The organism is Colwellia sp. E2M01, from assembly GCF_018860585.1.
Taxonomy (GTDB): Bacteria; Pseudomonadota; Gammaproteobacteria; order Enterobacterales; family Alteromonadaceae; genus Colwellia.
In genome coordinates, this window is sequence record NZ_JAHKPR010000030.1 from 11,857 (window position 1) to 69,527 (window position 57,671).

Annotated in this window: 32 protein-coding genes (1 of these 32 running past the window's edge); 13 read left to right on the top strand and 19 right to left on the bottom strand. The window is 36.6% G+C overall.

Translation table 11 applies throughout. From position 1 onward, the window contains the following. The first annotated feature begins 6 nt into the window (after positions 1-6). Both KO502_RS06830 and dcm read left to right on the top strand, forming a co-directional pair. Entirely contained in the window at positions 7-981 is a 975-nt protein-coding gene (locus tag KO502_RS06830; protein WP_216021946.1) for a transposase, read from the top strand. A gap of 284 nt (positions 982-1,265) precedes the next feature. Beyond that, positions 1,266-1,949, top strand: coding sequence for a DNA (cytosine-5-)-methyltransferase (gene dcm / locus KO502_RS06835; RefSeq protein WP_252730584.1), 684 nt, complete (start codon positions 1,266-1,268; stop codon positions 1,947-1,949). Between the two features lie 426 nt (positions 1,950-2,375). Here the strand turns inward: dcm and KO502_RS06840 are convergent, their stop codons facing one another. Then, positions 2,376-3,578: a sugar efflux transporter gene (locus tag KO502_RS06840; protein ID WP_216021829.1), complete on the bottom strand. Its 1,203-nt coding sequence runs from the start codon at positions 3,576-3,578 to the stop codon at positions 2,376-2,378. 14 nt (positions 3,579-3,592) lie between these two features. Further along, positions 3,593-4,564 (bottom strand): glucokinase, encoded by a 972-nt coding sequence (locus KO502_RS06845; protein WP_216021830.1) that lies wholly within the window; start codon positions 4,562-4,564, stop codon positions 3,593-3,595. A 413-nt stretch (positions 4,565-4,977) separates the two neighbouring features. On the opposite strand from KO502_RS06845, the gene KO502_RS06850 reads away from it, so the two are divergent. The 4 genes from KO502_RS06850 to KO502_RS06865 all read left to right on the top strand — a co-directional run bounded on the left by KO502_RS06850 (position 4,978) and on the right by KO502_RS06865 (position 12,486). Beyond that, entirely contained in the window at positions 4,978-6,021 is a 1,044-nt protein-coding gene (locus KO502_RS06850; RefSeq protein ID WP_216021831.1) for an L-dopachrome tautomerase-related protein, read from the top strand. A 194-nt stretch (positions 6,022-6,215) separates the two neighbouring features. After that, complete coding sequence (locus KO502_RS06855) at positions 6,216-8,072, top strand: hypothetical protein (protein WP_216021832.1); 1,857 nt, start codon at positions 6,216-6,218, stop codon at positions 8,070-8,072. A 235-nt stretch (positions 8,073-8,307) separates the two neighbouring features. Beyond that, positions 8,308-10,233: an arylsulfatase gene (locus KO502_RS06860; protein ID WP_216021833.1), complete on the top strand. Its 1,926-nt coding sequence runs from the start codon at positions 8,308-8,310 to the stop codon at positions 10,231-10,233. 927 nt (positions 10,234-11,160) lie between these two features. Continuing rightward, positions 11,161-12,486 (top strand): cellulase family glycosylhydrolase, encoded by a 1,326-nt coding sequence (locus tag KO502_RS06865; RefSeq protein ID WP_216021834.1) that lies wholly within the window; start codon positions 11,161-11,163, stop codon positions 12,484-12,486. A gap of 312 nt (positions 12,487-12,798) precedes the next feature. Here KO502_RS06865 and KO502_RS06870 read toward each other — a convergent pair whose 3' ends face one another. The 9 genes from KO502_RS06870 to KO502_RS06910 form a co-directional block, all read right to left on the bottom strand. Next, positions 12,799-13,797: a transposase gene (locus KO502_RS06870; RefSeq protein ID WP_216021835.1), complete on the bottom strand. Its 999-nt coding sequence runs from the start codon at positions 13,795-13,797 to the stop codon at positions 12,799-12,801. Positions 13,798-14,562: 765 nt separating this feature from the next. Then, positions 14,563-15,018 (bottom strand): hypothetical protein, encoded by a 456-nt coding sequence (locus KO502_RS06875; protein WP_216021836.1) that lies wholly within the window; start codon positions 15,016-15,018, stop codon positions 14,563-14,565. Then, positions 15,018-19,523 carry an RHS repeat-associated core domain-containing protein gene (locus KO502_RS06880; RefSeq protein WP_216021837.1) on the bottom strand — a complete coding sequence of 1,502 codons (4,506 nt, stop codon included), beginning with the start codon at positions 19,521-19,523 and terminating at the stop codon, positions 15,018-15,020. The genes KO502_RS06875 and KO502_RS06880 overlap by 1 nt, the downstream gene beginning before the upstream one ends. Then, the gene (locus tag KO502_RS06885) at positions 19,513-19,860 is read right to left on the bottom strand and encodes a hypothetical protein (RefSeq protein WP_216021838.1); all 348 of its coding nucleotides are present in this window, start codon (positions 19,858-19,860) and stop codon (positions 19,513-19,515) included. Before KO502_RS06885 ends, KO502_RS06880 begins: the two co-directional genes overlap by 11 nt. A 41-nt stretch (positions 19,861-19,901) precedes the next feature. Continuing rightward, the gene (locus KO502_RS06890) at positions 19,902-21,323 is read right to left on the bottom strand and encodes a chitinase N-terminal domain-containing protein (protein ID WP_216021839.1); all 1,422 of its coding nucleotides are present in this window, start codon (positions 21,321-21,323) and stop codon (positions 19,902-19,904) included. Further along, positions 21,277-23,205 (bottom strand): hypothetical protein, encoded by a 1,929-nt coding sequence (locus tag KO502_RS06895; RefSeq protein ID WP_216021840.1) that lies wholly within the window; start codon positions 23,203-23,205, stop codon positions 21,277-21,279. The genes KO502_RS06890 and KO502_RS06895 overlap by 47 nt, the downstream gene beginning before the upstream one ends. Positions 23,206-23,347: 142 nt before the next feature. After that, positions 23,348-26,044, bottom strand: coding sequence for a hypothetical protein (locus tag KO502_RS06900; protein WP_216021841.1), 2,697 nt, complete (start codon positions 26,042-26,044; stop codon positions 23,348-23,350). 5 nt (positions 26,045-26,049) lie between these two features. Beyond that, entirely contained in the window at positions 26,050-27,300 is a 1,251-nt protein-coding gene (locus tag KO502_RS06905; protein WP_252730591.1) for an AGE family epimerase/isomerase, read from the bottom strand. A 13-nt stretch (positions 27,301-27,313) separates the two neighbouring features. After that, positions 27,314-28,501: a glycosidase gene (locus KO502_RS06910; protein ID WP_252730593.1), complete on the bottom strand. Its 1,188-nt coding sequence runs from the start codon at positions 28,499-28,501 to the stop codon at positions 27,314-27,316. Between the two features lie 417 nt (positions 28,502-28,918). Between KO502_RS06910 and KO502_RS06915 the strand changes: the two genes are divergently transcribed. Then, positions 28,919-29,914 carry a LacI family DNA-binding transcriptional regulator gene (locus KO502_RS06915; protein WP_216021842.1) on the top strand — a complete coding sequence of 332 codons (996 nt, stop codon included), beginning with the start codon at positions 28,919-28,921 and terminating at the stop codon, positions 29,912-29,914. A 179-nt stretch (positions 29,915-30,093) separates the two neighbouring features. Here KO502_RS06915 and KO502_RS06920 read toward each other — a convergent pair whose 3' ends face one another. Further along, entirely contained in the window at positions 30,094-31,497 is a 1,404-nt protein-coding gene (locus KO502_RS06920; RefSeq protein WP_216021843.1) for an MFS transporter, read from the bottom strand. A gap of 487 nt (positions 31,498-31,984) precedes the next feature. On the opposite strand from KO502_RS06920, the gene KO502_RS06925 reads away from it, so the two are divergent. The 5 genes from KO502_RS06925 (at position 31,985) to KO502_RS06945 (ending at position 38,044) form a co-directional block, all read left to right on the top strand. Continuing rightward, on the top strand, positions 31,985-33,166 hold the full coding sequence (locus KO502_RS06925) for an AGE family epimerase/isomerase (protein WP_216021844.1): 1,182 nt from the start codon (positions 31,985-31,987) through the stop codon (positions 33,164-33,166). After that, positions 33,159-35,000, top strand: coding sequence for a sulfatase-like hydrolase/transferase (locus KO502_RS06930; protein WP_216021845.1), 1,842 nt, complete (start codon positions 33,159-33,161; stop codon positions 34,998-35,000). The genes KO502_RS06925 and KO502_RS06930 overlap by 8 nt, the downstream gene beginning before the upstream one ends. A gap of 45 nt (positions 35,001-35,045) precedes the next feature. Beyond that, positions 35,046-36,443 (top strand): phosphomannomutase, encoded by a 1,398-nt coding sequence (locus tag KO502_RS06935; protein ID WP_216021846.1) that lies wholly within the window; start codon positions 35,046-35,048, stop codon positions 36,441-36,443. 192 nt (positions 36,444-36,635) lie between these two features. After that, positions 36,636-37,055 carry an NUDIX domain-containing protein gene (locus KO502_RS06940; RefSeq protein ID WP_252730594.1) on the top strand — a complete coding sequence of 140 codons (420 nt, stop codon included), beginning with the start codon at positions 36,636-36,638 and terminating at the stop codon, positions 37,053-37,055. Positions 37,056-37,141: 86 nt separating this feature from the next. Beyond that, on the top strand, positions 37,142-38,044 hold the full coding sequence (locus KO502_RS06945) for a hypothetical protein (RefSeq protein ID WP_216021848.1): 903 nt from the start codon (positions 37,142-37,144) through the stop codon (positions 38,042-38,044). 105 nt (positions 38,045-38,149) lie between these two features. Here the strand turns inward: KO502_RS06945 and KO502_RS06950 are convergent, their stop codons facing one another. The 7 genes from KO502_RS06950 to KO502_RS06980 form a co-directional block, all read right to left on the bottom strand. Further along, a complete protein-coding gene (locus tag KO502_RS06950; protein WP_216021849.1) occupies positions 38,150-39,340 on the bottom strand; it encodes a lactonase family protein in 1,191 nt (396 codons plus the stop codon). 351 nt (positions 39,341-39,691) lie between these two features. Next, positions 39,692-41,521 carry a cellulase family glycosylhydrolase gene (locus KO502_RS06955; RefSeq protein ID WP_216021850.1) on the bottom strand — a complete coding sequence of 610 codons (1,830 nt, stop codon included), beginning with the start codon at positions 41,519-41,521 and terminating at the stop codon, positions 39,692-39,694. A 462-nt stretch (positions 41,522-41,983) separates the two neighbouring features. Further along, positions 41,984-47,698 (bottom strand): cellulase family glycosylhydrolase, encoded by a 5,715-nt coding sequence (locus tag KO502_RS17240; protein WP_216021851.1) that lies wholly within the window; start codon positions 47,696-47,698, stop codon positions 41,984-41,986. 560 nt (positions 47,699-48,258) lie between these two features. Continuing rightward, positions 48,259-50,346, bottom strand: a complete 2,088-nt coding sequence (locus tag KO502_RS06965) for a methyl-accepting chemotaxis protein (protein ID WP_216021852.1) — start codon at positions 50,344-50,346, stop codon at positions 48,259-48,261. 54 nt (positions 50,347-50,400) lie between these two features. Beyond that, complete coding sequence (locus KO502_RS06970) at positions 50,401-51,378, bottom strand: TIM barrel protein (protein WP_216021853.1); 978 nt, start codon at positions 51,376-51,378, stop codon at positions 50,401-50,403. 162 nt (positions 51,379-51,540) lie between these two features. Continuing rightward, positions 51,541-54,678, bottom strand: coding sequence for a TonB-dependent receptor (locus KO502_RS06975; RefSeq protein ID WP_216021854.1), 3,138 nt, complete (start codon positions 54,676-54,678; stop codon positions 51,541-51,543). A gap of 89 nt (positions 54,679-54,767) precedes the next feature. Next, positions 54,768-57,119, bottom strand: coding sequence for a glycosyl hydrolase (locus KO502_RS06980; protein WP_216021855.1), 2,352 nt, complete (start codon positions 57,117-57,119; stop codon positions 54,768-54,770). A gap of 270 nt (positions 57,120-57,389) precedes the next feature. Here KO502_RS06980 and pgi point away from each other — a divergent pair, with 270 nt between their 5' ends. Further along, positions 57,390-57,671, top strand: the 5' end (the start) of a protein-coding gene (gene pgi / locus KO502_RS06985) for a glucose-6-phosphate isomerase (protein ID WP_216021856.1). The gene runs 1,362 nt beyond the window's last position; only the first 282 of its 1,644 coding nucleotides appear in the window; its start codon is at positions 57,390-57,392; the stop codon falls past the right edge of the window.

Here is a 57,671-nt window from a genome sequence, read left to right on the forward strand (position 1 = left end):
TCTCATATGGCTACCGCAAGAAAAAGACAAGTGAGTTTACAAGATACGCCCTATTATCACTGCATTTCACGCTGTGTTCGCAGGGCGTTTTTATGTGGTAAAGATAATTATACGGGCCAAAGCTATGAGCACCGTCGCGGCTGGTTAGAAGAAAAGCTGCAGGCTTTAACCGAAGTGTTTGCCATTAAAGTGTGCGCTTATGCCATAATGAGTAATCACTACCATACCGTATTATTTGTTAATGAAGCACAAGCCAAAGGTTGGTCAACGAAAGAAGTACTTGAGCGCTGGCATCAACTTTATAAAGGCACACTCCTTACTCAGCAATATTGCCGCGGTGAAAAACTTGAAAGTACGCTAGAAGACATTGTGCATGCAACTGCAGAAGTTTACCGTAAACGCCTAACTAAAATTAGTTGGTTTATCGGTAACTTAAACGAAAAAATAGCCCGCGAAGCAAACCGAGAAGATAACTGCACAGGTCGATTTTGGGAAGGGCGGTTTAAATCACAAGCCTTACTTGATGAAGCAGCCCTTGCAGCCTGTATGGCGTATGTTGATTTAAACCCAATACGCGCCAATATTGCCAAAACACCTGAAACCTCAGATTTCACTAGCGTTCAACAACGCATCAATGCCGCCAAAAAACAGCAACAGCCAAAACAGCTCACTCCTTTTGTAGGTAACCCCAGAAAAAATATTCCCAAAGGCTTACCTTTTGAACTGATTGATTACATTCAGCTAATAGAGTTAACTGGTAGATGCATACGCGAAGATAAAGCAGGGTATATAGAAGAAAGCTTACCTAACATATTAATCCGTTTAGCTATCTCGCCTGAAAACTGGCTAACGCTGACTAAAACGTTCACCAAACAATTTCATGGTGCAGTAGGGCATGAGGATGAATTAAGTGACTTTTATGAACATCAAGCGCTAAAACGACGATGTAATCTTAATCGGTGTAATCAATTACTCGCCTAAACTTCAAAGACTACGACCAACATCATTAAATCAGTAAGTACTGAGAAATTAATACGCCTGATAAATGAGAAACACTCATCATTGGCTATGGTTAACAGCTGAGAATTTACTTTGATTACTTGAAACTGACTTTTAGACAGGTTTACTCTCTTAAAGCACTATGTTCGATTTATATTTCATGAGGCATTATTAAGTAATATTTTAAGTGAGTGTCAGTTGTTACTGTTTTAGAAAATGTTAAGCAGTTAAAGGGTCACGATAAAGGAAATACTCTTAAGACAATTATGGGAATACTCAAAGGTGAGCACGAGTTTGAAGTGACTGATGATATACCTATCAGTGAAGAAGCAAGGCATGCTCTAAGTGAAAAATTAAACTACTGGGTTGATTTCAAAGTATTGAGAGCCGCAGACTTTGGTTCACCACAAAATAGAGAACGTGTATACATAGTTGGTTTTGATAAAGATTACTTTCAAAAAACTGACTTTGATAAAGAATTTACATGGCCTGTACCACCAAAAACGAAGACTAGACTCGGTGATATATTAGAAGATTTAAGCAACATCAGTTGCTCGGAAGATAAATTTACGATCTCTGAAAAATTATGGGCTGGTCACCAAAGACGTAAGCTTGAACATAAAAACAAAGGTAATGGTTTTGGTTACTCTTTATTTAATGCGGAAAGCGAATACACAAGTACATTAAGTGCAAGATATTACAAAGATGGTTCAGAGATTCTTATTGATCAATCTGAATTAGGTAAGCACCCAAGAAAACTTACCCCAAGAGAATGTGCAAGACTGCAAGGTTTCCCCAAGGAATTTATTGTTGATGCTGTATCTCAAGGGCAAATATATAAACAGTTCGGTAACTCCGTATGTGTAAATGTGATTGATGAAATTGCCAAGAGCATAGTTAATACAATGCTATTGGCTGAAGAAGCACTCATTAAATCAAAAGTTGCTTAGTTATTAAGTAAAATAACACCCAGTATATTTTTCATATTAAATAGGGACTATACTGGGACAGTAAGCTAGTTATGTAAGGTTATCTATACTTTATGATAATTACCTTTAAAGCCCAGTTCATCAGGGTTTGTTTGATAATGGCTATGTATTTCAACTTCCTATATTAGCCCTCCGGAGGCGAAGGTAGCAGGTTCGACTCCTGCATGGCGCGCCATTACTGGCTTTTACACGTTTTACATTATCAAATCCCGAACATTCCTCAACATATTTAGCTTATACTAAATGACCGTAATTTTTTGTTGTCACAATACTGATTTTTTAGCCTGTGGCAGATCTGTGTCAAATCAAAATAAACCCGTTGGTTGAAAGTTATTTCAAAGTTAAATAACAATCTGTAAATCATAATCAAACATGTGTTTGCTACACCTACTCCATGGCTTCACACTTTAATTTACTAACAGCTTTATGAGTCTTAATAGCTACATAAACCAATAGTAACGACGCAATCAAAGCAATGAGTGCATTGATTAAATATACATCACGATATCCTAATAATTGCGCAAAGATTGCAATTACTACTGCACCTATAATATTACCTATATTTGTAGTATTCCAAAAGAGGGCGGATGCTGCGCCTAATTTATTTGGCATTAAATCCTGGAACCAGGTCATACCTAAACCAGCGATAAAACCAATCATTAGGGCATTCCCCAATTGTAAAGGGAATAAGATCCAAACATCATCCGCAAACCAGAAACCAATATATAAAAATATTGGAGCAATCGCCCCAAGACAAATTAATGACGATAAAGGAAAGCGTGCTCCTAACCAACCAGCAAATATCATGATTGGTATTTCAATCGCAGCTGCAGTACCCATTAACCAACCAGACCACTTTGCATCTATCTCCAGGACTTCAGTAATATATAGTGGCAGAGCAATCAAATAGGTTTGATTACAAGCAAATATTAATGAAAATGATATAACAGCAATAGTAACAATCCTATTATTATTACCACTTTCAACAATAGGCGGGCGTATAACTTTATGTATTTGAGGTAATACCAACCAAGCCATAATACCACCTAAAAAATATAATGTAGATATAAGCAAATAGTGTTTATCAAAGCCTATTTCACCAATTGACATATAACCAATAGCCGGCCCTCCCACCCAAGCAAATGCAGAGAAAGCTCGTAATATAGAGTTAAACATGACAATGTCGGATCTTTTTAAAGTTTGCTCCGCAAAATCCCTGGCATAAGCAAATGTTTGTGCGATGCTGGAAAAAGCTAAACTAAAAAAGGTGATAGCTACGGCTAAAGAAACTAGATAACTTGTTGAGGTGGAGAATACATAACAAGCAATAGCTCCAGAAAACATGCCTAATAGAATTAAAGGCCTACGGTCATCTACTTTATCTGACCAGTAACCTAACAATTGAGAAAATAAGATACCGGTAGTCGCGGTTAATATAAAAAAGATGCCAATCCAAAAAGCGTTTTCATTAAACTGCTCTGCCACATAATAACTTAAGGTAGGCAGGACTAAAGCAAACAACAAAGCCTGTATACTCGCATTAAAATAAATAATGCAAGCAGGTAGCGTAAATAGACTAGATTTTGACATTGAATTTTTCTTTATCATTGTAATAAAAATGCCGCAGCACCTAACAAACCAGGCTGTTGCTCTGTGATTATAAAAGTAGGTGTGTTTTTAGTTATATTAGATAATCGACCTTTAGACTCAAAACGACTTCTAAAATCACTGTTTTTTAGGTATTCAACAAAGCGTGGCACAATACCACCCGCTATATAAACACCACTTTTGGTATTCATTGTTAATGCAAGATTACCTGCAAAGCTTCCTAGTATTTTACAGAATTGTGAAAGTGCTTTTTGGCATAACAAACAATCTTCCCGTAAAGCTTTACTACTAATATCTTCTGCTGTGAGTTTTCTGTCAGTTTGATTGTTGATACTGCAGATAGCCGTATATATTTGTTCTAAACCATAACCTGAGAGTAACTGCTCATAAGAAACTCGTGTTTTGCTTTTTTGTAAATGCTGTAATATTTTTATATCAAGTTCATCAACAGCGGAGAAGTCTGTATGTCCTCCTTCACCACTAAAACAATGCCACTTATTATTTACCGGTACTAAGTGCGCCACACCTAAACCAGTACCTGGGCCACAAACGGCTATAGGATGGTTTGATATTACACCACCACCACCTACTTTTATTTTTTGAGTGTCATCAAGATACGGGATAGCCATTGCAATCGCGGTATAATCATTAATGAAAGTTAAGCTATGTAGATTTAATTCAGTCTTTAACAATTTTTGTGAAAACTGCCAAGGTAAGTTAGTCATAGAGATTAAATCATTGTCAACAGGGCAAGCAATCGCTAAACAAGCATTAATTACACTATCATTTAGTTTCTTTAAATCAATATACAGTGCAATAACCTCTTTAAGGCTAGTAAATTCGCTACATTTATACGTTTCTACCTCTGTTAACTGTAAAGTGTTTTCTTTGTGGGCAAGCGCCAATCTAATATTTGTTCCGCCAATATCAGCGATTAAAGTTACAGTTTGTTTTAGTTCTGTGTTCATATACCACTCATCATTTATATTTAATATTCCCATAATACACTATGAACCGGTTTAGGTTAATAGATATAACACTGCGAATTAATTTATGATAACTTATTGAGTTAGTGAAAATAGCAAACAAAAAAATAAGCCATACAAACAATGAACTACATTGCACACAAGTTTTACCATAGGTTAAACCATACACATTTGTATACATTTAATACAAAATATTTATTGACAAATAATATATACACCAGTATTTTTTCAAATAAAAATGAACCGGTTTACATTTGTCACCTAAAAAAATAGGCAATAATTATAGCTATAGCTGCTGCTATTAATCCCCTAGATATAGCCCCTTATTTTTAAAAATAAGATTAATAATTGAGACTTATCACTCATAAAGTCATTCTTTTAATTGGGAGTAACCCATGACAATCAGAAATATATATTTTCTAATAGCTTTGTCTCTTTTTTATTCTAGCTTTTCCCACAGTAATCAGCCCATTAAGGTTGGAGAAGTGAAAGGAACACAGATTACAGGTGTAACAGTGTCGGACGCAGGCTCAGTGTTTGTAAATGCACCAAATTGGCGAGATGGCGTTCAATTCGCAGTGGCAAAGTTGATTAATAATAAATTTGTACCTTTTCCCAATAATAAGATAAATAGCTGTGTTGCAGAAAGTGACGTAAAAGATAATTGCTTTTTGGCTGTACAATCAGTGGTAGCTCACGGTGACAGACTCTATATTCTTGATACGCGTAATCCTCAATTCAAAGGGGTCGTAGATGCGCCAAGGATATTTGTTGTAGATTTACATAAAAGTAAAGTTGAGAATGTATTAAAGCTTAGTAATGATGCTTATCATCAAGATTCATATATTAACGACTTAAGAGTAGACAACAAAACAAATAGAATTTACATGACGGATTCTAACCATGCTGGCATCGTTGTGTACAACCTTAATGATGGCACAAGCTACAGAGTTTTGGATAATCATGTATTTACGAAATCAGAAGTTAACAAACTCGATATTAAAGGAGTTCCCTTCATTGCCAGTGTTCACTCTGATGGCATTGCATTAGATCGCACAAATGACACTTTGTACTTTCATGCGCTAACAGGTTACAGCCTCTACGCAATAAATACATCTGCTATTGTGCCAGGCTTAGATTCTGAAATAGAAAAAAATGTTCGGTTAGTTGCTAAGACAGGAGCTCCTGATGGCATGCTTTATCATAATGGAGTTATTTATCTTGCTGATCTTGAGAGAAATTTAATTCAATATTTAACACCAAGTTTAGATTTAAGAACATTAGTGAGTGGCGATAAAGTATCTTGGGCTGACACATTTAGTGTCTATAAAGGTAATTTGTATTATACAAATAGTAAAATTCATTTAGCCGGTGAAAAAGTCGACGATATGACTTTTGAAGTATTTAAAGTCCCCCTTCCCAACGGTATTACTTATTAATCATAAACTTATAAAAAATAAAATTTGTGAAGAGCACATAATAAGTCAATGTAACGACAAAAATGTCGCTTAATTCACACAAGAAAATAAGGCTTTCCATTTGATGGAAGCCCTAAACCCTCTCATTTTGGAACTATTTAATATATAACTGACCATCCAAAATGGATAATTTATTTACACTTAATGGAAACACTATGCGATATATTCTTACTCGGCTACTAAGCTGTATTTTTTTACTCATATCAATGCATTCGTATGCAGAGTTTAAAAACTTTATTCATCTGGAAAATAACATGTTAAAAGATGGCGATAAAGAATTTCGTTTCATCAGCTTTAACGTACCCACTCTAAATTATGTTGAAGATGAAATGAAGTTTGAACGTAAAAACCCTTACGGTTTGCCGTCAGAGTTTGAACTACATGATGTCTATAAAACCATTAAAGAAATGGGTGGTCAAGTTGTTCGTAGCTATACTATTCCGGTTAGAAATACCAATTTCCCTTCAGAATCAATAACGTTTGTTGAAGCACCCGGTAAGTTTAACGAAGAAGCATTTAAAGTCATGGATTTAGCCATTGCTTTGGCCGCCGAATATGACATTCGTCTTATTGTGCCATTATTGAATAACTGGCAATGGATGGGTGGTAGACCAAACTATGCTGCATTTAGAGATAAAACATCCGAAGAATTTTGGACAGACCGCCAGTTAATTGAAGACTTTAAAAAAACAGTGCATTACGTCTTGAATCGACGTAATACCGTCACTGGTATTTTATACAAAAATGACCCAACAATTATGGCTTGGGAAACAGGTAATGAACTTGAAAACCCACCAGAATGGGGTATTGAAATTGCTCGCTACATAAAAAGCATTGACTCAAAACATCTATTAATTGATGGTTTTCATTCAGTACATGTACTTGAACATTCAACAGGAAAACTTTTTCAACGTTGGCCACAACAATACTCAATTGATGAGCCTGCCATTGATTTAATTAATGCTCATTTTTATGAATATGATCCACAAGATATGTTAAACGACATGAAAAAAACGGTCGAATTGGTTGGAGGTAAAAAGCCTTTATTTTTTGGTGAGTTTGGCTTTATTTCTACGCCCGCAATGGAACGTATAGTCGATTACATTATTCAAGAAAAAGCCATTGTGGGTGGACTAATTTGGAGTTTACGTCGTCATCACCCTGAAGGCGGATTTTATCAACATTCAGAGCCAATCATTGGTTATGATTATTATCGTGCTTATCATTGGCCAGGTTTTAATGAAGGTGAGATCAATGATGAACGTAACTTAATGTCAATGCTTCGTCGCAAGGCATTTGAGATCCAAAATAAACCTGTACCCCCAATCTCATTACCAGAAGCGCCCAACCTTCTGCCATTTAGCGACGCTCCTGTATTTAGTTGGCAAGGTTCTATGGGTGCGTCAGGTTATAACATTGAACGTGCAACAAATATAAACGGTCCTTGGGCGTTAATAGAGTACAATATTGATGATTTAGACACACCAGGTTTCCCACTATATAGTGACGAAAGCGCTGAGCTAGATCAGTCATATTACTATCGAATTATAGCCCTTAACTCTCAAGGTAAATCGGCCCCTTCTAAGCCCTTTGGCCCAATAAAAGTGAACTATTTAACCAAAACAGATCGTGCGGTAAATTTATCAATACGTGATGATTCTAGAAATGTAGAAGTTAAATCAAGTGATTGGCGTTCTTTCAAAGAAGCATTTTCACGTTTACATGGTAAAAAAGGTGCTTGGATACGTTATCACGTACCAGGAAAGCTAAAAGAAATGCGAGTCTACGCTTATGAAAAAAGCACTCAACCTTTATTATCCTTTGATGTATCAAAAGATAATACTAATTACCAACCAATAAAAGTAAAAACCGAAGCCTTTACTTCAAGTGAAAATAATTATGATTATTTAGTGCCACGCTTATATACGATAAAAACCAACAATGGTAGTCATATTAGAGCAAATTTTAACGGAACATCAGATATAGTTCGTGTTGAAATAGACTATTACTAATTAAGTATTCAGCCTAAGGATTGCCCTTGTGCTGAATATCGTAGATGCAAGATTATTTTATAGAAACGATTGGGAATGCTAGTGTATAGCAAATTAAAAGATGTTCAAGATCCAATCATAAGGAAGTGCATTCAGAACACCTGAATTTGTCTAAATCTCAGTCGCAAGCGACTGAGATTTTTATTTGTCATTTCCTTCGAATACTTTTCACTTTAATTCTCAGGATATTAAATACATGAATTATATTTACCTTATCAGTTTTATTACATTAACTTTATTATTTAGCACAGAAAGTATAGCCTTTAATAAGACTCCGAAAATAATTAAAGATAACAATGAATCAATAAAGCCAAATATTGTACTTATTCAAGTTGATGATTTTGGATACGATGATATTGCTTTCCACGGAAATAAAATAATTCAGACCCCTAATTTAGACAAACTTGCGAATCAATCTGTTAGGTTTGAGAATTTTTATGTTTCTTCTTTATGTGCCCCCTCTAGAGCATCATTACTTACAGGTCGGCATTTTTTGAAAACGGGTGTTTCTGGCGTACATGGTGGACGAGATTATATTAATTTATCAGAAACATTAATTTCTAATGTGTTACAAAATGATGGTTATGCTACCGGTATGTGGGGAAAATGGCATAGTGGTAAAACAGCTGGCTATATGCCTTGGGATCGAGGATTTGATGAAGCTTACTATGCTAGTTTATATAATTATTTTGATAATACAGGTTTAATGAATAATAAAGAAATTAAAACAGTAGGATCAGCAACTAGTGTTATTACTGATTTTGCAATTAATTTTATCAAAAAAAATCAAGATGAACCTTTTTTTGCATATATACCTTATATGGCCCCACATAACCCTTGGCGCGCCCCTGTAAATTATATAGAAAAATACAAAAAGCTAGGCCTTTCAGAAGCAATGTCCTCATTATATGGCATGATAGATAATTTAGACCACAACATTGGTAGAGTCATTAATTTATTAGATAGATTGAAGTTACGAGATAATACTATTGTAATTTTTTTGAGTGATAATGGACCTTGGACTAAAAGTTACCGCTTTGGTCTAACTGATAAAGAATGGAAATTAAGAAACCCGAATAATAAAAGAGGTAGAAAGGGGGAAAATTGGCAAAACGGAATACATTCTCCTTTATTTATAAGCTGGCCCTCACATTACGAACCTAGCAGCAATACAGAACTAACCAAAATAGAAGATTTATTTCCAACTTTGATGGAGTGGGCCGGTATTAAAGCTAGTTATAACTTATCACTTGATGGCTTGTCCTTAATTCCTGCGATAAAAGGAAAATCACTTGGAGATAGGTATATTGTTAGCTCATACGCTTCACCTATTGTAGCTAATCATTTATATAACAAGGTTGATCCAACTGGTTTTTATTACCCACTATCACTTAATTACCGTAAAAAAATTAAAAGTAATGAACAACGTTCCGCAGTACGTTTTTCAAAATACAAATTAGTAAAAAATGAACAGAAGCAAGGCACTTTAGAATTATTTGATATTGAAAATGATCCTTTTGAACTAAACGATGTTAGTGAGACATACCCTGATATTACTAAAAAGTTAAATCTATATCTTAATGATTGGTATAAGAATATATTTTCTTTACCTCATGCTTTACGAATGCCTGAGTTTCAAATTGGTATGAATGCGAATGAGGTTAGCCAAATTTATGCTTCTTCTCCAACTGAAATTAGCGAAAACTTAATTAACACTGATCATTACTTAGGCAATTGGACAAATGTATCTTCATGGGCGAAATATAAAGTCAAAGTACACCACCAAGGAAATTATCAAGTTCGATTAATAACTAAGATTAAATTTCCCGCAACAAGAACTTTTAGACTAACATGTAACGACAATTTTATAGAAAAACATCTAGATAAAAATTACATTAATGAGATGGGTACACTAATCCAAAATGAAAGTGCATATTGGGAAGATTTTGATAAACCAAGTACTTTTAAATCAGATATAAAAAACTTCATTCTTGGTAATATTACTTTGAATAGCGATTGTAATGAGCTTGTTTTAACTATGCCTGGCATTGATATCAATTCCGAAGTAGATGAGTTCGATCAAGTTATTGCGATACAACTAGTCAAGCTTAACTCGGTTTAGTAAGCTTTTGTTTGCAGCTATTATTTTAGTTCTACTGTTAAGTTTACTTGTAATAGACTAAGGTCTGTTGATCTTTATGAGCAGTTTATACGAAAGCGGTAATCTCGGACAGTTTACTTCGCCAAAAAACTTACGAGATTATCATACCTCGATTAGAGATGACTAATGAATTGTGATAGAAGCTATTTTGATTGAAAATAGAGTTTATAACAAGCTTGAACACAGACGACGATGAAAGGAGTTTTATCGCGACTAATCGTTGATTGCTATTGCTCATGGAAGGCTTAATTACTTTGAATTATGTAGCAGTATTGTCGCTTCCTGCCTTGGCCTAAAAAGGAGTTATGCAAGGCTCTTCAAATATTTACCGGCTGATAAGTCGGAGTTTATAGATAGCGGTATATTAAAGCACATCAGAATAGCACTAGCGCAGTTCCACAAAAGACAAACAACCGTAATACTTATATGCTTCTCTCTGCTAGCTGTAAAGTAAGTCATTCGTATGCGGACGCCAACCTAATATTTTTTCCACCAATATCAGTGATTAAGTTTACGGCCTGTTTTAATTCTGTGTTCATATACCACTCATCATTTATCTTTAATGTTGCCACAACAAACTATGAACCGGTTAATTCAATTACAATGTGACCTTCAATAATATATTTAATTGGTCATCGATAAAATTAATACAGCACTATCACCCATAAAAACAAAACATTTTAAAAGGGTACAGCGATAAACTTTAATTTATTTTTTAAACGTACCTACCCATATCTTCGTACATATTTCATACAATTTACTTGTTGACAAACCGAAACCATCTTAGTACTTTTACATACCACACTGAACCGGTTCAAACAGGTAAGTGTAAAAATAATAATTATAAACAAATATTAGGTTTAGCCTAGTAACCCGGAGAATATACAAATGATAAATAATATAAAAAAAACATCTGTATCAACAATTGCAGCAGCCCTTATACTAAGCACTTCAGCTAATGCTGGTTTTTATGTAAGCAGTGGTAATTTATACGAAGATAACGGTAATAAATTTGTTATGCGTGGCATTAATCATGCTCACACATGGTTTGCAAACAAATTGGATCAATCTTTACAAGATATAGCATCTACAGGCTCAAATACTGTAAGAGTAGTTTTATCCAATGGTCATAAATGGAATCAAACCTCAGCCAGTGATGTTGCAAATATCATTCAAAAAGCCAAAGATAATAAAATGATAGTTGTACTTGAAGTCCACGATACCACCGGTTATCAGGAAGATGGAACTGCAGCGTCCTTATCTTCTGCTGTCGATTACTGGTTAACTATTAAAAATACTTTAATTGGACAAGAAGATTATGTCATTGTAAATATTGGTAACGAGCCCTTTGGTAATGGATTCAACCATAATGATTGGATAAGTCACCACGAAACCGCGATCCAGCGTTTACGTACAGCAGGTTTAACGCATACACTAATGGTCGACGCTCCTAACTGGGGACAAGATTGGCAGCATGTCATGCGCGATAATGCCAATACAGTTTTTAATAGTGATCCTGATAAAAATATTATCTTTAGTGTGCATATGTATGAGGTATTTAATAGCAGACAAACAATCAGTGACTATATGACGAGCTTTTCTAATAAAGGCTTACCTCTTGTTATCGGTGAGTTTGCTGCAAGTCACAAAGAGTTTGATGTAGATGAAGAGTCTATTATGTCGCTAGCGGTCAATAATGATGTTGGTTATTTGGGGTGGTCATGGGACGGTAATGACTCAAGCTACGGCAGCATAGACATAGTTAATAACTGGAACACAAACTCACTAACCGCTTGGGGTGATATTCTAATTAATAGTGCAAATGGGATTAAAGCCACATCGCAAATAGCAACTATTTATACTGGCGAATCCAACAGTAATAATGGCAATAGCACAGACGATATTATAGCTTGTACAAATGCTAGCTCAGATCCCGATGGCGATGGTTGGGGCTGGGAAAACAATCAAAGCTGCAAAATGGAGGACTCGGTAGAAATACCTGACGATTCAATTACTGATGATATTATAGCCTGTACAAGTGCTAGCTCAGATCCTGATGGCGATGGTTGGGGCTGGGAAAATAACCAAAGCTGTAAAGTGGAAGCCTCAAGCTTAACTTATATCAACGGCTTCCCAGTCTGTTCTTTTGACTCAGACTCTGATGGCGACGGGTGGGGTTGGGAGAATAGTAAAAGCTGTATAATTCAATACTGATTACCTGAATCACTATTTTGGCAGGCTCTGTTAATTACAATGACTTATACAATTACATTAGCGTCAAATAAGATGTAAATACCTTCACAATAAAAACCAAGGTAATCATACCTTGGTTTTTATTTATAATTACACCTTTGCATCATCAATAAACCCCACAGGTAGGCCATTTACCCTTTCAGAACTATAGTGAGCTACAATAAAACCAGACAATTTATCTATAATATGATCAGGCACATCATTATCAACAAGAATAAACTGACACGTTCTGTTTTTTTCCTCATACTTTGAAGCCACTTTAAGTTGAAAGGTTTAATGAAAAATAGACGTTTGCTGTCGGTGGCCGCCTACCCAGTGCTTACCTGTATGAGCTGCAAAAGCATTGAGCTCTTCTAAAGACCCTACCGCTTGATGGTATTTTTTACCAAACCCCTCTGCAAGCGCTAACCAATCATCACTGTTTATACCTAGTTGAGTAAGCAACGCCGTTGCACTGTCATCAATACTGCCGCGTTTATCAGCTCTAATGACCTTACCTGTTTCTGCTACCAAGGTTAAATAATCAAGTAGCGAGAAGGTGATGCCTTTAGGGGAGTTTTGATGCTCATTACTGATAAAACCTAATAAAGGTTTGGGGGTAAAGCTTAACTCGTGTTTGCTCTCAACGTCACTAGCTTTGTCGTGAATACGTTCAAAAATTGACGTGTATAGTGATGTTTGTACTGAGCTTGCCATTTTCGCTCGTACAGGGTTTAAATCAACATAAGCCATACAGGCAAGCACCGCTTTTTCATCAAGTAAGGCTTGTGATTTAAAACGGCCTTCCCAGAACCTGCCTTTACAGTCATCTTCAACATTAGCTTTACGGGCAATGTATTCATTTAAGTTACGCATAAGCCATGATAAATTACTTAAACGCTCACGCCATTTTTCAATAATGTTTAACGCTTCTGTTTTTTCCGCTTCGCAACTACTTCGCCTTTTTTGTAAACGCTCTACTAGTGGGTGAATATGGTACAGCTGCTGCCAACGCATACAAACTTCTTCACAACTCCAGCCTAGCGCTTCGTTTTCATCGACATATACAACTAGATGATAATGATTCGACATCACCGCATACGCGGCAACATCAATAGCAAAAACTGACGTTAAAAAGCGAATACGGTCAACCATCCATTGCCTGCGGTGTTCAAAGCTTTGTTTTGTGTGGTGGTCTTCCCCGCACAAATAAGCACGGCGAACGCAACGAGAAATTAAATGATAATAACGAGTATCTTGAAGGGAGACTTGTTTGCTGCGTGCTTGAGTCATGATAAACACCTCTTTTCTGCTGGTTATTTAACCATAGTAAAGAGATGTGATTTAATCCAAAATTTTTGGGTGTCCTCAATTTTGTCACTGGCAATCTGTTTTTCAACAAGGATTTTCCAATCATCAAGTGTTCGACGTGTCATAAGTTGCTCCTATATATAAATGAGAAGCAACTGTAGAGTTTAATATCGATTATTGAAATGTGCGGTTTAGCGGACGCTTACTGTCTATTTCTTGCCGTTGCCATAATAACCTCAAGTTATTTGCTTGTTAAGTAAGCCTAGTTGAGGTTGTTGTTTACTTCAAATGAGAGGGGTGTCTGCTATTTTTTTTCTTTTTATCTTATTTGCTGAACAAATAGCCCCAAATTTTGTAATAAGATTTGATGGGGATGGACAAGCAGAAGGTCAAACGAATACACCTATGCTTTGTGGTGGTTCATTGGTTTGCTATTAATCACCTTTCCGCATGTTTGCAAAAGATCTACTTGGCCCTTATTTCCGACAGCTATTGAACGTAAGTCGTTACATAAAACTATGTGGTATAGGCTCACTGGTCTTGCAGTTATTGGCATGCAAGCCTATCAGTTACTCCAACTTTCTCATTAATATGTCAACTTGCTAGATCTATTGCATTACAATTCTCACCTTCACTATCCGTCTTAATAAAAAATTCAAAGCCCCAAGAGCCTGATAAAACAAAGCCCCGTAAGTACGAGGCTTTGGATTGAAATAATTGCGAATTATCCCCTATTTATTTCAATAGTTATATTATTAAGTTTTCACAATAAAACATGTGGTTCTGTGTCTCTGGTTTATTGTTTACGATTAACAGCAGTTTTTTCTCAATTACAATAAACGTTTTTTCATTACCATTTTTTTTCTTAAAGTCATTACTAAGAGGCATCTCGAAACAATCACTATTAATTTCATTGAGAGAAATACCAGACTTTTCCAAAAAGTAAGAAGCTTCATAAACAAAGATTGATGATTCATTGACATCAAGTCCTTTCTGTTGAATCGTGTATGTATCACCTTCATAGCTGACAATGGCAAATTTATCAGACAATTTAAACACTTCATTTTCTAATGCTATTACATCACCATTAACAAACCGACTATACCCAAAGTAAACTTCATCTGTTTCATATATAGAAAGATAAATTAGCGGGACTAAAAAAATTAATATTAGCCCCAAAAATGCGAATTTTATTTTTTTCATTATTTATCAATCTCTTTTACTTCAGGAGCTTCTTTTATTGGCTCTGGTTCAGACGTAGCTGCACCTATAGCACTATTAATTACAGTTACCGCTGCATCAACTTTGCTGCTAGGTATAGGGCCACTAGCCGAGTTACCCGGAATATTAGAAGCAACAGTTTCAGCAGTTTCACCAGCCATTTGAACTAGTTCTTTAGTTGAACTTTCGGCTTTTGAGTTAAGAGAAAAGGCTTCTTTATAATTTCCAGCATCTACAGCCGCTTTAACATCTAAGTTTAACTGCTGTGTTTCTACAGCCTTACCTTGATAATCTGACATAGCAGAGCCTGCCTTATAAAGACCTACCCCTATAGCAATGTCTGCTGCGGCAGTTATTAGGCTTGGACCAAAAAAAGCCATAAACAGCAGTTTTCCATCAGGATCAGTATATTTATAAGGGTTGTTATTAACATACATATAGCGATTAAACGACATAACAGGGTTTTCAGCTATATAACCAACAGGATCATTACTCAAAAAACGCCCGATAACTGGATCATAGTATCGTGCCTGCATATAACTTAACTCTAAGTCAGTATCAAACTTATGGCCGGTATAACCCACATCGTCTTTTTCACCTTCAACACTGCCACCAAGCGGCTGATAATGCTGTTTACTCGCATTTTCAGGAATAACCCCGTCTTTGGCGATGAGTCTATCCCCTAAGAAGATATAATTAATCCCGCCTTTTGGTGTTTCACGATAAATTAAACGGCCACTTTGTGTATAAAAACTATAACTAATGCCTTTAGTGGCATGGGTTGATTGTACCCGGCGGTTTTCAGCGTCGTAAACATACTGACTTTGACCACTGTCTTTTAACTGATTTGCTAAGTTAAAGGTAAAGCTACGATGCCCATTATATTCCACATTACCGCGGCTATCATAATCAAACCTTGAATAAGACTTGGGCTTAGTGCCCGAGCTATCAACACTGGCTAAGCGGTTATTATCGTCGTAGTGATACGTTAAGTTTCGCTCTGTGGTGTTATAAGTTTCAATATTCCCTAAAGTATCGTAGGCAATGTAGCTACTTAATACACCACCTATAGTATTCGTTAACCGGTCTAAGCCATCATACTGTAAAGTATTAATACTAAAGCTGTCGTCAATATTATCAACTAACGATGTTACATTGTTATTAAAGTCGTACTCGTAGCTGTAACTTAAGGCTGTAGTCCCTGCTTTTGAATCAAGAATACTAGCAGGTAACTTACGGTTATTTAACTCCGTTTTATGTACTAAACCGTTACCATAAGTAAAACCGTCGATACTACCACTGGCATAATAATGAGCATTGGTCGCATAATTATAATCTGCTTGACCTGAAATTTTACGTGTTGCGCTTTTCGTTTGGCCAAAAGCATTAACACCGTAATCAATATAATCTCCATTGGGATAAGTCAATCCCTTAAGATGTCCCGCAGGGTTATAATGATAATCAAGCGTAAAGGTTTTATTATTAACTGTTAAGCTTTCTTTTTCTAACAAGTTAATCTTATTATATTCGTATTCACGTTTAGTGATATAAGAGGCGTTTTTAAAACCGGTATATAATTTTGTTAAACGCCCCTGATGATCGCTAACGCGTACAACATCTAAACTGTCATCTGGGTAATCAATTTTATATAACGTACCTAGATTGTCGTATTGAAAGTTAATGGTGTTGCTTTCATTGGCATTACTATCACAATTGGTCACACTGCCACCGCCTACACCAGAGGCTTGTGAAGTCATCTCACCTAATATGTTGTTGGTATATACCGTGGTACCCACATCGTTACGTGATACTTTACACAAGTGATGATTGGCGTCGTAAGCGCGGTATTCGGTTTGACTTAAGCCATTACCACCTTGGGTAATTGCCGTGACTTCACCAAAGGCATTAATAGTTTGCGTGGTTGTGACCTCCTCAGGCGAAGCGGTTACCAGCGCTTGACTATAAGCGGGGCTACCATACGCTAAATACGTTGTGGTGGTAATATTGTTTTCACCATCAGTGACTCGTATTTTATTACCCGATAAATAGCGATAATGCACGGTACCACCATTTGAGGTATAGGTACTGACAGTACGCCCTAAAGCATCATACTTAGTCGTGGTGCCCTCAGATTCAGCCGAGTTATACGTGTTATATGAGGCAAATGTTGGGTTATGCTCACTATCAAACTCAAAAAATTGTGAATTTGTTTGTATATTATCTGTTACTTCACTTGTTACAACGCGGTAACGTGCATCATAACTACTGATTGCAGAAAAATTGTCAGCACTATTACAGGTACCATAACCATTATATATACAGCGTATTGCCGTGCGTTGTTGATTACCATCGGCTTGCGTGTCCCACGTTATGTGGGTATCAAGCCAGTTATCAGGTAAGTTCATTACGGTCAATCGGCTAGCATCATCGTAGTGATAAGATACCGAATTACCATTAAAGTCAGTGATACCGGTAATATTGCCTAGCCCGTCGACGTATCGGTTCATCTCCCTTTTTGTGCCGCGATGTGACCACCTTACGGGTACTTCTACCTTTTGAGCAACCCCACGCTTATAATCACTATAAAGTTGATAACGCAACGTACCGGACTGTTGATATGCGGCCATACCATTCATTTCAACGAGCGGTATTGGTTGTTCTATTTTTTTTATTTTACCCGCAGCTAACGAGCTTGCTCCTGTAAAATATTCTGAATACTGGGTTACCCAAGTACCAAATCGTTTATACTGATAGGGCAAGTAGAGGTCGGTATATAATCCGCTATTATCATCGCTATGGTATACAACTTCATCAACCAATTCATAAATGCCTTGATCATTTTTTATGTGCTCTGTCAGCGGTAAGCCGATGACCTGATACCCTATACCATTATCAGTAATATTGCCCTCTTGAAGATAGCTGTATTTAGACGAACGTTTTTTATTGCTAAAACTGTTGTGCTCATATTTTTCCTCTAGTAAACCCAGTGCATCATACTTTATGTATTCGGTCGTGTATTCATCAGACGTAGTGCTACCTTCATAGTATAAACGCGTAACGTCTTTATTTAATAAAATACGATGCTGTATTTGACTGCCATTGATGGCGTTTTCCAGCGCTGAAGTCGTATTATATGCTGCAGGAATAAACCAGTGTGTTCCTACTTTCGGACCTTCTTCATAGTGCGACTCTTTACGCTCGAGGAGCATGCTGCCGTTAGCACTTAATGTATCTGTCACTACAACCATACCTTCAGAAATTGATTGGAATTCACGGTCAATATAGTAGCGTATATGACTCTCTGGCCCTTCTATAGTTACCGTACGAATATTTTCTGCATCATCTATACTGCTTGGTAATCCATGTGGCAAAGGTGGTGTAGGGTTACCTACATGTACGTCATTCAGATCTTCATCATCAAAGGTCCCCACATTAAGTGAATACTCATACGTCCATGTCTTCGTAGGTAATAGCGCACCGCTAATTTCTAGCGATTGTAAGCTAGAGCTACGCTGACAATTATTATTTCTCGCTGTTTTTAGCCAAACTTTTATGTAACCATTAGGCGATGGGTGCGACATTATTTGGGCGGTATATGATGGACTTGCAGATACATTGGAGCGACCATGATAAGTAGAGGCAAACGTGTATTTAATATCGGCTCCCGCGGGTGATTTAACTACCCCCTCCCAACTACCTTCTGGTTCAGGCACTGTAGTTGGGCAATTAACCTCCATTATAGGTAAAATGTTTCTATAATATACACCTGTAATATCAGGATCGTAGGCCAAACGATATAAGCTAGGTGAATACTCCCAAGTTAACTGGCTCGGCAATATTACCTCGCTCAGAAATTGCCCAGTATAACCTGTATCTTCGTTGTGATTATAAACCCATGTTTTTCCTTCTGCTGAGGCTGATGTAGCACGAGTTTTAGCTTGGCCGAAACGATTAGTATAGCCCTCGGATGTAATTTCAATAATGCGTTCATCTGATGAAATAATGCCTCTTAACTCACCATTTGTTGCATAATGATATTCAACATAATTACCAAAACGGTCTGTCACATTTGTGAGTAGTAATAATTTGGCATGAGTACGTGTTGGAGAGCTATTGTTCATCGCCCCCATCACTTGAGAGTCAACATCATAAGACTTTATTTGACCAAAAGTGTATATACTGCCATCTGGAGCTGCCACTTTCATACCTTGCTCACCATCACCTGCATCAATACATTCAATCACTTTAAAGTTAGACTTAGTTTGCAAAGAACCGAGGGAGGTTTTTAAAAACTTTTCTGATGTAACCCCTGGAATATTTAACAAAATACCTTGCCAATAAGAAGCAGGGGCTATTTCATATCCTTCTAGGTTAGAGGTATAGGCGTCAACAAAAATGGAGGGTGCATCGCTGCTACAGTTGTGACCGTTATGCCAACCGTCGGTGTCATCATAATTAGCCTTGACAAAGCCAGGTTTAATTTTCATATAATGAGCTTTGATATACGGAATATTCCATGACCAGCCTGCAGGCCCCCCCCACCTCAGCATCATCTTGCTGTAATATTCGCTCTAATTTAACAGGTAAATTAAAGTTACCAGGTAAATCAATATCAACAACTGAAAAGTTAACTGTGCCGGTAACAGGGCTGAAAGTTGACCCTGGCGTACCATGGGAATATAAGTTATTGTATTTTTCTACAATTTCAGGTTCAATAATTTCAAAAGGCGTAATAAAGCCTTCCATCGTAATACTATAAACGTTACAGCTAAAAACAATTAGCAGTACATTCACAAAAGCAGTGATATAACGATTGTTAGTCATGAAATGCATATTCCGTATTCTTTCCTTGTTAATAAACCGCATTATAAAATCTCTCCATTCTCGTCAGTTTCTGCCGCAGGTGAGCCTAATAAATCTGAATGGATATATATAACTCGTTTTTGAGTCTGTGTATTCTTACGTGATGTTGTGGTAGTACGACCTTCAGAGCAATATTCTTTAGCGTCACTTTTAATACACGCTTTTATTTCGTAAGTATGAGTCCCTGAAGCGCTTGTTGTGGTATCTCGAAAGCTAGTTTCGATACCTTCATACACTTTTGTGTAGCTACCTGCAGCCCGTTTACGCGAAAGCTTGTAATAAGCCGATGGCACCATATTACTTGATTTACCCCATTTAACGGTGCTTATACCGACATTTTCAGTTGGCGTCTCAAGACTAGGTGGTGTACCCGGTATTAATAAAACAACCACTGTTTTTTCACTGGTGTAACCACTACATAAGGTTAGTTCACAAGCTTTTACACGATAGCTCCAACTACCATTTTCCTTCTTAGCTTGAGAAACATTCATTGAAGTGGTTGAAATAGTTTGACTCCAAGCACCGCTATTTAAACGCTCTTGCCATTGATAAGTCACTGAATCACCATTACTGGGCTTGGTAAAAGTAATCGTATAAATGCCGTCATTATCTATAGCAGGTGCTTCGATACTTGTTGGTAATAATACTAACGTTATTTCACTTGATATTGCCCATGGTGTTGAACACTGTTGAACTGCGGCCCCTACTTGATAACAAGCTTTTACGCGACTAGTATATTTACCCGCAGTTAACCCTGTTACCTCATGTGTAATATTTTTTCCTTTGTATACTTGGTTATAACTGCCGCCATTTTTACTTTGTTCAACTATATAATGCGACACCGTGCCACTGCTTTTACCCCAACTAATATTTGTGTTTTTCATATCTGAAGAGACTTGCGTAATGCTTGTTGGTACGCCAGGTTTGTGTGCAACATCTATATGTTTTTCTGATGAGGTATTACAACCCAATCGGTTACATGCTTGCACTTTATAGCTATATTGGCCGCTACCACGATTTGTTACATCGTAATTTCTCGTACCTGGGCTTGGAAAGCTTTCAGACTGCTGATTTGAAATTATTTTCCAAGCACCATCGTTGAATTTTTCACTTAATTTAAATTCTGTCGTTATGGTAGGTGTTGTCCAACTCACCGTATAATCACCGCTATAATTTAGACTCGTTAAGCTTATCACTGGATTGCCTACCGGTGGCCTAGCGTGTAATTCATTTGAGGTACGATAATCAGAGCATCGTTCACTACCATCATTAACACATGCGCGAACACGATAAACATATAAGTTAGGTATACTTAGTGTATCTAAATAAGTACGACCACTACCTTGGTATATTTTGCTATAGCTCACTGAATTCAGTTTACGATATACTTGATAATAAACACTTGCACCTGTAGGCGCGGTCATATTTGATGAAGCCCCCCCACTTAACTTCAACAAAACCATCACTCAAAGCAGGCAACGTAATATTACTAGGAACTCCTGGTGTATGGGCAACAGTCACTTTCTTTTCACTTGTGTAAGACGTATATAAGCTACCTTCTTTTGCTCTAACACGGTAACCATAAACACCGTTTGCCTTACCGCTACGAGACACGCTCGTCGACGTGGTTGAGTTTTCTGTACTCCAGCTACCATTATTTAAACGCTCTTGCCATAAATAAGTCACTGAATTACCGTTAGCAGGTTTAGTAAAAGAAATACTATAACTACCATTACTGTCTTTAGTTGGTGCTGTTAATCCTGCTCCTAACAAAGCTAATGTAATATCACTTGAAGTTCGCCATGATGAACAATTGGTATAAGAGCCTTTATTATTACAAGCTTTTACCCGACTCTTATATTTTCCTGCTTTCAGGGAAGGAACGGTATGAGTCAATGAACCTGATTGATAAACTTTACTATAACTGCCGCCATTTTTACTTTGTTCAACTACATAATACGACACAGTACCACTGCTTTTACCCCAGCTAATTTTTGTACTTTTCATATCTGAAGAGACTTGCGTAATGCTTGTTGGTACGCCAGGTTTGTGTGCAACATCTATACGTTTTTCCGCAGAGTAACTGCCACACCCAGTGTAATTACAAGGTTGCACCTTGTAATAATATTGTCCACTGCTACGTCCTGAACGACTATAGCTATTACTACTTGTTGTACTAACAACAGACCAACTGCCATTGTTTACTTTTTCACTAATATTATATTTAGTTACTAATGGAATGTTGGTTGACCAGCTAAAGGAATAACTACCATTGCTACTAGTAGAGCTACCAGATAATGAAGGTGCTCCACTTGGTGGATGAGCGTTAACAACTGAAGACGTTCGATAGCCCGAGCAACTTTTATAGCCACTAGTAAAACGACATGCTCGCACTCTATAATAAAATTGGTTAATAGAGTTACTGTTAAGCGTATGACTGAGCCCCGTTGTTTCTTTTACTTTTCTATAACTTCCACCACTACTCACCTTTTCTTCTAATTCATAAAAAAAATGACTATAAGGGCCAACTGCTCCCCCAACATTGACTACGCTCCAGCTTATCGTTTTAGAGCCATCGCTTTGTTCCGGTACGCTAATACTACTAGGTACGGGGGGAGTTATAGCCACTCTAACTGTTTTCTCGCCGCTATAACTTGAACATGCGCTTGATTGACATGCTCTAACTCTATATCGCCATGAGCCATTGGCACGGCCACTACGGTTAACTACTGTTGATGTAGTTGTGTAGGTGCTCCAGCTACCATTATTGAAGCGCTCTTGCCAAGTAAAAGAAGTTGCATGAGTCGGATTAGACCAAGAAACATTATAACTACCGTTATTATCTGTACTCGCTAGCTTTAAACTAGGTGTCGATGGCGTAGTGTTATAGCCTGCTTTTTGAATTAGCATCGCAGTAGGACAGCCACCTGTAAATTTATAGCCGCTGAAGGTTGTAACTTTACAGCCACTATATTTATGCGTACCTGTCCACTTCCAGCTAGCAACACGGTAAGGGCCGCAAATTAATTGTCTTTCTTTAGAGCTTATTCCGGGTCCAGATTCTGCCCAAAAACACCCCGGACCTATAAAATTGCCCCATGGGCCAGAAGAGTATATGTCATTAGGTACAACATATTCGGCTGCATTAGACGTGACGGGTAATGCCATCAATAAGCAAAAAGCTAAATAACACGTTTTCTTCACTGTATTACGTAATAGAAAGTAGTTAAATAATCGGCTTACCGTAAGTAAATTATGAATTCTTCTTATTGAAAATATTTTAATGATGTGACGTTTATCAAACACGTAAAATCCCTTTATTAGTTATTATAAGACTATGGTGACAACTTTTTATTTGGTTGTGTCGCCATTATCCTTGGCTTTTTTTAGTAATAAATAACTTGTGTAAACGGTGATATTTGTTACACAAGTTATTATTAAAGGCAGGCTACAAAGCAAGTTCTTTATTAAACTGCTTTATAATTGAAAGTGTTTCAGTATCTGAGGAAAACACCGTATTTAAACCTTGAGGCTCTTGCGCAGGGTCACCTAAATAATCATCACCTAAACGCCACTCGCCTTTATTCTCTGGGTTTGCACGGCCAAAACCACCATATGCCCAAAAATTTAATCCGGCTAAATTACCATTATTATCTTTATTGTTAAGTACTTGCTGAAAAATTTCGGTGAAAAATTGGTCGCGATACTTAGTAGAGTTTAAAGGTGAGTTGCTTTCTAAATGACGAGGAAAGCCAAACTCAGATAAAACGATAGGTTTATTCAACGTTTTAGCAACAACTAAGTGATCAACCATATATTGTTTGGCTTTATCTATAGCAACTAATGTTGATGCTTCTTGATCATCAACATCATACCAACTCCAGTTTTTAGGCCAAACGTGCATGGTGAGATAATCAACATCTTTATTATCATGTAACTTTTGAAAAACACTAACATCATTTAAACTGCCTGCTGCGCCTTCATTTCCGGTAGAAATCAACTGATAAGGCGCTAATTTTTCGATCAACTTTACTGAAGTATCTAACCAGTTTTTAAAGGCGTCATAATTTGATTTAGCAAAAACTCTAGGCTCGTTTGATAATTGCCAAGACATAATTGTTGGATCGCTGTTATACGCTTGCCCTGTAATACTATTTGTTCGGGTTATAATTTTCTCTACGTGCTGATAGAAAGCATTAGTACAAGGGATACAGCTATGAAATTGCTGTGTGTACGACATATAGTCAGCCCATGTATTGTTTTCTTCAAATGGGTTAGGTACATCACCATATCCATTCCAGTTTAAATACTGCGACATACCGCCAGACCAAATCCAGTTATTAGTTAAGTATAAAACGGCAACTAAATCTCGCTTTTTCATTTCTACTAATAAGAAGTCTAAGCCAACTAATAGCTCTTCATTGTATTGGCCTTGCTCAGGTTGTAATGCCGGTTTAACAACTGAATCACCATTACCACCATCAGCGCCCACTAATATTCTTAAATTAGAAACGCCATTTTTCTGTAGTTGATCTAACTCTTTAGTTAAACGCTCACGATCACCGTTTGCAGCGGCGATTAAAGGGCCGTACCAGTAATTAGTACCAATAAAGTAATACGGTTTTTCTGACTTGATAAATTGACCGTTATCGACGGTAATAAAGTTATTTTTGTTAACAACCATATGCGATATAACATTGGAAGGTGCCGATGTGCCGCTTTCATTAGTAGCAATAATTCGGTAGTCGTAGCTCTCACCGGTAACTAATGTATCACTATCTTGAAATAAGCTATCAACACTTGGATCAAATCTATTTTTTCCGTCGGATATTTCTTTCGCTATGACCTTCCAATCTGACGATTTTGATAATTTTCGTTCAATAATATAAGTACGTCCAACTGGCGAGCCCATCCAATTTATTTTTCTATCAATTGAAACAGATCTCAACACAGGAGCTTGTGGGCTAGGTAAAGGGACTGCTTTATCTAAACCGTCCATTTGAGCTGAAGCAGTGCGAATAATATCAACAACTTGTAATTCTTCATTTGCATTACCCTCGGGAAATCCCGGTAAATGATAGCTGTAATAAGGAGTACTACCTTCTTTATGCCAATAAAAACCACCGTCATTTCTTCTACCACGAAATCCCCAAATAAATGAACCTGCTGCTTGAGCACCATTGTGTTCATAATGAACAGCTGTTTGCATTATTTCGTTCATGCCTTTATAAGGTTTAAGGCCATATTCACCCACTAAATATACTTTTTTACCATCAATAGTGGCTAAGTCATCTTTTATGGTTTGTGGTTGGTTATTATTATTAACTGTATAAAAATGATTATTAATAATATCGACATTTTCATCGTTTAATGAATGTTCAAGAATTGATAAATAATTACCATCTACCACCAGTTGATTGGGCGCTAAAGATTTAATATGTGCTGCAGTTTTTTGTACAAAATCAGCTGTGCTTGATTTTAATTCGTTACCCGTTTCCCACGCCATTATTGCTTTTTCTTGGTAATAATAACGACCTGTAATGGTATTTTTACGCGTAATCACTTGAGTGATTATGTCTAAATAAGCCTTAAAAGTTTTACTCTTTGTATTATAAAACTCATCTTGATCTTCATTGTAAAAGGCTGCTAGCTGCTCACGGCCGCCCCACCATTGCCAATGGTCAATAAAAGGTAAAATTAATCGAAGCTTGTGCTCACTAGCTTGAGCAATCATTTGATCATAAACAACCATCGCCTTTTCATTTAAAATAGGCATACCGTTAGGTGTTTTAGGTTTATGAATATGTACTTCTCGTTGACACGCTTTGTCTGATGGATGCTCTACAGATAAAACATAAATACGGGTAGCTTTATGCCCAGTTTTGACAAGTGATTGAATCCAGTTTTCTTGTTCTGCAGCGGTAGGCCATTTAAAGTATTGTCCCCAACCTCTAGGATCAGCTTTACATACACCTAATCTATCATCTTCAATGCGATGTAATTCTGGCGCATTAAAACCTGCAAAACGAAAATTTTGGTCACCATCTTTCAATCGATGACCATCTCGTGTAATAAAGTTTTCAAAATCAGCAGCACTAACTGTTTGTAAAGAAAGAGTAATTAATAACAGTAAAAATTTATACATAGTTATTACCCCTTACAGCTTAGTTTAGTATTCTGTAAAGCCGTCTCTGATATATTAACTTCAATCAAATTAAATAATTTAACCACTTCCATCATCGCTCTGCCGTTATGATAAGGAGCTTTCCAAAAGCCAGTTTTATAAATGGCAGTGCGCTCATTATTGTCTGCGCTCGACATCCAATGCCACTCACCGGCAAAGTGATCAATATGATAACGTTGAATGAATAACCAAATCTTATTGCATGCATCTAGGTACTGACTTTCACCAGTTAAATAGTAAGCATTTAAGAAACCAACTAACGCCTCTGCTTGAACCCACCAATGGCTTTCTTCATGGCGTATATTGTCAGCTAACTCGTATTCATCACAAACTTGACCATGCTTACCTATTGCTTGATCAAGACACGCTGCAGCCAAATCAATAATAATAGGCTTGAAATAAGCAATTTTATCTTTATCGTTTAATATCTCTACCGCTTCCCACAGTAACCAGCTTGCTTCGATATCATGTCCATATGAAATTGTTTCAGACATGTCATTCCACTGCTTATCAAAAAACAATCTTAGATGTTTTATCTCTTTATCAATAATAAACTCATTGAAAACATCAATAACATGCTCTAATGCTTCTTTAACAACTTCATCCGGTGCAACAGCATATAGCGCACTATAAGCTTCGAGCACATGCAAATGAGTATTCATAGATTTCGGTGCGTTTAAGTCTTTTTCACTTAACCGTAAATCGTCAATAACTTGCCAATCTTGGGTATAAGCCTCGATGTAACCACCGAACTTTCTATCACGCGCATGCTCTTCAACAAGTTCAAAATATTGCATTGCTTTAGTTAATGCGACTTTATTGCCCGTTAACTTGTAATACGCACAAAAAGCATAAATGCAAAAACTTTGTGCATAGGTTTGTTTTTTACCGTTAATAGGCTCGCCTGAAGCCGAAACTTCCCAAATAGCCCCACCTAATTCAACATCATCGAAATAAGTAAGTAGATAATCAAATGCTCTTGTTGCTGCTTCTTCATATTCAGGTTTATCGCTAAATAACGCTTTTTCACTATAAAACCATAAGATACGACTATTTTGAACAATCCCTTTGGTTGCTCCTTCAACGACATTACCGGTAAAATCAATTTCACCTACAAAGCCGCCATGTTTATCATCAAGAGTGTTTTTCAACCACCATTGGCCAATATTATTCAATTCGGCAGTAATAGCTTGATTATCAAATTCGAGAAGTTTCATTGCTAAAGTCTCCCTACTTAAAGTAATTAGTATTGTTTTCAATTAGTTTATTAATTGCCTGCACCGAAGCTGCTGAACGCAAACCATCTTCTGGGGTGTTTTTACAATAATCAACTAATTGAGCAATGCTACTGGTTGCAACATGCATACGCGTATCTGAAGAAGCGTAATAAATATTTACATCGCCTTCATCATTCACAACCCAACCATTACTAAAGACAACGTTAGAAACATCACCTAAACGCTCGCTACCTTCAGGTGCAATTAAGTGGCCTGCAGGTTTATGAATTATTTTCCACGGTGAATTTAAGTCAGTCATGAAAGCATATAAAACATAACGTAAACCAGCTGCAGTATTACGCACACCATGCGCCAAATGTAACCAACCATCAGCGGTTTTCAGTGGCGCTGGACCTTGACCATTTTTTACTTCATTAATGGTATGATAAGTTTTTGAATCAACGATAACTTCATCTTTAATTTCAGCATTTTCCATTGTGTCAGATAAGCCCCAACCAATGCCGCCGCCGCCGCCAACACTGATAAATCCGTCTTGAGGACGCGTGAATAAGGCATACTTTCCATCAACAAATTCCGAATGTAAAACCACGTTACGTTGTTGACCAGAATAAGTAATTAAGTCTGGTAATCTTTCCCAATTAACTAAATCTTTAGTACGTGCGATACCACATTGTGCTTCAGCAGCGCTGGTATTCTCCATTAATGTCTTATCTTTTCTTTCCGTGCAGAATAAACCATAAATATAACCATCTTCATGAGCAGTTAAACGCATATCATAAACATTAGTATCTGGATTTTCTGTTTCTGGCAACGTTATTGGATTAGACCAAAAACGGAAATTATCTACGCCATTGTCACTTTCAGCCACAGCAAAAAAAGATTTACGGTCATTACCTTCAACACGCACAACAACAATATATTTACCATTAAATATAATTGCACCTGAATTCAACGTGGCATTCACACCGATACGCTCTAAAAGCATTGGGTTAGTTGACTCGTTAAAGTCATAACGCCAATTAAGCGGTATATGATCTCGGGTGATGATAGGGTTATTCCAACGTTGGAATATGCCATTATATTTATCACTTGGTTGATTGGTTAAAGACAATAATTCTTCATTGTTTTTAACTAGTTGCTTTACTTTATCTTGAAAAGTTTGTTTCATTAAATTTGTCATAAACCTTATCTCTTTGTATTTTACTAGAAGTCATTACCTTTATGAGCAACGGCTGCAGGTAATCGTTAATATTGATTGAATTGGCGAAAATTACAGATAACTTTCGTGTAACATTTTTATTATTTTAAAAAGTATTTTTACTTTTTAATAAAAAATTTTATTTAAACGCCACCAATAATGAACCGTGTACAATTAGTTAATAAATATATTATTGAAAGTATAAAAAATACCTAAAAGTATTAGGCTAAAGCCACAAAGAAACAAAATGAACCGGTTCAACATATTAATTTATCTCTTTTCTTTGGTTATTGCTAGTAATATTTCAATTAAGTTGTAAAAATAGCTAGTGTATGAATAGATAGTTCATCATATATCCAGTAAAGCTATTAACTTAAATAATTGTTGAGAGAAATATAAATGAGTACAATCAGAGATGTAGCCAAGGAGGCGGGCTTATCAACAGGTACAGTTTCAAAAGCGCTCAGTGCTCCTAAAACAGTATCACCTAAAAATTTGGCTAAAGTACAAATTGCTATTAAAAAGCTAAATTATAAACCCAACATGCTTTCACAAAAATTTCGCAATAAACAATCTAAAACAATAGTGGTTTTAGTACCTGATATTGCTAACTTGTTTTTTGCTCAAGTTATCAGTGGCATTGAATTTATCGCACAAAAAAAAGGCTACAGTGTTTTATTAGGTGATACCCGTGACGATATTGATCGAGAGCAAGAATACATCAAAATGGTTGAGACTCGTTTAGCTGATGGTATCATCAATTTACGTCCGTATATTGAAGGTGACTCGATGTTACCCAATGATGGTGTAGTTGCTGTCAGTGCTGGTGGTTGTGAGAATACGCCCTACCCATCAGTGAGAATAGATAATGCTGGAGCGAGTAAAAAAGTTGTCAATTATTTACTATCCCTTGGTCATACGCGGATAGGGGTTATCTCAGGCTTAGCAAATAATCCGCATACTCTAGATAGAATGGCGGGTTACAAAGCGGCTTTAGAACTTGCTGGAATTGAGTTTGATCCAGATCTCATTTACGAAGGTGACTTTAAGTATTGGTCAGGTATGAACGCAGCAGAATATTTCTACCAATTAGAAGATAAAAAACCTACTGCCATATTCTCAATGAATGATGAAATGGCAATATCTGCAATGAAAGGTTTTTTAAATCACGGTTTACGTATACCCGAAGACATTTCAATCACCGGTTTTGATGATCGACAAGTATCACGTTATCTAAATCCAGCCCTAACTACCGTATCACAACCGGCGGAAAAAATAGGGGAAAGATCTGCAGAACTATTATTACAATTAATTGAAGGTAAAAAACCAAACCAAACCGAGTTTGTTTTGCCTTACGACTTTGTGATTAGAGAAAGTACCGCGCCAATCAAGTAATCAATATCTAGTTAAGAGCCTTACCCTGAAATTGATACAAAAAAATTCTCTGTATCAATTAACTATTTAATATAATACAGAGAATTCAAGCCACAACACCAAACTTATATTTAACGATAATTAATTAGAACTTAACCACTCAGTTCCGGGTTAAAATCACTAATTATCATTATTAATCACTAGTTATCACTCTTTAAAGTAATACCCTTGCGTAATTTTTGGTTAATATCTTCAATAACACCATCAGTTAAATTATAAAAATAAATAAATACCCCTGAAAGTAGTGCGCCGGCTGCGGGTAAGTAACTAACCATCATACGTATACCTTCTTTTGCCGTTTCTGTTTGTTCGGCATTAGCTTCATACCCATAAATAGCTAAAGTCCAACCTGTCATGGCTCCACCTAATGTCCACCCCATTTTTTGAGCAAAAGAGGCTGATGAAAAAATTAAGCCTGTAGAGCGACGACCGGTTGTATATTCGGAATAATCAGCGGTATCCGCGTACATAGCCCAAAGTAACGGAAAAATAATACCCGCACATATACTAATAAGCACTTGAGAAATAATGATTAACCACACTTGCGTTTCTGTATAATAAAATACCGACACACTTAATATTGCCGCAAGAAACATGGCATACATAAAGGTATTCTTTTTACCAAGAAATGATGAAACAGGCTTGGCGAGCATAACCCCAGCTAAATTTGCTGCTTGTCCAAGAACTAAGTAAGTAGCGATTAAACTAAAAGAAACACCAAAAATATCGACACTATCAACTGTAAGGTAGTATTTTATATAATAAATAGCAGCGCCATCACGAATACTATTAAATATTAATGTGGATAGCGCGGCTCCTAATAAAATAAACCAATGCTTGTTCTTAGCTAAATTTTTTAAATCTGCTTTGAGTGAATTTTTTTGTTCTTTAGGTGGTTGAACACGCTCTTTGGTCCAAGCAAAAGTGAAATAGAATAGTATTGCACATAAAAGGCCGTAAACCATCACGGTATACATCCAACCTGATTGCATATTCGGCTCAGTGGCTCCTAACGTACTAAAATAGGCTAACAATGGCTCAACCATTGCCAATGAAACCATGCCACCTGCAAAAGCAAATACCATACGAAAAGACGCAAGTGTTGTTCTATCTTCACTATGTGATGACATAACACCTAATAATGAACCATAAGGTACATTAACTAGGGTATAAGCCACCATCATCAAAGAATAAGTAACATAGGCATAAAGCACTTTATATTCCATTGACCAATCAGGGGTAGTAAAAGTTAAAACACCAACTAGGCCAAACGGAATTGCACCAAAAGCAATATAAGGACGAAACTTTCCCCAACGAGTATTAGTACGATCGGCAATAATACCCACAATAGGGTCAGTAACCGCATCCCAAATTCTAACGACTAAAAACATGGTTCCAGCTGCCGCTGCAGCCATACCAAAAACATCAGTATAGAAAATAAGTAAGTAAACAGAAAATAACTTCCAAAACATTGACGAGGCAAAGTCACCAAAGCCATATCCAATTTTTTCTCTCAACCCTGGTCGGTCTTCATTTACAATCATATTTTTAGCCTTATTTAACGACAACGTTACTAAGTTATTACTTCATTATTTATTTTAATTTTATTGGTAATTAAATTATCAACTTTATAAGGAAGGATAAGTCACACGAACCAAATGAACCGGTTCAACAAGATAGCTATTCAACCAATAATTAAACAAAGTGTCAACAATTAATTCTAAAGCCTCTTAAATATCAATATTGACGCTGTTTTTCGTCATTTATATTCTATATCCCTTAAATTAACCTACAAAAATGGTAACTACAGAGTTAAAATTATAGCTGATTTTTCACTATTATCTTCTATTTACTCTCTCTGTTTTAAATTAAAACTCTTTAAATATTATATGGATAACTTTTTATTTAAAATATTATTGAAACTTAAAATTGAACCGGTTCATATTGTGTGCAAGAATAACTTTACTCAGGGTTACTAAATTTATAGTTATCCAATTCAGAAAATATAATTTAACTTTTGGAAATATAGTAATGAACAAAGAACTTTCCGCTGCAATTAAAAATTACGTCAACTGGCTTTCCAAAGACGCATTACCGCTTTGGAGCTCAAAAGGAATAGACAAAGATGGATCAAGTATAGAGCAGTTTAACGCTACTGGCCTCCCAGATTTAATGTGTAATAAACGAGTTCGCGTGCAAGCTAGACAAATGTTTGTATTTTCTGCTGCAGATCAGCAAAGCTGGATAAATAACGGTTTTGATTTAGTCTCTTCTCTAGAAAGCTTTTGTCAGAAATACGCAACGATTCCAGGAAAATCCCATTATGCTCATATACTTAATGCGGATAATATTGTTATTAATCCAAATACAGATTTATACGATATTGCTTTTTTCCTGCTTGCCTATGCTTGGCGATATCATGTATTTAATGATTTAAATGCGCTTAAAAAAGCCAATTCGTTACTTAATGCAATTGACTTCAATTTAAAAGAATCCCCCGGAGGCTGGATGGAGGGCGACTATTCAAGTGAACATCGTCGACAAAATCCGCACATGCATTTATTTGAAGCCTTCTTGACCTTATACCAGTTTACTAATGACGGAAAGTGGCTTGCTAAAGCTGGAGAGATTTACTGTTTATTCGAAACCACCTTCTTTGATCATAAAAACAAAGTATTACTTGAGTTCTTTAGTAACGACTGGAAACCTGCAGCAGGGAATATAGGCACCATTGTTGAACCTGGACATATGATGGAATGGGTCTGGTTATTAAGACAATATCAAAAATTCACCCAAGCACCTGTAGATAACTATTGTCATCACTTATATCACAACGCTCTAAGATTAGGTTTAGATACATCAAGTAACTTATTATTTGATGAAGTTAATACCTCTGGAGATATAACCAAAACGAGTAAACGTTGTTGGCCTATGACTGAGTGGATAAAAGCAAGCTTAGCCCAAGCTGAGCATAGTAATACAAATGATACCTACGATTATATTTCAGATGCAGTTACCGCTTTATCCTCGTTAACCGAACATTATTTAACATCACCTCATCAAGGTCAGTACATAGATAGTATAGGTGAGAACAATGAAGTCATTATTGATAATGCTCCAGCTAGTACATTATATCACCTTGTAGTAGCTGGCTTAGAAGCACAGAAATTTTCACAAAAATTCACTATGGATTCTATAAAAAATTATGCTTAAAACTACCTTAATAGCAATTATGCTCTGCAGTACTTTTGTATGTTTGGCTGGTGAACACAAACAACCTAATATATTACTAATATCTGCTGACGATATGGGCTTTGATGATAGATCTAGCCAAGGCCATCAATATATAAAAACTCCTTCATTAGATACATTAGCCCAACAGTCCGTAAGCTTTACTGACTTTAATGTATCTCCTGTATGTTCAACAACTAGAGCTGCATTATTAACAGGTAGAGACTTTTATAAAACCGGTGTTTCTGGTGTACATGGGGGGCGTGATTATATGCACCTTTCTGAGACATTAATCTCAAATGTACTACAGAATAATAACTACCGAACTGGTACTTGGGGTAAATGGCATTTAGGTAAAACTAAAGGTTACTTACCTGAAGATAGAGGTTTTGATGAAGCTTATTATGCTGAATTATATCAACATAAAAATAGTACTGGTTTTCTTAACGGTAAGCCTATCAAACATAAAAAATGGGTTTCAGAAGTAATTACAGACTATGCCATTGATTTTATGAAAAAGCCTTCAGATAAACCATTTTTTGCTTACGTGAGTTTTTTGGCTCCACATGAACCTTGGTTAGCGCCTGAAAAGTATGTTAAACCACTTGTCGAACAAGGACTTCGTCCTGCGATTGCTAATTTATATGGCATGGTTGAGGAAATGGATTCAAATATAGGACGTCTATTAACTTTTCTTGATAAAAATAAGCTTGCTAATAATACCATAGTTATATTTCTATCTGATAATGGCCCGTGGTGGGACTCTAGTAACTTAGGCGCTATGACAAAGGAAGAGTGGCAGCAAAGAAATCCAAGTAATCTAAAGGGTAATAAAGGTCAAACTTGGCAAAATGGTATTCAATCACCATTATTCATGCGCTGGCCCGCACAATGGCAAGCAAAAGAGGTTACTCGCTATAGTGAAGTCAAAGATATATTTCCAACCTTAATTGATGTATTGGGGATTACTCTAAACGAAAATCATAAAGATATTGACGGCTATTCACTATTACCTCTGATTTTGAATGATAAGACATATTCAAACCCTCGTGAAACTTATATTGGTTCACACGACGTTATTTCACGTAAGCATTTATTTAATCAATGGACACCTATTAATACAGTAGCCAGAGATAACATGTTTTTTGAGGATCAAAAAATAGGCCTACGTAACGAAAAATATAAATTAATACTTAACCCTGCGTTAGATAGACCTGGTTACCCTACATCAATAGATAATTATGAGCTATTTGATATGCAATTAGACCCCTTAGAAACTCATAATATTTTCGATGATGAACCAGAAATATCACGAAAAATGAAAAAAAGCTTAGAGTCTAAATTTTTATCCTTACGTAATGATGAGAATGCTTATAGAACCCCTGTTTTTATCATCGACTCAAATGACGATGTTTCAGTCGTAAATGGATTTGGCCCAAGTAATACCGAAGGAAATACACAAAGTAAAGCGCATGTATTGAGCGGCTTAAAAGCTAAAGGTGATCTTGCTACCTTCCAAATAAAAGTTAACAACAATGCAGATTTTGATATTTACATCAAACAAAGAGATACCAACGGTGTTGGCATTGTTGCTTCTATTTCCGTCGGTGACAAGCAGTTAACTCATGAGTTTACAGAAGAGTCTATTCAAAAAGTGGGTAGCTTATCTTTAGATAGAAAAGACACCTCATTTACTTTTAAGGTACTCAAAAATAATAGCTACAAACCATGGACTGAGATATCAACTTTAAGACGCTTTTTCTTTGTTCCTAAAGGCCATAAGATCGATTTATTGAACTTAGAAATACCACAATAAAATTAACTTATTCTTTATAAAGACAAAAATTAAGGTTGCATAATAATGAACACCACAAATGATAATGTAATAAATATCAATCCAAAATCACTTACTTGTTTTAAGACATATGACATACGCGGCATTGTACCAACAGAATTGAATAACGAAATAGCCTACCGAATTGGCCGAGCATACGCGAGTCGGTTTACACCAAATACAGTCGTTATTGGTAATGATATTCGTTTGTCTGGACCTGAGCTTTCTGCCGCCTTAGCGCAAGGCCTAAGAGACTCTGGCGTGAATGTAATTAATATTGGAGAATGTGGTACTGAAGAAATATATTTTGCAGTACCACATTTAAATGCTGATGGCGGTATTTGTGTTACCGCTAGTCATAACCCTGCCAATTATAATGGTATGAAATTTGTTGGAAAAGGCTCTACGCCTATTAGCGCCGACAATGGCTTGTTTGATATAAAAAGTCTTGCTGAAAAAAACAAATTCACTGCTATCACTGACATTGGTACTTTAGAAAAATCTGATATTAGTAGTGCTTACATAAATAAGCTAATGACCTTCACCAACACAGACAACCTTAAACCTTTAAAAATTGTTGCTAATCCAGGTAATGGCGGAGCTGGTGCAGTAATTAACGGTATTGAACCTCATTTACCTTACAATTTTAAAAAGGTTCAGTTTACACCTGACGGTCACTTCCCTAACGGCGTACCTAACCCTTTATTACCTGAAAATAGAGCTGTATCTCGTGATGCCGTTCTTGCTGAAAAAGCTGATTTTGGTATCGCCTGGGATGGCGATTTTGATCGCTGCTTTTTCTTCGATGAGCGAGGTGAATTTATTGAAGGTTACTATATTGTAGGTTTATTAGCACAAGTTATGCTAGCAAAGCAACCAAACGAAAAAATAGTCTATGACCCAAGGCTATATTGGTCAACACTCGAAACCATTGCATCAGCAAATGGTACTGCTATAGCAAGCAAAACGGGCCATGCTTTCATCAAGCAAACTATGCGATCCGAAGATGCTCTCTATGGTGGAGAAATGAGCGCACATCATTATTTCCGTGATTTTTATTATTGCGATAATGGCAATATTCCTTGGTTATTGATTGCTGAACTTATCTCCACTTCAGGTAAAACGTTGTCACAATTAGTAAAAAGTGTTACCGAAAAATTTCCTTGTAGCGGCGAGATAAACCTGACAGTTAACGATAGTAATAAAATAATAGCGGCACTTACTGATACATATACTGAAGATGCCCTAAATATAGAAACAATAGATGGCATTGGTATGAATTTTTTAAATTGGCGCTTTAATGTGCGAACATCAAATACTGAGCCATTGCTTAGAGTTAACATTGAAACCAGAGGTGACAAGAAATTATTAACTGAAAAAACCACTGAATTAATTGATCTAATCAATAAACTCAACACAAAATAATTCGATCCTAATTTGCCTCACTCGTGATAATAAATCTGCTATATTAATATCACGAGTTGAGGAAAAATAGTGGTACATAGTATTTAAAAAAAGGAAAGTGAGCTAGTTATGTTTAAATATTGCCCCGAATGTAAACACGAAACGATTTCCTTCGTAAATGCCCACTACCTTACGTGTACCGAATGCGACTTTTTGTATTACCATAACGCCGCCGCTGCGGTTGCCGTTATAATAAAATACCGAGATGAAATATTACTGACCGTTCGAGCTAAAGAGCCTGGATTAGGAAAGTTAGACTTACCCGGCGGTTTTGTTGATCATAATGAAACGCTAGAAGCTGCATTAATAAGAGAAGTTCAAGAAGAGTTATCCCTTACTATTACTCCTTCGCAACTGCGGTATTTTACTTCTGAGCCCAATACCTATCAATTCAAGAATATTCTGTATAATACAATCGATGCATTGTTTACAGTAGAGCTAGAAAGTAAACCGGAAACTTTTTGTGAGCAATCAGAAATAAAAAATATACTTTGGATAAAGAAGAGCGAATTAAATGTAAATGATTTGGCTTTTACCTCTACCAAAGCAGCAATGAAAAAATATCTCAAGTGATCACCTATTAAATTTCCAGTATTAGCTATAAGTGATAACTCAACTTACTTTTGAGCAAGAAACTCTCCATTTTAAGGAATAAATTAATGAATAATTTAATACATTCCTCTTTTAAACATTATTGTATGACTCTTGCGCTAATAGCGCTAATAGCCACACCTGTCATAACTAAAGCAAAAGAACAACAAGTAGATATAGTTACCTACCCATGGATTGAAGGTGGGTTTAAGGTTGATGACTATTACATTGCTTTGTTGAAATTAGTTTTAGAAAACTCAAAAGATAAGTTTGGTGAATATGAATTAATTAAAGCCGAATTCCCAATGTTTCAAAATAGGGTGGTAAGCGAAATTAAACAAAATCGAGGTTTAGTAAATATATTATGGACTAAGACTTCAATACAAAGAGAACAGGTATTGGCGCCGATTAGATACCCATTATTAAGAGGGTTAGGTGCATATAGAATCGCACTTATACATAAAGATAACAAACTAAAATTCAGTAGCTTAACATCTGAAAAATCATTAAGACATTTACTTGCTGGCCAAGGCGTTTCTTGGCCTGACTCATTAATATTACAAGATAATAATTACTCTTTATTGGAAGTTCCAGGCCATGAGTCACTGTTTAAAATGCTTTCCAGTAAACGCTTTGATTATATGCCTCGAGCGCTAAATGAAGCATGGGATGAAGCTGAAATGTTTCCAAATTTAATTGTGGATACCAATTTTGCTATTCATTATCCCGCGCCTTATTATTTTTTTGTGAATATTAATAATAATAGATTAATTGAAAGACTAGAGTATGGGTTTAGAATATCTGAAGAGAACGGAAGTTTTAAGGCATTGTTTGATACTCATGAGTCAACCCGAGAAGCATTACTTAGAGCTGACTTACCTAACAGAAAAATATTTTGGTTAACTAATAATTTTTTATCTCCTGAAACTAAAAAAGTGATGGAGCAACACAAAGGTGACTTTACCAAATAATATTAATAACCAATTATGTATAAAAAATTACCGGTAAATCCATTTTAATGTGTACTTAATGCTTTTAATTTCCAGAACAAAGTGATGCCTTAATCACACACCATATCAAAAACTTAATTGCGTTAAATAAACAGGCTTTGAAAGCTTTAACATTTCACCTGTATAATTAATTCTACCATTATCTTCAATTATAAAAGATGTAATGTTATCGCTATTCTGATTGGCGACTAACATTGACTTACCATCAGAAGTTATAAGAAAAAATCTTGGCCATTGCTCTTTAAGCATCATATGCTGAACAAGCTCAAGCCTCCCAACAGCATCGATATGAAAAACTGCGATGCTATTATGCCCACGATTAGATACGTAAAGGTATTGCCCATTAGCGCCAATAGCAATATGCCCACCTTGACTATGTTTAGTAAAATCAGCGGGCAGGGTATTTATCTCTTGTTGGGCAACAAGCTCGCCATTTGGCGTTATAGACGTTGTAACAACCGTATTGTTTAATTCATTTAAAATATAACTTATCGGCTTTTTAGGGTGAAATACCATATGCCTAGGCCCTGAACCTGGTGACATTTTAAATACAGAACTTGCTGTTGATATTTTCCCCGTTTGCTTGTCAATAGGGTAGGTAAATACCTTATCAAGCCCCAAGTCTACCGCGTAAATATAGCTCCCATATGGGCTCCACTGAGCCCAATGTGCATGCGGCCCTTTTTGCCTCTGTTGATCTACTCCTTGCCCCTTATGGTTAATTATTTGAGGTAAAGATTCTATTGAGCCTGAGTCTTTATTTAAGGTGAAAATAGCAATATTCCCTGAACTATAATTAGTGATCGCTAACTGTTTTTTGTTTGGACTAATGGCGACATAACAAGGATCCGCTCCTTCACTAGAACGCATATTTAAAGTATTCATCTCCTGCTCTTCATTATTCCATAAAAAACTTGAAATAGTGCCTGAGGATGCTTCCTCAACGCCGTAAAATCGTTGATTAGTAATATCATACGCCCCAAACGACGGATTATTTGCTTTTTTAACTAGACGTAACGAGTCAAAAGTATGTTTAGTTAGATCATAGTCGAATACATAAAGCCCTTCACTACCATTTTCAGAAGTATAGGTACCTGCCAGAACAGTCGTTTTTTTATGCTGAGTTGAGTTTAAAATATTTTGTTTGGCTAGAGATGTAGGTGTACACAAAATAGTGCCACAAGACAATAAGCTTAACGATAAAAACATTACACTAAAAACAGCATTTTTCTTAATAGCTAACAGGGGATTGTTCATAAATCTCTCATTATATACAAAAATGTATAAGCATCACATAAATGCTTACAACATGTAAATTACAACAAAAAAGCCCTAAACATAAAGGTTTAGGGCTATAAAAAAGTCGCTGTTTCGCTCTATATTATAAAAACATTAAGCAACTTGTTTCGTAGCTAAGGTCCTACTAAGAACAATACCAAACTCTAAACCACGTAACCCTGCCAAACCTTTCAAACAACCGATTGCAGAATAACCAGGAATAGTTTTCTTGCCAAGGTCATCTAAAATTTGATTCAGCTGAACAAGTCGAGTTATGTAAAGATAATAGCAGCCACTATCGACATTATTTATACTCTCTTAGTTATTATTTTATTGATAAAGTATTTCAGTTCTTGCTAGCTGAGCTTTACCACCCTTAAATAATACTTTGATATAATTGTACTTTTCATCACCTTTATAGGTATAAAGTTTAGGTTTCCAATAACTATAGTTTGATTCACTATTAACAAAGGTTTCCGGCACTATATTAAGTTCGGTCCAATTAATTCCATCATGTGATCCCGCTAGAGCTAAATAAGTAAACCTTGTTTTTTCAAAAGCATATAGTAAAAATTTATCTAGTTCACCTGGAACTTTATAGGTTACTTCTGACCCATAATCCCCTGCTAAGCGATGACGGATTTCTTTAAAGCTACGATCACTTCCTGTTACAGGAACAATGCCTTTACTGTCTTCAACAACACCTAAATTTTTCATTGTATCTATTTTGGCTAGCTGATTAACTTCAACCGGGCCAACAATATTTGAATATGTTGAACTACCAGCTTGATTTAATGCCGATACTCGATAAAAGTATTTATTTCCTAATTTTGCATTTTCATCATGAAATAATGGGAAGTAAGGAACATCAGCGTCAGAAACATTATACCCAACAATTTTCCATGGTCCCTTTTTGCTTATTGAACGTTCTACGTTGTAGCCTGTTGCGCCCATTGACCCTTGCCAATTAATCGAATAAGTATTGCTAATTGGTAATAGCTTTGGTGCTAAAGGTAGTGAAATTGGTGGTGTTTCTAGACCTTGAATTTCATACGCTTTATTACGATACATAGTCATCAAGCGTTTTTCATCATAAGCCAATCCCGATGGGAACCCTGGCCAATGAAATGCTTTAAACAATCCAGCACCTAAAGGCTCCGAATGCCAATAAAATCCCCCTTCACGACGGTGATGTCTTAAGCTCCAGATAAGTGCCCCCATGACTTCTTCTTCATCAATTACTTTATCTAATGCTGTTTCAATTGCAGAGCTACTTGCAAAACCAAATTCACCAACTAAGTAAACTTTACGTCCTTTAATTAAGTCTAGATTTTTTTGAATATTTCCTGCTATTAAGGTTGTGTCACGCTCGTAATGGTGAGATGAAACCATGTCAATCGACCATTCATTTAATGATTCTTCACGAACTAACGGATAATCTAAATCATCACTAAACCAACCATCCATAACTAAGTGGTTACTATCCTGTGATTTAATATAACGAGTAATATCGAATGTCCACTCAGGCGGGCTAGTCAATTCATTACCTGTTTCCCAACATAAAATTGATTTATCGTCTTTATATTTAACACCGGTAATGCTATTAGTGCGATTTAATGTATATTTAATTGTTTCTTTAAAGTCGTCTCTTAATTGTTTATCAACCCAAAAATCTTCGGCTGTTTTACCACGAAAGGCTGCATAATTAGGTCGCCCTCCCATCCATTGCCTATTATTTAATAATGGAAAAATAATCCGAATATTGTACTCATTAGCCAGAGCTAGCATCATATCTGTTACTTTAAATGCTTCTTCGTTGAATTTACCAGGTGCTTCAACATATGTTGGCGCTTCTTTCGGAAAACCGGTATTTCTCACTGGAATAGTGTAAATGCGAATAACTTGACCGCCCATTTCTTTTACGGTGGCAAAAATATCACGCATTTCAAATTCATTCGGCAACAAATAAGGATTCGTTGCTTTAAATGACATTTCGTCTTCTTGAAAGTTTAGCGTTGGCACGTTAAAAGAAATAAAGCGGTAGTCTTTATCACCATCTTTTAGCTTGCTCCCATCAACGGTAATGAAGTGTTCAAATCCTCCCGCATGGGAGAGTATGGAGAAAATTAAAAAAAATAAGCCATATATATATTTATTCACTGTGATTCCTTATGTAGGGCCTTAGTTAAAGGCATGTATTATTAAAAGATTATTAGCTACAAACTAAGTATGTTGAATTTGCACATTGCACCTTTTAATTAAAAATTTAGTCATTTGAGAATAGTCGTTATATCGACATTACTATTCACTCATATCATCAGTTTAAACCACAACAAAAAAGTGAACCGGTTCAAACTATATTGGATTTTGTACGGAAGAGCAAATAAACAAACAAAATTTAAATATAGAAATCTAAAATATAAACTGATGAAGGAATGGTTATTCAGGAGAATTGCTCCTGCATTATCTTTATAAGCAACATCTGTGTAGCGTCCTTCTAAGTCACTGCAACGGAGAGGTGATATTACTCACACGCTTCCTCGATGGGTTTAAAATAAAAAAGTCGCTATAAAAGCGACTTTTTGTATTCTAATATTTTTTAACTTCTAATAGTGGTGATAGTTATTCAAATAATGCTCGGTAATCAACAGAGTACTGCTTCATAATGTCACAAACAGGTTTGTGTAAGTCAAGGTTGATTGTATCACCCTCAACATTATTACCCGGTGCACCTAAGCCTGTAATACTGTATTCACTTTCATCTATTACACAATAAAACTGGAAACCATCATTATTAGCTGACCAACCGCCAGAATATACGCCATAAGGACCAGAGCCCCATTGACCACCAGTAGCTCCATTACCCCATTCTAGACCGGTTAATTGCCAACCTAACATACCACCAATAGCATCCTTATTGTTCCAAGCAGCGCCATACCAATCAGTAAACACTTGGGTACGTTTAGCTAAACCTTCAGCAATAGTAGCATCAACATAAGCCGCACCATCAGGGTTATTATCAGGACGCTTAACATTGGCAGGCCAACTGAACTCACCAATATAAGTAGGTTTATCTAACTCTCTTCCTAATTGCGCTAATAACTCTAAACTGTTTAAGGTTTCAGCGTCCGTCATATTCCACCACGTAGGGTAGAGGTGTGCACTTACTGCATCAATATTCGGATGTGAATTTAACTCTTTAAGTTTTTCATAGGTATCACCTGAGCCGTTAAAATTAAATGATGATTCCATACCTATAGACACCAGGTGATTTGGCGCTAACGATTTTAAGTGTGTTGAAATATCATCAATCCATTCACTGAAAAAGTTACCAATTCGCGGCTCATTAGCAAGCTCCCACATCATAATCGTTGGGTCATCTTTATATTTCACACCGGTTATTTGGTTAGTATGGTTAAGTAAGTTAGTGATAAAAGCTTTAAAATCATCACGCTCACCATAGCCACCATAATCGCCAACGGTTCCAAAGTATGGCCAGTGATCTGCTAAGCTAAGAATTAAACGCATATCTTTTTCAGCAGCTAACGCTACATAGTTATCAAATAACTCAAAGCTACGGTCGATAATGGCTTGTTCACTCGCGGTACGCTCATTTGGATTTTTACTTAAGATGAAACTGTCGCCTGACTTCATGTTAATACAAACACCATCATGCGTTTTAGAGTCGTTACAAAACATCCAGGTACGAATAGCATTCATACCAGTTGCTTCTGCACGTTTAAACACGTCTTCAGCCATCGCTTCGGGTTTGTACATTAAATAATACTGGTTAGTACCGTTAAAGTACCAAGGCTTACCATTAAGCATAAATTGTGAGCCATTGGTTTCAATATAAGAAGTCTGGGCAAGCTCACCAACAGTTACACCAAGACTTTCTGTTGCGCTAGTACCTTGTAGACCTATCGTTATACGATAAAAACCATCATTGGTTACCGGAATTAATAACGGGCTAGCACCGGTGTACGTAGTGGTTGCACTGCTATTAACACTGTAAGTGATGTCACCATTACCTAGCTTTTCAAAATGAACAGCAATATCTTGCTCTGTTGGTAATTTCTCACCCGTAGTCGGCGAAGAGATTGTTAAACTTCCTATATGCTCAACCGTTGCAGAAACTAAACGTACAAATCCCCAGTGAGTATTGGTATCTGCAACACGAATACCTGCGGTATGCGAGCCAGCACTTAATTGCACATCAAAGGTTACTGTTGTTGAACCAGAAGCCGTAAAGTCTTTTGCTGTACCATTTAAAAATGCTTGGTTAACACGGCTATCACCATTAACATTATCAACATTTAATACCACGCGGTATTGACCTGCTGTTGCAACAGTAAAGTCCCAACCTGCAGACGAGCCTGCTTGGGTGTTTTCAATCTGAATATACTCGTCAGTAATCGTTACCGGTTGTGATGTTACACTTGATGTCGCTGCATCAGTAATAGCTAATTCGGTGGTTGAAAGTGGAGCAATCACAGGGTCAGTTGGGTCAACAGGATCGATAGGATCAGTTGGGTCAACAGGGTCTGTCGGGTCAACCGGATCTGTTGGTGCTGTAGTACTCCAATAAGAGTCATCAATATTAACTACCGTAGCTTTAATACCATAGGTACTATTAACAATATCTTGTCCGTGTTGTGATAAGTCGTAGGCGCCGTATTCGTTAGACATATCTAACATATCTTCGCCTTCACCATTACCACGCCATGACCATGCTACCCAGCCTAAGTTATTCTCATGAGCTTTTTTCATTACGCTGAAATGATCTGTCGTTTTTCCACCTGCGTAGTGATTAGAGCGACCGAATTCACCAATAATCATCGGTAAATCTAGGCTTTTCATATAAGTAATATGTGCATCGATTTGCGCTGGTGTCGACCATTCATAATAACCATGTACTGAAAATATTGTATTTTTTAATACATCAGCATTAAACACTGCTTGAGCACCGTTAAAATAAGCTGAAGAATGTCCCCAGTCACCCGCATCAATGATAAGTGGTACGCTAATACCATAATCACGTAATTGAGTTACCGCATTCATATAAGTATCTTTCCAAACGGTATGGTTTTGCCCCCATTCATTGGCAATGTTGATCATTAGGTATTTTTGATATTTAGGATCGGTAACTACGTCACCCCAAGCTTCAGTCCATTTACTCACTGCATCTTGCGAACTGATATCACCATCATAAATAGCATTAGCGTCACTACCACCTGTAATTTGGTAAATACCTCTTGCGAATTCTCCATGTCCTTCCCAGTACATTGGCATAGCAATCATTTCGTATTTAATAATTTCATCAAGTGCAGCACGTAACTGAGCCGCGGTAGTATCTTGACGTAACTGCAAACGAACAACATTCGCGCCAGTTTGGGCTATATACTTAATAGATTCAAACTTAGTTTCTGGATCATCACCATATTGCAGATTAACACCACGCATGATGAATTCACTGCCATCTGCTAAATAGATTTTATCACTTTCAACATGAATGTTGTCAGCAGTGGTACCCATTGGGTAATCGTTAGCATCATTTGGATTGGTGCCCGCAGCCGTTTCAGTATTATCACCGTAGCCGTCACCGTCAGTGTCTAACCAATCAGTTGGATCGTTCGGAAATGCATCCTCACCATCTATAACACCATCATTATCGGTGTCAGTACCACCATTAGCCCAATAAGTTTTTAACGCTGCCGCTGCCTCAGGATTAAACGGCGACTTTCCTGGATAACCATGTTCAGCATCACCAACATCTAAACCAACACCGTCACCATTATAAAAACCAACAATGTCGTATGGTGCACCACTTACCCAAATCAATAACGATTTAGCAACAGTGTTTGGATCTTGCATATATTGCAATAAGCCTTTTATCGCCACTTCGGCATGTTTTTGATGCGCTTCATAACTAATGATTTCTTCGTTTAATACATCATCACGATCCCAAACATTTGGCGTAATTAATCCTTTTACACCCATACCATATTCACCTAAGTGAAATACCGGCAATTCATCTTTAGCAATACCTAGCTTGCCCATTAATACTTTTTGTAAAAAATTCTGCTCATGAATTTGCAATGCATTTTTTACATCTTCAGGCGTGGTAGGAATGTCTAACTGGGTATTATCCGTGATAGGTTTAGTCACATCCATTGGCATATATTGCGACACAGTCACTGTATCTAAGCCTTTAATATAATCAGCAAGTGCTGCACGTTTTTCATTATTCATATCATCTAAAAACAATAAGAAATTAAAATCTTCAAAGCCCCCGCCAGAAACAATTCTAGAGAAGTATTCTGGATGGTTTTTTAACTCCATTAAGTATTGAATGTGATGACTAAAATTATGGCTAATTAAAACGTTATTAGCTAATACTGGGTTTTGACTAATTTCAGTACGAACATAAGCCAATAACTCAACCCATCGCTCAGGAAATTTTTTGGTAGATTCCATTAACTCAGCGCCAATATCAAAACGAATTGGCTCAACTAAAGGCAGGGTAGCATTTGATAAAGCTTGTGATAATACCGACAAACTTTTATCTATCATACAAACATAACCAGCTGACATTGGGTCTAACTGATCAAATAATCCGCGCCAGTTTTTCGCTCCTGGATCTTCACTGCCATTAGCACCAACCCAAGAAAACTTGATTGGGTCAATATGAGGACGGAAATTAATACGTACATCTTTAGCTAACAATTCACCTACTAAATCAACTTGTTTACTAACACTTAAGGTATTGCTATCGTCATTACAACGCAGACCTTCTGCATAAGTACTAATAAAATAGGTAGGAATGAAGGATACGCGTTTAATATTATATTCATCTATTAATGCCATTTTAGCAGCACGGTTATCTTCGTAATGACTAGGGTTCCAACCCGCCCAAGCAATACCAACATCAGCCCCTAACCCTTTATCGTACAGGGCTTCGTTATACAAATTACCATAATCAGAAAAGGTTGATATTTGTTCGTTTTGATCAAGGTAAAGTGCTGGATTAACCGACTCTATGGTATCTGCATATTGTGCAAAGTTAGAATTGGTTGAATCGGTAACATATGTATCGTATTCATGAACATCTTTACTATTCTCTACCAATATATTCATAGTTAACGGAGTTGAATTAGCCATCAATATATCAAAGCTATAATTGCCTTTACCTAAATCGGCTAAATAGTTTGCATCTAACGCTAAGGCGTTACCGTTAAGCGTATAAGTTGCTGCCATACCATCTAATTCAACCGCAGTTAAGCTATCGCCATCTAAATCAAGCATAAAACTTGGTACTAGCATGTTTACGATATCAAAACGGGCATTGGCTGGGCTAATACTTGGATTATATAGCTGTGTTGTATCAGCAACGGTAATATTAAGAGATAATGCTGCGGTATTCGCCATCACAACATCAAAGCTATAACTCCCCGCACCTAAACTTGCTAGGTAATCAGCATCTAACTGCAATGTCGACCCATTAAAACTATACGTTGCATCCACACCATTTAACTCTACTGTGGTTAACGTATCGCCATCAAGATCAACCGAAAAACTGGGTGTCTGCATATTAGCTAGATCAAAACTGCCATTGGCTGGGGTAATACTTGGGTTATAAACCACAGTATCTTTTGAAACATTTACACCCGTTAACCAAATGTAGCCCCACTGGCCACGCGCATCGACACCAATATTATGGGTACCTGACGTTAATGGTAATTCAAACCGATGTGAACGTGTATCGGAATGTAACTCTGACGTTACCGACACAACATTGCCATCAACGTAAAAATTATTAACTTTACTGCCATGTGGTGATTGATAGTTAATATCTATAATATAATCACCCGGCTTTTCTGCTACAAACTCCCAGTTAACCAAGCCATGAGCAATGTTAATATGTTCATTTTCAATGACTGCGCCATTACTTAATTGTGCTGTATCTATATCCAGATTAACAACGGAAGTTGAACCATTATCTATATCGACCGTTGTCGTATTGTCTTCTACATTAATATTCAAGTTAGCAGTACTAGAATCACTAAAGTGAACAACTAAGTTATGGTTACCTACTGTAAGTGTATCAAGGTAATTCGCGCTTATTGTTAGTATCCCATTACTGTTATAGTAGTCATTTACTCCTTCTAAATACCAAAAGCCTGTTCCTGCATCAGGTTGTAACGTAACTTTTATATCATCAGTTGAATCTATTTTGTATGTAACATTAGTAGGACTAATCTCTCCTGCGCTAACTCCTATACTTGCTAGTAGCATGACAATACTAGAAAGGTGAGTTGTTTTATTAATCTTATTCATAAGACCTCTTTCGTTTTTTTTATATTAAGGTTTGGTTATATGCACTCTATAGTTTTGCTCTCTATGGCCACTTATACTTAATAGGTATTTCACATTAAAAATGAACCGGTGCAAACAACGACACACATATTAGTTCACAAATATGAAACATTCAATTTATTTGTGACTACAACACAACCAAAAAAAACTCAAAAAACAAACAGCAAAACTTAAAACAAACAAAAAAACAAAGACTTAAAATTGTTTTGTTTTATTTTTTATATTTACATAATATTTACATTTAAACACACTATAAATTAACCGGTTCGTATTAATGATAATAATAGCTATTAACTATTAGCCAATTTGAAGTATTTAACTAACAAAATGAGTGATCAACACTTATAAATAAGTCTGAACTTGTTCGTGTTAATATTATGGGAATTTAGCCCGTATTTACATGCCTAAAATATATAGGTAATTTTGATCTATCTAGTGATTAAATAGAAGAGGGAAGAGGGAAGAGAGCATATATTTGACTCATGACCATCGAAGTTGATCATGAGCCAAGTATATTAAAGCTAATATTGTGTTTTTGTATCTACTTTAAAAATATCAATATATTCACTAAGCTCTCGTCCGTTTGAAGTTAGATCATCTGTCATTGTCATAGTAGAGGTGGCTTGGTTCGCTAACTCACTGGAATCATCACGAACAGCACATATACGCTGATTTATTTCATTTGAAACCGTTGTTTGTTGAATTGTAGCCGTAGCTATTTGTGTTGCCATATCCATTACACTATCTAACTCTGTTTTAAGCACCATAAAGGCCGACGCTGTTTCTATGACTGTTTCAACGGCTTTTGCACCTTCATTTTGTAGGTTTGCCATAATGGCAGTCGCTGATTCTGCTCCATTAAGTAACGACTCAATTTGTCGTCGAATTTGCTCTGTAGCGACTTGGGTTCTTCCCGCAAGCTCTCGCACTTCGTCCGCGACAACAGCAAAACCACGGCCCATTTCGCCGGCTCTTGCCGCTTCAATAGCAGCATTCAATGCTAATAAGTTCGTTTGCTCTGCAATCCCTTGAATAACATTAAGAATATTACTAATTTGCGCTGCTTCATTATTTAAATTTTTCACAACAACTTCTGTATTACCTAACTCAATAGTTAAGTTTTCCATGACTTTCTGACTTAACTCAGCACTCGTCACACTTTTTGAGGATATGTTATGTGCATTATCTATAGCTGTTGATGTTAGTTGAGCTACATTCGCGACTTCCTCTATGGTGGATGTCATTTCATTTATGGCAACCGAAATGCTGTCTGTAGCAATCAACTGGTTATCAGATAGTTGCAAAGAGTGCTTCATTGATTCCGAAGCTTTTACTGTAGTTTCATTCATCGCCGATGCATGTTTTTTAACGCCAATAAGAGCCTCATTAAAACTAAAAACCAGTTTATTAAATGCACGGCTTAATTCCGACAATTCATTTTTTCCACTATCATCAATGTGAATGCCCATATCTCGAGTTTCAGCTAAATGATTAAATGATTTAACTAGCTGAACTAATGGATTAGAAATACTCATAGCAATCCAATAAGATATTAATAAGATCAGTGCTAATAAAACTAAAACAAAGGTAATTGTATAAGTTAACTCATTATCTGCATTACTTACTCTTTCATTCTTTAATTGAATCATTTCATCGAGCACAGCAAGCTTCAGAGATTTATAAGCCTTGTCTAAATCACCTGCGACATTAAGCCAATTAACCTCGGCTCTTATAGATAAAGGGACATTTTTTCCAATAAGTTTGTAACTATCAAAAGCATCCCAGTAGGCTTGCTCAGCACTTTCAATCAAATTATTATTAATCATAAGTTCATTATAGTGCTTTAACGATTTATCGCTGGCGTATTTAGTAAAAAAAGTACGATAATCTTGCTCTAACGCTCGAAACATAACTAATTGTCCCGATGCATAACCATCAACAATGCCATTCACTACGTGATTTATTCTTTCAGTTAGTGTAGCGCTGGAATTAGATGCTAACTGTAGAAAAAAGAATGAATTAGCTATCATGCCTAGTTTAGGATCATTATTAGCTATATTTACAACTCGGCTAATAGTATTCACCATAAAATCACCTATACGAAGAATATCAACTGTTGTCCATATAGTTTCGTTAAATTGTGCAGATGAGATGAATTCTGTTGATGACTCTTGTCTTTTATCTACAGCTATACGAATGTATTGAAGTTTAGCTAAACGAGATTTAATGGTTTCGATATCTGACATTAACGCCGGAAATGTTTCCACACGTTGCCAATTTTCATCAATAAAAGCAATAAAATTCAAAATATCTTTTTTGGCAATTTCACGCTGATTTATCATGTCACTTTTAGCATAATTTAGAAAAGTCTGATCCTCACTATCCGCTCTAATAAATATGTTTGAAGCATCCTGCTCATTACGTAATGATATAAGAACAGGCGCCATGAAATTAACATATTCAATTGCGAACTCTAAATCTTGCATAGACTCACGCTGTTCAAGAGAATTCATGACTCGGGAGCCTGAGAACAACATAATGATAACAACAGGGACAAGCACAAGTAAAAAAACTCTGAGCTTAACGGTAGTCATATTTAAAATATTCATTCTATATTACCTAATGATTAGCTTTTGAAATAATAACAATTATAAATAATGCAACTACAAGCTATATTGCATTGATTTTAAAAGTTTAATTGTTGCTGAACTGCCATCATATTCTGACATGTGCTCACCTTCATACTCTGCGCTGACGGTACCTTTAAATCCTTGCCCTACAATAATACTTAATAATTTTTGGTAATTTATTGTTGATTCTTGACCGCTCTTTGTAAAAGCATGGGTTTTCGCACTTACACCTCGAGTATAAGGAGCAAGATCAATAATACCTTGGGTTCGGTCATATAAACGTTCAGGAGATAAACTCCAACCTCCCATAAAAAAGTTATCTAAATCAGTAAATACGCCTACATTACTATGGATAGTCATTTCCATAAGCATGGCTAACCAGGCCCCATTATTTGAAGCGTTTCCATGGTTTTCCACTAAAACCTCTAACCCATATTCCTGACCAATTTCACCTAATACTTGTAAACTTTCAGCATTTTGCTTAAGTTGTTCTAAATATGTCCCATCCCCATAAGCATTGACACGTAGCTGAGAGCAGCCTAATTCTGCAGCTGCTTCAAACCATGGTAAGTGATTGTTTATAGCTTGCTGTCTTAATATTTTATTACTACTACCTATACTTCCCATTTCATCACACATTAATAATTTAAAAGTTACACCATCGTTATTAGCTCTACTTTTAAATTCATTCAACCAGGGTTTATCAGTAGCGTGTCCAAACCATAGAGTATTTGCTAAATCTACTTTTGATATATCAAGTTTTTTTGCAATGCTTGTAATATATCGAGGATCAATTTCCCCCTTAAGTACTAGATCTGGCTCTGAATGGAGTGTTTTTATAAATGCATTATAGTCAGCTCTACTTTCACCAAAAATAGCTCGATGAAAGGACCATTGAGATAATGAAATATCATATAATTTACTTTTGTTTTGATCTGAACTAAACACATCAAAATGAGGTATTAAAGATGCCGCCATTATTGATTTCAAAAAATGTCTTCTATTAATCATTTGTATTGCCTCTGATTACTCTATTATAAAAACAAAGATGGCTATTCATTTGTATAAGAAGTGATATTTACCTTTAACTGTTTACTTAAATAAAAAACCCTACTGAAGTAGGGTTTTTTATTTTTAGCAAAGGTAATGACTTTAATAAGCCAATTCCTTCAATTACATTTTAATTTGCACCCCAATACTGTAACGACGCTCATTAAAGTTACGTTTATCAACTAAATCATCCCATTGAAGGTATTCTTCCTGATGTTCCTCGGTCAGGTTTGTACCCTGTAAAATAACAGTAAACATATCATTGATATCATAACTTACTGAAGCATCAACATATAAGGTTGGTGCTTGGTAACGAGCAAACTTATAAGGGGCTTTAGTCGCTAAAGACATATACTTATCACTGCGGTAATTACTCGCAATACGAGCCTGTAAGCCATCTTTTTCATACCAAAGTGCTACGTTAGCTAAATGCTCTGAGTTATCAGACATTGGTGTAGATTCACCGTAGTAATCAGTATCACCGCTTTCGCTTGGAGAATATGTATAGTTAGTCGTTAAACCAAAGCCACTCCAAATTCCAGGAAGGAAGTCAAAGCCTTGCTGATAAGTTAATTCAATACCGTTAATACTACCGCCATCACTATTAGCTTCTGTCGTTGTAGGTGTTGTACCACTATAAATGCCATCGTTAAAACCACGAACTACGCCGTCTGAATCAGGAATAGGAAGCTCAATAGTTTGTCTACTAGTAAAAGATTCTATATCCATATAGAAAATGCCCGCACTTACCATACTTGATTCGCTAAAGTACCATTCATAAGATAGATCAAAGTTATTTGAGCGCCACGGATCAAGATTTGGGTTACCATCTTGACTTGCAGCTGTTGCACAAAAAACAGCAGAGCCATCAGGCGCTTTTACGCCACAACCCAATGTACGAGTTACCGTAACACCTCTAGCTAAGTTATTAATATCTTGTGGTGACATCGTTTTATTATAAGCAAAACGTAAAACTTGATCTTCAGTTAAATCCAATGTCATATTTAGTGATGGTAACCAATCTTCATAACTACGTGTTGTATTGATAATACCTGCGGCTGGTGCTGGTGTGCCTAAAGCGCCACTTACAATATATTCTACACCGTTATAAGTCGCTGTATCACCAGAGCCTGTTTCTGTTTGATCAATGTCATACTCTGTTTTTACGTAGCGAACACCAAGGTTAGCACGGTAACCTAAACCAAAAACCTCACCATCAAAATTACCTTGTAAATAAAGGTCAGTTGTTACTTCTTCTGCTTCATAAGTTCCCGACGGCTCAGGAGATTGAATAATAGTGCCATAAACCTCTTCATGATAAGCCAGTGGATTACTCATAGCTTTAGGGTCAACAAAGTATAATGAGCCTAAGCCTTCTGAACCATGAAAATCACTAATTTGAGTGATTTTTCCTTCCATTATTGGATCAGTAAAAGCTATTGGATCAATATAAGATTCCAAAGTGCCTGGTGCTTGGCTTGCAGAGTCTTTCCAGTGTGCAAGATAAGGGTCACCATAAGCGTTAGTGTAAGCTGCAGTACCACGCCATGTTGTTCTATCTACATTTCGTTTAGCGTAACGAGCACCAAAGTCAACACTCATTAAATCTGAAGCAAAGCCATCTAGATCTAGTTCATAGGAGCCATCTATACGTAAAGCATCAAAGGTTGCATTTTGGTTTTCACCATCTAAGTTACTTGACGTATTACTATAACGCTCAATGTTACTGCCAAATTTCTCTGTAGTTACTGAACCATCTGTTTCTGTAACATCAAGAGTCGGTAGGTTCCAAAGTTGGGTTGTGCCAACATAGCCAACACCGATTGGAATTTGTGTATAGTTTCCTGCAGGTGTACCGTCAGGTAGCATTGCTGATTGCCCGGCATAACCCCACGGATTTACATCACTTTCCACTACCCCGCCAGGGCCTTTATAAGTTGCGCCTACTTGAGAGCCATCGTTAACATAAGCGTCTACAAAGCTATTTTGTTGTTCATTACTTGCTTCACCATGTACCCAGCGAGCTGTTAACGCTAACGCTTCACCCGCATCATAAGTAAATTCTAAATTAGTATTTAATGCTGTTTGATCTTTACTAGATGTTTCCGAGTGCACCATTGTACGTCGTGCTTGAATAGTACCATTTTGATACGAGTTATAAGCTCCGCCTACATTTTCAAACTGGCCAAAATTCGCTGAGTCTTTATCTTTGTTTTCAATAATATTTTCATGTGCGACATAATCTGTAGCGGTAAACCAACCAGTTTCAGCCTGCCATGCTTGACTTGCAACAAAACCAGCTTGGTACCTATGTTCGGTCAGCTCAGTATAAAACACATCCGCTGTAACACTAAAACTTTCACTGATTTCATGTTGAATAGATAGGTTTAAACCGTCACGTTCACGCTCAATAAATTGGTTTGATGCTTGATGACCTTGAAAGGCATAGTAAACATCGTCTAGTCTGCCGTTACCATTAGCATCCACATCATCTTGTACGAAGTTGATACTTTCTGAAGCATTAAAGCCCCATTCATTACCCGCAGAGCCATTTTGATAGTCAGCTAAAGTAGAGTCATCGTGCGACATGCTTAGTGAAATACCTGTCTCACTATTTAAGTTATAACCAATAAAAGCAGAGAGCTTACCATCTGTCTCTGTACCTAAAGAGCCTTTAGCCGCTTCAACTTTACCTAATGCAGTCCAACCTTCATCTAACATCAGTGGACGGTTAGTTTTTAAATTAATAGTACCTGATAAACCGCCCGATAAATATTTAGCTTGAGATGATTTGATAACCTCTAAACCAGACACTAAAGTTGATGGAATATCAGAAAAATCTGGTTGTACAGTACTGATAGAACCAGCGGCTAACATTTGCTCACCGTTTAGGGTGGTGGCAACTTGAGAAACGCCACGAATATTTACTTTACCGCCTTCACCCGCTGAACGAGTAATTTGTATACCTGTTATACGCTGTAAAGAGTCAGCAATAGTTGCATCCGGTAGTTTACCTATATCTGTAGCGTTAATAGTATCGACAACAGAGCTAGAGTAGCGCTTGTCATTCATTGATTTAACTAATGATCCGCGAAGACCACGTACGATAATTACTTCTGGTTCAGCTTCAGCTTTATTAACTTCTGAAGCTATATTCGCTTCAGCTTCTGCTGCATATAAAGGCGATGAACTTAAAAATACACCGGCTAAGATACTTGCTGTGATTATGTTCTTTTTAAATACTTTATTGTTGGAAGTCATGCTTCATTCCTATTTTTTAATTATAATTATAATTCGTTGGCTGGAAATATATCCCCGCCAGCCAACGTATTTAATGTTGCAAATAACGATTACTCAGCTTCTGCATTTACAAACTCGACTTTGTCAATGTAAAATTGAGCCGGTGTTGCTGTGTTATCTGGTCCCATAAATCTAACGCCAAAACCTCCGATTACAGGAATTTCAGATACATCAATTGAAAGTTCTACTCCACCATCAACCACTGCTACTGTATCGCCTTGATTCCATCCACCATCAGGATCTTTCGCAAATAACATTGCCGTAACTCCTGCTCCAGCATCTTTAACATTCGCTGTAATTTTCAAGGTTGTTACATCACCTAAAACTAAGCCGCCTTCCGGGTAAACTTGTAAAATAACATCATCATCACCCGCTTCTAGCTGAACAATACCTGATAATGAATTATCTCCATCAGCAGCCCAATCTTGTGCTAACTGAATTCCCTCTATTGGAGACCAATTATTTTGGAACTCCCATTTACCTGTTCCTTCAGATTCAAAACTTTCATAAATACCCGCTTCAGTTTTTGGTACGCCACCAGGAACATCATCTAGGTTCAGTACACCTTCAGCGGCATAGTTAGTAGCAATAACACCATCTTTAGCACCATCAGGGCCAATCAATGAAGCTGAATCCCATGTTTCTGAATTCCAAGTAATAAAGAAAGACCACCAAGCATCTTGCTCATGCATAACCGCAACATCAGGAATTGTGCCGGTTTCAGTTAACGCAACCAATTTTGTACCATCATGACGATCTTTTAACGTGGTATATTGACCTTTAAAGGTAGCTTTATCATCATTACGAGGATCGGCATAACCGTCATAACCAACAATATCTACATAGTTATCGCCAGGGTACCAGTCATTACTTAAATCTTTAGTGTGGGTGAAAACCCAAATTAAATTGTTTAAAGCATGATCAACCGTTAAACGGTCATACATTAACATCCATAATTCTTTCAACGCATCTGGGCCGGCAGCTCCCCACCAAAACCACTCACCTTGTGCTTCATGTAATGGACGCCAAAGTACAGGAATACCTGCATCAGCAAGTTTTTTCAATTCAACGGCAACAAGATCAATATCTACTAATAATTCATTATATTCTGCACTATTCTTATCCGCTAAAGCTGCAGCTAAATCAAAAGTACTTCCCTCACCAGGTTTATCGCTGTCTGAGTAAAAGCTACCTGTTGTACCTGGGTTACCACTTGGTGCACGCCAGTGATGTAATACAGATACAATAATGTTTTTAGCTTGATGTTCAGCAATAATTGACTCAGTTAAACCAGTAGAATCAGTGGTGGAAGAAGCTGAATAATCCATAAAGTCAAATGCCACAATAGCAGGGGCATCACCACCGGTTTGCGCAACAACTTTATCGTATTCAATCAGCGGGAAAGCACCATCAACTTTTGTTGGGAATTCTGTTTGTCCTGTTAATGTAGCTTTAACATAGTTATCACTTAAAAATTCCATTAATGCTTTAGCTTCTACAGTTGCCAGATCATTAACTAATTCAGGTGCAACAGGTAGAGGCTCACTAGGGGTAGCTGCAGGTAATAACTCTACATAATCAACTCGGTAATAATTCCAACCACAACACACTTCAATAATATTATCACCTGCGTTGAGTGAAAATGTACCAACGCGAAGACCAGAAAATTGACCTGTTGCTGAAAGTTCAACATCTACTGGAGCACCATTAACAATAACTTGCCCTTGCTTACCACCATAATCACCAGGTATAGCATAGCCTAGATACACAGTGTAATAAGAAGCTTTATCAAGTGTTGCCGTAAAGGTTACTGATGCACCTGGTAATATATCTGATGTTGCGCCAGTACCAGAGAAACCAGGTAAATAATGATCATCGCCTTCTGAGGCTATATTCACATCACCTTTTAGCACAGCGACAGTGTCGTCTTCTGCTTCTAATCGAACTTTTAAAGCAGGGTCAAAAACAACAGCAGTTACTTCATCTACCAAAGGCTCGTTATTATTATCTAAAACGACTTCGCCATCAGTGCCAATTACTGACAAAGTAAAAACAAAAGACTCTAAACCATCAACAATCGGTGCCTCAAAAGATATTTCAGCTTGAGTAGGATCGGCAATTTCAATAGTTGTTCCGCCAGTTTGTGTCCAAAGTAGAGTTTCACCTGATACTGTTCCAGTTAAGCGACCTTTGAGGGTAACTTCACTTCCTGGCGAGTATTCACCATTTTCTGGTGCAAGCACCCCTAGCGGTCTAGCTTCTGGAGCATAAACCACATCGCCATTGTTTAGGCTAGCTTCTTCAACACAGCCAGCTAAACCGGCGGTTAATGTACTAGCTAGTATAATGCTACTAACTGCACTGCTAATTTTTTTTAATTTGAAATTTAGTAGTTTATTCATAATATCCTCGTTGAATCCCCATTTTTTAATATGTATTTTATTTTTTAATTATTCTTGATTATTTTATTATAGACTAAAAAACCAAACCATGAACCGGTTCACATAAATAACAATAAAAATCCGGTAAAGCCTTTCAAATAAAAGAATGAACCGGTATGATTGATTAATCTTAAACCAATTTAAATGAATTTTTTTAACTTTACAACCATAAATTAAAATTAATTTCGATAACTTTGAATATTACCTTACACAAAGAATTTGAGGCACATTATGAAAAATAGAGCATTATTATCTAGTTGGCAAAAACTAAAAAACCTAGCAGAACAGAATAAAAACGTCCATATGAACGACTTGTTTGCTATTGATAAACAAAGGTTTGAAAAACTATCAATTGAATTACCATCATTATTGCTCGATTATTCGAAAAACTTAATTACTGATGAAACAATGGCGTCTTTAATGAGTCTTGCTCGAGAGTGCGAGGTAGAGGGTTGGCGTGAAAAAATGTTTTCTGGTAATAAAATTAACTTTACAGAAAATAGAGCGGTATTA

Bases quoted from the DNA above. Each gene is read 5' to 3' on its own strand.
- KO502_RS06915 (WP_216021842.1), top strand. From the start codon at position 28,919: ATGAGTACAATCAGAGATGTAGCCAAGGAGGCGGGCTTATCAACAGGT.
- KO502_RS06945 (WP_216021848.1), top strand. From the start codon at position 37,142: ATGAATAATTTAATACATTCCTCTTTTAAACATTATTGTATGACTCTT.
- KO502_RS06890 (WP_216021839.1), bottom strand. From the start codon at position 21,323: ATGACCGCGCCTACAGGTGCAAGTGTTTATTATCAAGTATATCGTAAA.
- KO502_RS06840 (WP_216021829.1), bottom strand. From the start codon at position 3,578: ATGTCAAAATCTAGTCTATTTACGCTACCTGCTTGCATTATTTATTTT.
- KO502_RS06920 (WP_216021843.1), bottom strand. From the start codon at position 31,497: ATGATTGTAAATGAAGACCGACCAGGGTTGAGAGAAAAAATTGGATAT.
- KO502_RS06900 (WP_216021841.1), bottom strand. From the start codon at position 26,044: ATGTATAAATTTTTACTGTTATTAATTACTCTTTCTTTACAAACAGTT.
- KO502_RS17240 (WP_216021851.1), bottom strand. From the start codon at position 47,698: ATGAATAAGATTAATAAAACAACTCACCTTTCTAGTATTGTCATGCTA.
- KO502_RS06970 (WP_216021853.1), bottom strand. From the start codon at position 51,378: ATGATTAATAGAAGACATTTTTTGAAATCAATAATGGCGGCATCTTTA.
- KO502_RS06925 (WP_216021844.1), top strand. From the start codon at position 31,985: ATGAACAAAGAACTTTCCGCTGCAATTAAAAATTACGTCAACTGGCTT.
- KO502_RS06880 (WP_216021837.1), bottom strand. From the start codon at position 19,523: ATGAAAATTAAACCTGGCTTTGTCAAGGCTAATTATGATGACACCGAC.
- KO502_RS06885 (WP_216021838.1), bottom strand. From the start codon at position 19,860: ATGACTAACAATCGTTATATCACTGCTTTTGTGAATGTACTGCTAATT.
- KO502_RS06855 (WP_216021832.1), top strand. From the start codon at position 6,216: ATGCGATATATTCTTACTCGGCTACTAAGCTGTATTTTTTTACTCATA.
- KO502_RS06950 (WP_216021849.1), bottom strand. From the start codon at position 39,340: ATGAACAATCCCCTGTTAGCTATTAAGAAAAATGCTGTTTTTAGTGTA.
- dcm (WP_252730584.1), top strand. From the start codon at position 1,266: ATGGGAATACTCAAAGGTGAGCACGAGTTTGAAGTGACTGATGATATA.
- KO502_RS06865 (WP_216021834.1), top strand. From the start codon at position 11,161: ATGATAAATAATATAAAAAAAACATCTGTATCAACAATTGCAGCAGCC.
- KO502_RS06910 (WP_252730593.1), bottom strand. From the start codon at position 28,501: ATGACAAATTTAATGAAACAAACTTTTCAAGATAAAGTAAAGCAACTA.
- KO502_RS06830 (WP_216021946.1), top strand. From the start codon at position 7: ATGGCTACCGCAAGAAAAAGACAAGTGAGTTTACAAGATACGCCCTAT.
- KO502_RS06905 (WP_252730591.1), bottom strand. From the start codon at position 27,300: ATGAAACTTCTCGAATTTGATAATCAAGCTATTACTGCCGAATTGAAT.
- KO502_RS06870 (WP_216021835.1), bottom strand. From the start codon at position 13,797: ATGACTCAAGCACGCAGCAAACAAGTCTCCCTTCAAGATACTCGTTAT.
- KO502_RS06930 (WP_216021845.1), top strand. From the start codon at position 33,159: ATGCTTAAAACTACCTTAATAGCAATTATGCTCTGCAGTACTTTTGTA.
- KO502_RS06860 (WP_216021833.1), top strand. From the start codon at position 8,308: ATGAATTATATTTACCTTATCAGTTTTATTACATTAACTTTATTATTT.
- KO502_RS06850 (WP_216021831.1), top strand. From the start codon at position 4,978: ATGACAATCAGAAATATATATTTTCTAATAGCTTTGTCTCTTTTTTAT.
- KO502_RS06965 (WP_216021852.1), bottom strand. From the start codon at position 50,346: ATGAATATTTTAAATATGACTACCGTTAAGCTCAGAGTTTTTTTACTT.
- KO502_RS06980 (WP_216021855.1), bottom strand. From the start codon at position 57,119: ATGAATAAACTACTAAATTTCAAATTAAAAAAAATTAGCAGTGCAGTT.
- KO502_RS06845 (WP_216021830.1), bottom strand. From the start codon at position 4,564: ATGAACACAGAACTAAAACAAACTGTAACTTTAATCGCTGATATTGGC.
- KO502_RS06875 (WP_216021836.1), bottom strand. From the start codon at position 15,018: ATGAAAAAAATAAAATTCGCATTTTTGGGGCTAATATTAATTTTTTTA.
- KO502_RS06935 (WP_216021846.1), top strand. From the start codon at position 35,046: ATGAACACCACAAATGATAATGTAATAAATATCAATCCAAAATCACTT.
- KO502_RS06975 (WP_216021854.1), bottom strand. From the start codon at position 54,678: ATGACTTCCAACAATAAAGTATTTAAAAAGAACATAATCACAGCAAGT.